The sequence below is a fragment of the Streptomyces sp. SP18BB07 genome (genome assembly GCF_036322545.1).
Classification (GTDB): domain Bacteria; phylum Actinomycetota; class Actinomycetes; order Streptomycetales; family Streptomycetaceae; genus Streptomyces; species Streptomyces deccanensis.
Map to the genome: position 1 here is coordinate 230,687 of NZ_JAQYWT010000367.1, position 56,345 is coordinate 287,031.

The 56,345-nt window shown below is 70.6% G+C and carries 51 protein-coding genes (2 of these 51 running past the window's edge); 20 read left to right on the plus strand and 31 right to left on the minus strand.

Translation table 11 applies throughout. From position 1 onward, the window contains the following. The 5 genes from PUR53_RS44565 to PUR53_RS44585 form a co-directional block, all read right to left on the minus strand. Positions 1-70: the beginning of a carbohydrate ABC transporter permease gene (locus tag PUR53_RS44565; protein WP_329912294.1), read on the minus strand. Its footprint begins 872 nt before the window's first position; only the first 70 of its 942 coding nucleotides appear in the window; its start codon is at positions 68-70; its stop codon lies off the left edge, out of view. A 6-nt stretch (positions 71-76) separates the two neighbouring features. After that, entirely contained in the window at positions 77-1,414 is a 1,338-nt protein-coding gene (locus PUR53_RS44570) for an ABC transporter substrate-binding protein (protein ID WP_329899479.1), read from the minus strand. Between the two features lie 162 nt (positions 1,415-1,576). After that, positions 1,577-2,812 carry an ROK family transcriptional regulator gene (locus PUR53_RS44575; RefSeq protein ID WP_329912295.1) on the minus strand — a complete coding sequence of 412 codons (1,236 nt, stop codon included), beginning with the start codon at positions 2,810-2,812 and terminating at the stop codon, positions 1,577-1,579. A gap of 180 nt (positions 2,813-2,992) precedes the next feature. Further along, on the minus strand, positions 2,993-3,829 hold the full coding sequence (locus PUR53_RS44580) for a hypothetical protein (protein WP_329912296.1): 837 nt from the start codon (positions 3,827-3,829) through the stop codon (positions 2,993-2,995). 223 nt (positions 3,830-4,052) lie between these two features. After that, positions 4,053-4,589: an HNH endonuclease gene (locus PUR53_RS44585; RefSeq protein ID WP_033526416.1), complete on the minus strand. Its 537-nt coding sequence runs from the start codon at positions 4,587-4,589 to the stop codon at positions 4,053-4,055. Between the two features lie 314 nt (positions 4,590-4,903). Between PUR53_RS44585 and PUR53_RS44590 the strand changes: the two genes are divergently transcribed. After that, a complete protein-coding gene (locus tag PUR53_RS44590; protein WP_329899482.1) occupies positions 4,904-6,007 on the plus strand; it encodes a mechanosensitive ion channel family protein in 1,104 nt (367 codons plus the stop codon). 115 nt (positions 6,008-6,122) lie between these two features. Here the strand turns inward: PUR53_RS44590 and PUR53_RS44595 are convergent, their stop codons facing one another. The 4 genes from PUR53_RS44595 to PUR53_RS44610 all read right to left on the minus strand — a co-directional run bounded on the left by PUR53_RS44595 (position 6,123) and on the right by PUR53_RS44610 (position 9,175). Further along, a complete protein-coding gene (locus PUR53_RS44595) occupies positions 6,123-6,863 on the minus strand; it encodes an ATP-binding cassette domain-containing protein (RefSeq protein ID WP_329899483.1) in 741 nt (246 codons plus the stop codon). Then, positions 6,860-7,444 carry a hypothetical protein gene (locus PUR53_RS44600; protein WP_329899484.1) on the minus strand — a complete coding sequence of 195 codons (585 nt, stop codon included), beginning with the start codon at positions 7,442-7,444 and terminating at the stop codon, positions 6,860-6,862. Before PUR53_RS44600 ends, PUR53_RS44595 begins: the two co-directional genes overlap by 4 nt. 2 nt (positions 7,445-7,446) lie before the next feature. Beyond that, complete coding sequence (locus PUR53_RS44605) at positions 7,447-8,733, minus strand: DUF7224 domain-containing protein (protein WP_329899485.1); 1,287 nt, start codon at positions 8,731-8,733, stop codon at positions 7,447-7,449. Positions 8,734-8,809: 76 nt separating this feature from the next. Then, positions 8,810-9,175 (minus strand): hypothetical protein, encoded by a 366-nt coding sequence (locus PUR53_RS44610; RefSeq protein WP_329912297.1) that lies wholly within the window; start codon positions 9,173-9,175, stop codon positions 8,810-8,812. Between PUR53_RS44610 and PUR53_RS44615 the strand changes: the two genes are divergently transcribed. From PUR53_RS44615 to PUR53_RS44630, 4 genes are all read left to right on the plus strand, one after another. Further along, the gene (locus tag PUR53_RS44615; RefSeq protein ID WP_329912298.1) at positions 9,174-9,299 is read left to right on the plus strand and encodes a hypothetical protein; all 126 of its coding nucleotides are present in this window, start codon (positions 9,174-9,176) and stop codon (positions 9,297-9,299) included. The genes PUR53_RS44610 and PUR53_RS44615 overlap by 2 nt on opposite strands. A 219-nt stretch (positions 9,300-9,518) precedes the next feature. Then, complete coding sequence (locus PUR53_RS44620) at positions 9,519-9,755, plus strand: hypothetical protein (RefSeq protein ID WP_239754332.1); 237 nt, start codon at positions 9,519-9,521, stop codon at positions 9,753-9,755. Beyond that, complete coding sequence (gene malQ / locus PUR53_RS44625) at positions 9,756-11,876, plus strand: 4-alpha-glucanotransferase (protein WP_329912299.1); 2,121 nt, start codon at positions 9,756-9,758, stop codon at positions 11,874-11,876. A gap of 301 nt (positions 11,877-12,177) precedes the next feature. Beyond that, entirely contained in the window at positions 12,178-12,429 is a 252-nt protein-coding gene (locus PUR53_RS44630; protein ID WP_329899489.1) for a hypothetical protein, read from the plus strand. Between the two features lie 109 nt (positions 12,430-12,538). On the opposite strand, the gene PUR53_RS44635 is transcribed toward PUR53_RS44630, so the two are convergent. Continuing rightward, positions 12,539-13,138, minus strand: a complete 600-nt coding sequence (locus PUR53_RS44635; protein ID WP_329899490.1) for a TetR/AcrR family transcriptional regulator — start codon at positions 13,136-13,138, stop codon at positions 12,539-12,541. Between the two features lie 110 nt (positions 13,139-13,248). Between PUR53_RS44635 and PUR53_RS44640 the strand changes: the two genes are divergently transcribed. Next, positions 13,249-14,775, plus strand: coding sequence for an FAD-dependent monooxygenase (locus PUR53_RS44640; protein WP_329912300.1), 1,527 nt, complete (start codon positions 13,249-13,251; stop codon positions 14,773-14,775). A 31-nt stretch (positions 14,776-14,806) separates the two neighbouring features. Here the strand turns inward: PUR53_RS44640 and PUR53_RS44645 are convergent, their stop codons facing one another. Continuing rightward, positions 14,807-15,325, minus strand: coding sequence for a MarR family winged helix-turn-helix transcriptional regulator (locus tag PUR53_RS44645; RefSeq protein ID WP_329912301.1), 519 nt, complete (start codon positions 15,323-15,325; stop codon positions 14,807-14,809). A gap of 122 nt (positions 15,326-15,447) precedes the next feature. On the opposite strand from PUR53_RS44645, the gene PUR53_RS44650 reads away from it, so the two are divergent. Then, positions 15,448-16,509, plus strand: a complete 1,062-nt coding sequence (locus tag PUR53_RS44650; RefSeq protein WP_329912302.1) for an EamA family transporter — start codon at positions 15,448-15,450, stop codon at positions 16,507-16,509. 10 nt (positions 16,510-16,519) lie between these two features. Here PUR53_RS44650 and PUR53_RS44655 read toward each other — a convergent pair whose 3' ends face one another. From PUR53_RS44655 to pepN (PUR53_RS44665), 3 genes are all read right to left on the minus strand, one after another. Then, on the minus strand, positions 16,520-17,662 hold the full coding sequence (locus PUR53_RS44655) for a hypothetical protein (protein WP_329912303.1): 1,143 nt from the start codon (positions 17,660-17,662) through the stop codon (positions 16,520-16,522). Then, positions 17,659-18,213 carry an RNA polymerase sigma factor gene (locus PUR53_RS44660; protein ID WP_329899493.1) on the minus strand — a complete coding sequence of 185 codons (555 nt, stop codon included), beginning with the start codon at positions 18,211-18,213 and terminating at the stop codon, positions 17,659-17,661. The genes PUR53_RS44655 and PUR53_RS44660 overlap by 4 nt, the downstream gene beginning before the upstream one ends. Positions 18,214-18,463: 250 nt before the next feature. Beyond that, a complete protein-coding gene (pepN, locus tag PUR53_RS44665; protein ID WP_329899494.1) occupies positions 18,464-21,043 on the minus strand; it encodes an aminopeptidase N in 2,580 nt (859 codons plus the stop codon). Positions 21,044-21,143: 100 nt separating this feature from the next. Here pepN (PUR53_RS44665) and PUR53_RS44670 point away from each other — a divergent pair, with 100 nt between their 5' ends. Together PUR53_RS44670 and PUR53_RS44675 are read left to right on the plus strand one after the other, a co-directional pair. Continuing rightward, the gene (locus PUR53_RS44670) at positions 21,144-21,374 is read left to right on the plus strand and encodes a ribbon-helix-helix domain-containing protein (RefSeq protein WP_329899495.1); all 231 of its coding nucleotides are present in this window, start codon (positions 21,144-21,146) and stop codon (positions 21,372-21,374) included. Then, a complete protein-coding gene (locus PUR53_RS44675; protein ID WP_329912304.1) occupies positions 21,371-21,703 on the plus strand; it encodes a type II toxin-antitoxin system PemK/MazF family toxin in 333 nt (110 codons plus the stop codon). Before PUR53_RS44670 ends, PUR53_RS44675 begins: the two co-directional genes overlap by 4 nt. A 58-nt stretch (positions 21,704-21,761) precedes the next feature. On the opposite strand, the gene PUR53_RS44680 is transcribed toward PUR53_RS44675, so the two are convergent. Beyond that, positions 21,762-22,781: an aspartate-semialdehyde dehydrogenase gene (locus PUR53_RS44680; RefSeq protein WP_329899497.1), complete on the minus strand. Its 1,020-nt coding sequence runs from the start codon at positions 22,779-22,781 to the stop codon at positions 21,762-21,764. Between the two features lie 357 nt (positions 22,782-23,138). Between PUR53_RS44680 and PUR53_RS44685 the strand changes: the two genes are divergently transcribed. Further along, positions 23,139-23,669: an RNA polymerase sigma factor gene (locus PUR53_RS44685; protein ID WP_443078219.1), complete on the plus strand. Its 531-nt coding sequence runs from the start codon at positions 23,139-23,141 to the stop codon at positions 23,667-23,669. Position 23,670: 1 nt separating this feature from the next. Next, on the plus strand, positions 23,671-24,624 hold the full coding sequence (locus tag PUR53_RS44690) for a hypothetical protein (protein WP_329912305.1): 954 nt from the start codon (positions 23,671-23,673) through the stop codon (positions 24,622-24,624). Positions 24,625-24,792: 168 nt separating this feature from the next. Here PUR53_RS44690 and PUR53_RS44695 read toward each other — a convergent pair whose 3' ends face one another. Continuing rightward, positions 24,793-28,107, minus strand: a complete 3,315-nt coding sequence (locus tag PUR53_RS44695) for a S8 family serine peptidase (RefSeq protein WP_329912306.1) — start codon at positions 28,105-28,107, stop codon at positions 24,793-24,795. 224 nt (positions 28,108-28,331) lie between these two features. Between PUR53_RS44695 and PUR53_RS44700 the strand changes: the two genes are divergently transcribed. The 3 genes from PUR53_RS44700 (at position 28,332) to PUR53_RS44710 (ending at position 32,160) form a co-directional block, all read left to right on the plus strand. Beyond that, positions 28,332-28,793, plus strand: coding sequence for an NUDIX hydrolase (locus PUR53_RS44700; protein ID WP_329912307.1), 462 nt, complete (start codon positions 28,332-28,334; stop codon positions 28,791-28,793). A gap of 327 nt (positions 28,794-29,120) precedes the next feature. Next, positions 29,121-30,902 (plus strand): TIGR03767 family metallophosphoesterase, encoded by a 1,782-nt coding sequence (locus PUR53_RS44705; RefSeq protein ID WP_329912308.1) that lies wholly within the window; start codon positions 29,121-29,123, stop codon positions 30,900-30,902. Positions 30,903-31,014: 112 nt separating this feature from the next. Beyond that, positions 31,015-32,160 carry a serine hydrolase domain-containing protein gene (locus PUR53_RS44710; RefSeq protein WP_329912309.1) on the plus strand — a complete coding sequence of 382 codons (1,146 nt, stop codon included), beginning with the start codon at positions 31,015-31,017 and terminating at the stop codon, positions 32,158-32,160. 105 nt (positions 32,161-32,265) lie between these two features. Here PUR53_RS44710 and PUR53_RS44715 read toward each other — a convergent pair whose 3' ends face one another. From PUR53_RS44715 to pepN (PUR53_RS44725), 3 genes are all read right to left on the minus strand, one after another. Next, complete coding sequence (locus PUR53_RS44715; RefSeq protein ID WP_329899504.1) at positions 32,266-32,721, minus strand: hypothetical protein; 456 nt, start codon at positions 32,719-32,721, stop codon at positions 32,266-32,268. A 209-nt stretch (positions 32,722-32,930) separates the two neighbouring features. Next, a complete protein-coding gene (locus tag PUR53_RS44720) occupies positions 32,931-33,998 on the minus strand; it encodes a hypothetical protein (protein ID WP_329899505.1) in 1,068 nt (355 codons plus the stop codon). Positions 33,999-34,270: 272 nt separating this feature from the next. Next, on the minus strand, positions 34,271-36,865 hold the full coding sequence (gene pepN, locus PUR53_RS44725) for an aminopeptidase N (protein ID WP_329912310.1): 2,595 nt from the start codon (positions 36,863-36,865) through the stop codon (positions 34,271-34,273). A 159-nt stretch (positions 36,866-37,024) separates the two neighbouring features. On the opposite strand from pepN (PUR53_RS44725), the gene PUR53_RS44730 reads away from it, so the two are divergent. Beyond that, complete coding sequence (locus PUR53_RS44730) at positions 37,025-37,678, plus strand: mycothiol-dependent nitroreductase Rv2466c family protein (protein ID WP_329899507.1); 654 nt, start codon at positions 37,025-37,027, stop codon at positions 37,676-37,678. Between the two features lie 82 nt (positions 37,679-37,760). Here the strand turns inward: PUR53_RS44730 and PUR53_RS44735 are convergent, their stop codons facing one another. The 9 genes from PUR53_RS44735 to PUR53_RS44775 form a co-directional block, all read right to left on the minus strand. After that, complete coding sequence (locus tag PUR53_RS44735) at positions 37,761-37,979, minus strand: hypothetical protein (protein ID WP_329899508.1); 219 nt, start codon at positions 37,977-37,979, stop codon at positions 37,761-37,763. Between the two features lie 226 nt (positions 37,980-38,205). Continuing rightward, a complete protein-coding gene (locus PUR53_RS44740) occupies positions 38,206-38,847 on the minus strand; it encodes a superoxide dismutase (protein WP_329912311.1) in 642 nt (213 codons plus the stop codon). A gap of 173 nt (positions 38,848-39,020) precedes the next feature. Next, positions 39,021-40,406, minus strand: coding sequence for an amino acid permease (locus tag PUR53_RS44745; protein WP_329912312.1), 1,386 nt, complete (start codon positions 40,404-40,406; stop codon positions 39,021-39,023). 112 nt (positions 40,407-40,518) lie between these two features. Then, the gene (locus PUR53_RS44750) at positions 40,519-41,436 is read right to left on the minus strand and encodes a TauD/TfdA dioxygenase family protein (protein ID WP_329899511.1); all 918 of its coding nucleotides are present in this window, start codon (positions 41,434-41,436) and stop codon (positions 40,519-40,521) included. Between the two features lie 35 nt (positions 41,437-41,471). Next, entirely contained in the window at positions 41,472-42,848 is a 1,377-nt protein-coding gene (locus PUR53_RS44755) for an LLM class flavin-dependent oxidoreductase (protein WP_329912313.1), read from the minus strand. Between the two features lie 41 nt (positions 42,849-42,889). Further along, a complete protein-coding gene (locus tag PUR53_RS44760) occupies positions 42,890-43,660 on the minus strand; it encodes an ABC transporter ATP-binding protein (RefSeq protein ID WP_329899513.1) in 771 nt (256 codons plus the stop codon). Further along, positions 43,636-44,463 (minus strand): ABC transporter permease, encoded by an 828-nt coding sequence (locus PUR53_RS44765; RefSeq protein ID WP_329899585.1) that lies wholly within the window; start codon positions 44,461-44,463, stop codon positions 43,636-43,638. The genes PUR53_RS44760 and PUR53_RS44765 overlap by 25 nt, the downstream gene beginning before the upstream one ends. Before the next feature lie 68 nt (positions 44,464-44,531). Continuing rightward, positions 44,532-45,596 carry an ABC transporter substrate-binding protein gene (locus tag PUR53_RS44770; RefSeq protein WP_329912314.1) on the minus strand — a complete coding sequence of 355 codons (1,065 nt, stop codon included), beginning with the start codon at positions 45,594-45,596 and terminating at the stop codon, positions 44,532-44,534. 250 nt (positions 45,597-45,846) lie between these two features. After that, positions 45,847-47,151 (minus strand): ROK family protein, encoded by a 1,305-nt coding sequence (locus PUR53_RS44775; RefSeq protein ID WP_329912374.1) that lies wholly within the window; start codon positions 47,149-47,151, stop codon positions 45,847-45,849. Between the two features lie 451 nt (positions 47,152-47,602). Between PUR53_RS44775 and PUR53_RS44780 the strand changes: the two genes are divergently transcribed. Next, positions 47,603-48,187 carry a biotin transporter BioY gene (locus tag PUR53_RS44780; protein WP_329899516.1) on the plus strand — a complete coding sequence of 195 codons (585 nt, stop codon included), beginning with the start codon at positions 47,603-47,605 and terminating at the stop codon, positions 48,185-48,187. Positions 48,188-48,239: 52 nt separating this feature from the next. Here PUR53_RS44780 and PUR53_RS44785 read toward each other — a convergent pair whose 3' ends face one another. After that, on the minus strand, positions 48,240-49,031 hold the full coding sequence (locus tag PUR53_RS44785; protein WP_329912315.1) for a cell wall protein: 792 nt from the start codon (positions 49,029-49,031) through the stop codon (positions 48,240-48,242). Positions 49,032-49,202: 171 nt separating this feature from the next. On the opposite strand from PUR53_RS44785, the gene PUR53_RS44790 reads away from it, so the two are divergent. Further along, positions 49,203-51,395 (plus strand): serine/threonine-protein kinase, encoded by a 2,193-nt coding sequence (locus PUR53_RS44790; protein WP_443080439.1) that lies wholly within the window; start codon positions 49,203-49,205, stop codon positions 51,393-51,395. Positions 51,396-51,490: 95 nt separating this feature from the next. On the opposite strand, the gene PUR53_RS44795 is transcribed toward PUR53_RS44790, so the two are convergent. Next, positions 51,491-52,960: an amino acid permease gene (locus tag PUR53_RS44795; RefSeq protein WP_329912317.1), complete on the minus strand. Its 1,470-nt coding sequence runs from the start codon at positions 52,958-52,960 to the stop codon at positions 51,491-51,493. A gap of 276 nt (positions 52,961-53,236) precedes the next feature. Between PUR53_RS44795 and PUR53_RS44800 the strand changes: the two genes are divergently transcribed. Further along, positions 53,237-53,722, plus strand: coding sequence for a ribose-5-phosphate isomerase (locus PUR53_RS44800; RefSeq protein WP_329899520.1), 486 nt, complete (start codon positions 53,237-53,239; stop codon positions 53,720-53,722). 162 nt (positions 53,723-53,884) lie between these two features. Then, positions 53,885-54,727 carry an Fpg/Nei family DNA glycosylase gene (locus tag PUR53_RS44805; protein ID WP_329912318.1) on the plus strand — a complete coding sequence of 281 codons (843 nt, stop codon included), beginning with the start codon at positions 53,885-53,887 and terminating at the stop codon, positions 54,725-54,727. Here the strand turns inward: PUR53_RS44805 and PUR53_RS44810 are convergent. Further along, a complete protein-coding gene (locus PUR53_RS44810; RefSeq protein WP_329912319.1) occupies positions 54,724-55,971 on the minus strand; it encodes a GNAT family N-acetyltransferase in 1,248 nt (415 codons plus the stop codon). The genes PUR53_RS44805 and PUR53_RS44810 overlap by 4 nt on opposite strands. A 225-nt stretch (positions 55,972-56,196) precedes the next feature. Between PUR53_RS44810 and PUR53_RS44815 the strand changes: the two genes are divergently transcribed. Continuing rightward, positions 56,197-56,345, plus strand: the 5' portion of a protein-coding gene (locus PUR53_RS44815) for a PP2C family protein-serine/threonine phosphatase (RefSeq protein ID WP_329899523.1). 1,024 nt of this gene lie beyond the right edge of the window; the window shows 149 of its 1,173 coding nt (coding positions 1-149); the start codon lies at positions 56,197-56,199; its stop codon lies beyond the right edge, outside the window.

Consider the following 56,345-nt stretch of genomic DNA (forward strand, 5'->3'; position numbering starts at 1 on the left):
ACGGTGACAGGAAGGCCACCGTCCGAAGCGCCGACCTGCGGCGCTTCGTGCGGAGAGTGAGCGTGGACACCGGGCGCTACTTCGCCTGCGCGATGTCGGTGTCGATCTGCTTCGCGGTCTTCTCCAGGCCCTTGCGAAGGTCCGTCACCTTGCCGGATTCGTACTGGTAGCCGAAGTCCTGCAGCGTCGTCTGGTACGTGGAGCCGTTGACGGAGGCGGGCGGGGTGTTCGAGTGCTTGTTCTGGGCGATGTCGAGGAAGGTCCGGAAGCCCTCGTCCACCTTCAGGTCGGGCGACTTCAGGGCCGCGAACGTGGACGGCACGTTGTGGATGGCGTTGGCGAAGGAGACGACGGCCTCGGTGTCGGTCGTCAGGTACTTCACCAGCTCCCAGGCCGCGTTCTGCTTCTCGCTCTGCGGGGCGATGCCGATGATCGTGCCGGAGAGGAAGCCCTTGCCGTACTCGTCCACCTCGTCGTCGGCCACCGGCATCGGGGCGGTGCCGATCTCGAAGTCCGTCCCGGCGGCCTCGGCCATCCCGAGCCGCCACTCACCGTCCAGCTGCATGGCCACCTGACCGGTCTGGAACGGGTGCTTGGCGCCCCACTCGTCGCCGAAGGTGTTCCGGTACTTCTCCAGCTTCGCGAAGCCGCCGAGCGAGTCCACGAGCTTCTTCTGGTACGTGAACATCTCCGCGAACGCCGGGTCCTTGGCGATGTTCGACTTGCCGTCCGCGTCGAAGTAGGCGTGGTCCCACTGCGACATGTAGTGGTCCACGACCGTCTCGTAGCCGTGATAGTTCGGCATGAAGCCCAGCTGGGAGTAGCTGTCGCCCTTGGCCTTGGTCAGCTTCTTCGCGACCTCCGCGAACTCCGACCACGTCTTCGGCGGCGCCTTGATGCCGGCCTTTTCGAACGCGTCCTTGTTGTAGTACAGCCCGTACGCGTCCCCCAGCAGCGGCAGCGCGCACCGGGTGCCCTCGAACTGGGTGTAGTCCAGCATCGGCTTCGGGATGATCTTGTCGAGGTCGAGCTTCGACTTCTCGATGAAGGGCTTCAGATCGGCGAAGGCCCCGGAGGAGCAGAACTTGCCGATGTTGGACGTGGTGAACGAGGACACGACGTCCGGCCCGTTCGAACCGCCCGCTCGCAGCGCCTGGTTGAGCTTGTCGTCGTTGATGTTCCCGACGACCTTCACCGTGATGTTCGGGTGCTGCTTCTCGAACCGGTCCACGTTCGCCTGGATCGCCTTCACCTCACCGGGCGCGCTCCACCCGTGCCAGAAGGTGATCGTCGTCCTGGCGTTCGGGTCGTCCGAGGCGGTGGACTCGGACTGCCCCGTGCAGGCGGTGGCGAGGAGAGCGAGGGAGGCGGTGGCGGCGAGAGCGATCGCCGCGTTCTTGGATATTCCGGACATGGCGGAGTCTCCTGAGGGAGGGGAGGGGTGACCTGGAAGGAAGGGGGCGCGCCCGGGAAACCCCAAGGGGCGCGAGGCTGTATCGATGTGTGGCTTCGCCGCGTGGGCGCGACCAGCCACGACGGGCCGGCAGTTGTCGAACGACCTGAAACGCGGCCGAACTCAGCGGAGCGTCAGCGTGTCGAAGACCTCGTCACGCGTGGCCGCGAGCGCGCTCTCCAACGCGCCCCGCAGTACAGGGTTTTCACGTACGTCACCGAGCACGAGCCGCGGCCGGGAAGCCGCCAGCTCCGCCAACTCGGCCTCGACGAGCGCCCGCAGCGGCTCACCGCCGGCGGTCAGCGCCGTACCGCTGAGCACGACGAGTTGGGGATCGAGTACGGCCACGAGCGACGCGATACCCGTCGCGAGCCCCGTGGCGTACGTGGCCAGAAGTTGACGGTGGGACCCGGAGTCGATGTCGGCGGCGCGGGCCACCAGCGCCGTCGCGACCTCGGCGTAGGGCCCGTCCGGGATAGGGGAGATCCCCAGTTCGCGGGCGAGCCGGGGAATGATCTGCGAACCGGCGAGTTCCTGGAAGCCGCCGCTGTTCGCCTTGGTGACATGGCGGACCAGCGGCACGCCGGGGACCGGCAGGAAGCCGACCTCGCCGGCGCCCCCGGTGAACCCCCGGTGCAGCCGTCCGCCGAGGACGACCGCGGCGCCGAGGCCGCCCTCGTTCCACAGCAGCACGAAGTCGTCGTGGCCCTTGGCCGAGCCCAGCCGTTGTTCGGCGAGCGCGGCGAGGTTCACGTCGTTCTCGTACTCCACCGGCATCGGCAGCGCGGCGGCGAGTTCGTCGAGGAGGGCGGGGGAGTGCCAGCCGGGCAGGTGCGAGGCGTACCGCAGCCGCCCGGTGGTGGGATCGAAGGCGCCCGGCGTGCCGATGACCATCCGGCGCACATCGGGCCGGGTGAGCCCGGCGGCCTTGATCGCCCCGTCGAGGGCGGTGGTGACCTGCCGTACGACGGGTTCGGCGGCGCGGCGTCCGGGGGTGGGGACGGCGTGCTCGCCGACCGTGCGGCCGGTGATGTCGGCGACGGCGGCCAGGACGCGTTCGGGGGTGACGTCGAGGCCGGCGGCGTATGCGGCGGTCGGGTCGACCGCGTAGAGCTGGGCGTTGGGGCCGGGTCGGCCCGTACCCGAGCCGCTGCCGGCGGTACCGGACCCGTCCGTGCCGGTGCCCGTGGCGATCACGAGTCCGGCGGCTTCGAGGCGGGCCAGGAGCTGAGAGGCGGTCGGCTTGGACAGTCCCGTCAGCTTGCCGAGGCGCGTCCGGGAGAGCGGCCCGTGCTCCAGCAACAGATCGAGTGCGGCGCGGTCGTTCATGGCGCGCAGTACGCGGGGGGTTCCTGCCATGGTCCGCCACCTGCCCAACTGTTAGGAAAGTTTCCTGTCGGATGCCAGGACGATAGGACTAGACCAGGTGAGCGTCAATATCCGGCCAACAAAAACCGCCCCCGGGCAACGGAGTCGTTACCTGGGGGCGGTGTCCGCAATGCGGGAGAGACGTTGCCTCGGGAGAGGCGTTACCTCATGTCACTTCACGTCGACGAAGTCCGCCGCGGACGTCACGGCCGCGGTGGTGGTCGTACCCGCGAACCTGTACCGGTAGGAGCCGTCCTTCGACGCCTTCACGGCGGTGGACAGGGCGCCCGCCGTGCCGGAGGTCACCGTCTTCACGTCCGTGTAGGCGGTGGCGCCCTTGGCCTTGAACTGGAGGGTCGCCTTCTGGCCCTTGTAGCCCGCGTACTTGCCGGTGCTCCAGTTCGCGCGGGTCAGCGTGCCCTTGACGGTCAGGCTCTTGCCCTTGACGGCCGGCTCGGGGGTGGCGTTGACGGTGGCCTTGGCGAGCCGCTGGAGCTTGGCGGTGCCGAGGTTGCCCCAGATGTCGCTCCCGAGGTGCATGCCGATGTGGTCGTCGGAGTCGTCGCTGTCCTCGGCCGCCTCGAAGTAGACGGCGGCGGCCTTCCAGGTGGTGGCGTCCGCGCCCTCGAAGAGGTACATCCGGGGATCGACGGTGAGCTTCGTCGAGCAGGACTCGGTCACCGTGGTGTCGGTCGTCGCCGTCGTGGTGCAGGAAGGCTTCTTGGAGGAGCCCTCGATGGCGTTGTCGGGCTCCGCGAGCCTGCCCCGGTAGAGGGCGATGCCCAGGGCGTTGTTCGTGTAGTCGATCTTGAATTCGGTCGGCCGGGTGAAGCTGTACGTGACCGGCACGGTGACGGCGGCCTTGGTGCCGACCACGATCGGCTTGCCGTTGTTGACCGTGATGGCGCCGAAGGTCAGGTCCGGCGAGTCGGCCAGCGCGGCGGGCGCGGCCAGGCCGGTGAGAGCCAGGGCGCCGGACACGGCGGCGCCTATGGCGAGCTTGCGCATGAGTCCCCACATTCGAAGCGGGCCCCTGGGCGTTGCGCTCCAGAACAAGGGCCCACTGTTGGGGGTGACACTAGGCGATCATGTGTGCGAGGGGAATGCGGGGTACCTGTGAAGACGGTTCCGAAGATGCAGGTCAAGCGGATGTGAGCGTTCCGGAGGCCCCCACGATGCGTGCCGGGTGCCCCTGCGGCGAGGGCACCCGGCCATGCAAAAACCCGGACCGTCAGGCGGAGATGCCGTCGATCCGGGCCAGCGCGTCGTCCGCGCCGTACGGCTGCAGGTAGGGCAGCCAGCGCGGGTCCCTATGGCCCGTGCCGATGATGCGCCAGGCCAGCCCGGTGGGCGGAGCGGGTTTGTGGCGGAGCCGCCAGCCGATCTCGACGAGATGGCGGTCTGCCTTGACATGGTTGCAACGGCGGCACGACGCGACGACGTTGTCCCAGACGTGCTTGCCCCCGCGACTGCGCGGGATGACGTGGTCGACGCTGGTTGCGACGCCACCGCAGTACATGCACCGGCCCCCGTCGCGGGCGAACAGCGCCCTACGGGTCAGAGGAACGGGCCCCCGATAGGGAACCCGGACGAATCGCTTGAGCCGGACCACGCTGGGTGCGGGGACTGTGACGGTCGCGCTGTGCAGATAGGCGCCGGATTCTTCCAGGGAGACGGCCTTGTTCTCCAGGACGAGGACGAGCGCGCGGCGGAGCGGTACGACGCCGAGCGGCTCGTACGACGCGTTGAGGACCAGGACGTGCGGCACGGATGCCTCCTTGTACGCCGGCGGCGCGTGGCTCGCGCCGTGGACGATCCGTAGTCAGTCTCCCCTCAGGCCTGGTGGAAGCGCCACCATGTCCCGGTAACGGGCTGGGAGTGTTTTCGACCACACCTCATTCATCCCCCGCCGTGTGCGCCCTTCACTCCCTGGTGAGCGCCCTGTCTCCCTCGGACATCGCGGGGACCTCCACACAATGCCCCGTTAGTGTGGTGGGCCTGCCCGTCCGGTGACCTTTCCGTGACCCGACGGATCTTGACCGCCGTGCCGGAGGGCAGATAACGCACCTGGAGGTACCCGCCGTGTCGCCCGTTTCTTCCCTGCCCCTCCTACTGGCCGCCGCCACGCCGTCGCCGTCCCCCTCGGAGACGACGACACCGGCCGTGCCGTCGCTGGAGGACGCCCAGGAGAGCGCGACCAACGCCGCCAGCTGGGTCGAGGAGAACTGGTCCACATGGCTGGCCATCGGTCTCCGCGTCCTGCTGATCGTGGTGATAGCGGCGGTGCTGAGAGTGGTGGTCCGGCGGGCGATCACCAAGCTGATAGACCGGATGAACCGCTCCGTCCCGGGCGTCGAGGGCACCACTCCGACCCTCGGCGGTCTGCTCGTCAACGTCGAGCGCCGCCGCCAGCGCTCCCAGGCCATCGGCTCGGTGCTGCGCTCGGTGGCGTCGTTCCTGATCCTGGGCACGGCCGCCCTGATGGTCCTCGCCACCTTCGAGATCAACCTCGCCCCGCTGCTGGCCTCCGCCGGCGTCGCGGGCGTCGCCATCGGTTTCGGCGCCCGGAACCTGGTCACGGACTTCCTCTCCGGCGTCTTCATGATCCTGGAGGACCAGTACGGCGTCGGCGACACCGTCGACGCGGGCGTCGCCTCCGGCGAGGTCATCGAGGTCGGCCTTCGCGTCACCAAGCTGCGCGGCGACAACGGCGAGATCTGGTACGTCCGCAACGGCGAGGTCAAGCGCATCGGCAACCTCTCCCAGGGCTGGGCCACGGCCGGCGTCGACGTCACCGTCCGCTACGACGAGGACCTCGACAAGGTCCGCCGCACCCTGACGGAGGTCGGCGAGGCGATGAGCAAGGAGGAGCCCTGGAACGAGCTCCTGTGGGGCCCCATCGAGGTCCTCGGCCTCGACGACGTGCTCCTGGACTCGATGGTCGTCCGCGTCTCCGCCAAGACCATGCCCGGCAAGGCCCTCACGGTCGAGCGGGAGCTGCGCTGGCGCATCAAGAAGGCCTTCGACGCGGCCGACATCCGCATCGTCGGCGGCGTCCCGGCCGCCGCGCCCGACGACACGGACGACCCGAGCGCCGCGGTCGCCGCCCCGTCGGTCTACGCCAACACGGCCTCACCCCAGTCGGAACGGGCGACGCCGATCGCACCCTCAGGGGTGCCGAAGTAGCACCCGGGAAGGTGCTGATCCTTCCGTGGGCGGCGTCGGAGCCGATCCGGGCGCCGCCTACGCGGTCACTGCCTGGCTTGCTGGGCTCGGTCCACCGTGCCCTGAACCGATGCCGTCACTCTGCCCCGTGCCGCATGAGCAACGCCGTGTACGCCCCTTCGGCCGCGCGACCGGGTGCGGTGTCCGGCGGAGTGTGCGCGAGGAATGACCGTGTCGGTCCCGTCTGCAGGATCTCTCCGCCGTACAGGACGGTCACTTGGTCCGCTTCCTCGGCCAGGTCCGCCACGTCATGGGTGGACATCAGAACCCGCACGTCGTCGGTCAGATTTCCGAGGACATCCCTGAAGACGCGCCTCTGGCGAGGGTCCATTCCCGCGGTCGGTTCATCGAGGAGCAGTACACGTGCGTCGTGGACCAGCGCCCCGGCCACCCCGACGCGTCGCAGCTGACCGCCGGAGAGCTGGCTGGTCCTGATGTCGGCCTGCTTGGTCAGTTCCACCCGAGCCAGCGCATGGAGGGCCCGGTCCCAGGCGTGACCGCGGGCCATTCCTTTCAGCCAGCCGATGTACGCCACGTACTCGCGTGCCGTGAGCGAGGGCATGGGGGTGATGTCCTGGGGCATCCAGGCGACATCCCGCCGGTAGGACTTGGCGTGTGAGGGAACGCCGTCCAGGGTCACGGTGCCTGAGCTGGGGCGATGTACGGACGCGGCGAGTTTCAGCAGCGTGGACTTACCCGCTCCGTTCGGCCCCAGAAGAATCGTCAGCCCGTCGGCGAGTCCGTAGCTGAAGTCGCGCAGGATGGGGGCCTTGCGCCGACTGTAGGCGTAGGTGCAGTCCACCAGTTCCAGTGTCATGTCCGTGGAGTCCTTGAAGTGCGGAGCTGGATGATGAGGCCGACCAGGAACACCAGTGCGGCCCCCGCCGCAGCGTGGGGCGCGGTGATGGGTTCGGCGATGATGGTCCATGGGCGAGGATCGTTCGTGGCCCGGAATCCGCACAGGATGGTGGTGACCAGCCAGGCGACGGGAACCATGACCGCCGGGAGCCCCATCACAGGGCGAGCACACAACGCGAGACCGGTGAGGAACAGGGCATTCCGGCCGGTCGTGACCGTCGGAGGGGAGTCCAGAGCGAGACCGGTCAGCCCGCCCATCACGACCGTCACTGCCATCACGCCGACGATCAGAGCGGCGTCGAGCTTCTCGACACCCCTCACGGCCGTGGCTTCAGGGCCGGCGAGCCGGGACTCCAGGCACAGGAGCAGACCGGACACCAAGGGGACGGGAGCAAGGAGGGCGAGAGGCACGAGACCTGAACTGATGGTCAGGGAAGGCAGCGTCACCGTGCCGTTCCGGAACGTCAGAATGAGGACGAAGAACCCTGCCAGTGACCCGGCCAGTACGGTGTGGGCGCGGCGCGCCTTCACCCACCACATGGTCACGTTCCTTCACCGCAGGCTTCGGCGATCGTGCTCCTGTACCACTTGGCCTGCTGCTCGGCGGATTGGCGCTGCACCTCGGAAACGACTTTCTCCACCCGCGCCAGCGCCTCTGGACTGTTGTCGACCGTCCCGTCGCGTTCTTGGAGCATCCGCTCCCGGAAGGCGTCACCCTGTCCGGCGACCTCGGCCGCCCAGAGCAGCGCCGGGCGAGCTGTCGCGAGGTGCGGTCGGGAACAGGGGAAGCGGACCGCGGCACCGACGACCTGATAGCGCACCGTGCCGTTACTGGCGCCACGGGTCAACGACAGATGCCAGGTCGACGTCGTGGAGCGCACGGAGAAGCGTCCGTCCATGAACCGGTCGGTGATCAGTTCGGGAGCGGTCGTGACGCCGGCGGATTTGAGGGCTCGCAACGTCGACTCGATGTCCTCGCGCACTTGAGGAAGACGGTGTGCGGTCACCTCGGGCATGCAGATCCTGGGCGCCTCTCCGAGGCAACGTGCCGCAGCCTGTCCTGTGAGCAGAGGGGGGTTGTAGCTCCAGTCGCGTGCTATCGAGTAGGCCGCCACGGGACCCGCCACCGCGATCGAACAAGCGAGCAGGCCCCTGACGATCCGTGACCGCAGGGGCGACCAGAGCAGAGCCGCTCCCGCCGCGATGCCGCCCGTGAGCAGGATCGGGGGGAGCAGGGACACCAGTCGGGGGACCTCGCCGAACATCATGTCGGTGGCGTACTGGCCGGACACGTGCCGAATCCATGGCGGGTCGATCGTCCAGGTGAAGGCGACCGCGACCCATGTGGCGACAGCCAGAACCGGGGCCGCGATGACAGGGGACACGCGCAGTCCCACGGCGAAACCACAGACCGCGTGACCAATGCAGAGAAGCAGGGCCATGCTCAGCAGGCGCAGACTGTCCAAGGTGGGCAGCGTGGTCGTCTCGGCCAAGGCCAGAACGGTCGGCAGGACCAATATCGTCCAGGACGTGATCAGGACGGGAAGCAGGGTGTTCGCCGCAACGCGGTACCGGGAACGGGCGGGGGCCAGAGACCAGATGCCGGCATTGCGGAGCCGTCCGCTTTCCCAGGCGGCCAGCGACATGGAAAAGGCATACGCGAACGCGTACAGGGTGAGGATGGGCGCGCTGGTGATGGTCGGGGCATAACCGAGAGCGGTGGCGGGCGGTTTTGCGTTTCCGATGAAGTAATAGAAAAGCGAGAGTGCTGCCGCGAAAGGGAATGCCCATCGTGCGCACCCGCTGCGCCAACTGGTTCTGAATTTCATCAAGACGTCTTTCGAGTACTGTACGCGCGCCCGTGGGGGCGAAAACAGAGTTTCGCCCCCACGGTTCGAACTTTCGCTAGTCGGCGGTGTTGTCCTGTGTCACCTCGTAGACGTCCAGGGTTCCCGAGGATCCGCCACCGATCTTGTTGATCTGGAAGTAGTAGTTTCCGGAGGGGAGCTCGTGCCACTCTCCGAGGCTGATCCAGTTGTCGCCCTTGAAGCAGTTGGTGAATGTCTTGTTGTCGTAACCGGGGTCCGGGGCGAGATCGACGGCGCGGAAGTACTGCACGTCCGTGCTCGAGCTCCCATTGGAAGCTTCGCAGTCCTTGAAGTACAGGGCGGAATACTGCGACTCGGCCCAGCGGCGGGACTCGAAGCCGGTGGAAGCGTCGGTGATGGAACTGCGCCAGCTCGCGTGTGCGGACGGAGCCACTGCGAGCATGACGGCCGAGAGGATGCCTGCTGCTGTTGCTACCTTCTGTTTCTTCGACATGTTCGCGGACATGAAGAAAACCCCCATGATGAAGGATGCAATGTTCTTTGGCTTTGGTTCGAACAATGTGTGAATTTATGGGATGGTCGTGCTCGCGTCAACCGATCTTTCGTATGTGTGTCCCAAGTGGGCGAGCCTGTCCGTGTTGGGCGAAAAGAGCTTTTCCCGTGGGTGGGCGTGTGTGAGCAACGCAACGATCTCCGCCCACCCACGTCTGCGGCGGCGCCCACTGGGTAGGGCTGGAGTACCTCGGACCCGCACCTCATCGCCGTACGACGACTAGGAGGCCCCCGTGGCCACGTCCACCCCCCTCCCTACCCCGGTCCGCTCCAAACGCGAGGCGGAGCCCTACGAGCTCCACGAGCCCCATGTGTGCGTCTTCAGCGCCGAGGGGCCCTGCGCCGACGTCCCGCTCACCAGCGAACCGCCGCTCCCGGACGCGGCCCCGCTCACCAGCGAGCCGCCCCTCGCCGACGCGGCTCCCCTCACCAGTGAACCCACGTCCCACGGCGCCGCATCGGGGGTCTAGATGACAGAAGATCCAGGGGGTTCGGGCCCGGCGCCCGGAACCCCGCTGGCCCGGCTCGCCGCCCTGTACGGCGTCGCCACCTCCTACAGCCCCTCCCCGGACCGTGCGGTCGCGGCCTCGGACGGCGCGGTCGTGGCCGTCCTCGCCGCACTGGACGTCGACGCGAGCACCCCCGAGGCCGTGCGCACCGCCCTCGCCGCACGCGAACGGCAGTTGGACGCACGGCTGTTGCCGCCCACCGTGGTCCAGTGGGCCGACGGCGAGCCCCCCGCCGCGCTCGCCGCCCTCCCCGACGGCACCCTGCTGAGCGTCGAGACCGAGCAGGGCGAGACGCACTCCACCACGCGGGAGCTGCCCCCGGGCGTGCACACCCTGCGCGCCACCGCCCCCGACGGCCGCACCGCCGAGGCCCACCTGGTCGTGGCCCCGGCCCGGCTGCCCGCCCCGCCCGAGCGCACCTACGGCCTCCTCGTCCAGCTCTACTCCCTGCTCTCGCGGCGCAGTTGGGGCATGGGCGACCTGGGTGACCTCGCCGAGCTCTCCGCCTGGGCCGGCCGTGCCCTCGGCGCCGGATTCGTCCAGGTCAACCCGCTGCACGCGGCCGTACCCGGCGCCCCCACCGACCCCTCCCCGTACCGCCCCTCCTCCCGCCGCTATCCGGACCCCGTGCACCTGCGCGTGGAGGACGTACCCGAGTACCCGTACGCCCTCTCGGAGGCCGCCACCGCCTCGTCCGCCGACGACCGTGAACGCCTCGCCGCGCTGCCGGAGCGGGCCGCCCGCCTGCGGGAGTCCGTGCTGGCCAAGGGCGAGCTGATCGACCGGGACGCGGTGTGGGACCTCAAGCGGGAGGCGCTGGAACTGGTGCGCGCCGTACCGCTCGGCCCCGGGCGGCGGGCCGCGTACTGGGACTTCCTCGCCGAGGAGGGCCAGGCGCTGGAGGACCACGCCACCTGGTGCGCGCTCGCCGAGGTCCACGGCTCCGACTGGTCGCGCTGGCCCACGGCCCTGCGCGACCCGCGCTCAGCCGAAACCGCCCGCGCCCGCGGCGAGTTGATGGACCGCGTCGACTTCCACACCCGTCTGGCCTGGCTCACCGACGCCCAGCTAGGCACCGCGCAGCGCTCCGCCCGCGACGCCGGCATGCCCATCGGCCTAGTGCACGACCTGGCGGTCGGGGTCCACCCCGGCGGCGCGGACGCCTGGGCCCAGCAGGAGTACTTCGCGGCCGGCATGTCCGTCGGCGCGCCCCCCGACGCCTTCAACTCCCGGGGCCAGGACTGGGGCCTGCCCCCCTGGCGCCCCGACCGCCTCGCCGAGTCCGGATACGCCCCCTACCGCCGCCTGCTGCGCGCCCTGCTGCGTCACGCGGGCGCCCTGCGCATCGACCACGTCATGGGCCTGTTCCGCCTCTGGTGGGTCCCGCAGGGCCAGGCCCCCACCGAGGGCACGTACGTCCGCTACGACGCCGACGCCATGCTCGCGATCCTGGTCCTGGAGGCCGCGCGGGCCGGTGCCCTGGTGATCGGCGAGGACCTGGGCACGGTCGAGCCGGGCGTGCGCGAGGCGCTCGACGCGCGTGGGGTGCTGGGCACGTCCGTCCTCTGGTTCGAACGCGACTGGGAGGGCACGGGCCGGCCGCTCCCGCCCGAACGCTGGCGGGCGAACTGTCTGGCCACCGCCACGACGCACGACCTGCCGCCCACGGCCTCCCGGCTGACCTGCGACCACGTCGACCTCCGCCACGGGCTCGGCCTGCTCACGCGGTCCCTCGACGAGGAGCGGGCGGAGGCGTGCGCCGACGCGGGGGAGTGGCTGGCCCTGCTCGCCCGGCTCGGGCTGCTGGAAGGCGCCGGTGGCGGTATCTCCACGACCTCCGAGGAAGCGCAGATCCAGGCCCTCCATCGGTTCCTGCTCCGCACGCCCGCCCGCATGATCGGCCTCTGGCTCCCCGACACGCTCGGCGACCGGCGTCCGCAGAATCTGCCGGGGACGTGGGATCAGTATCCGAACTGGCGCCTGCCGATCGCCGACGCGGCGGGGCGGCCGGTGACGCTGGAGGAACTTGCGGCGTCGCCTCGGTTGTACGCGTTGGTGGATGTGTTGCGGGGCGCCCAGTAGCTCGGGGGTGCGGGTGCGGGTGCGGGTGCGTGGGCGACTGCGGCTCCGGTGGGGCTTCTCGCGCAGTTCCCCGCGCCCCTGAAAAGCAGGGGCTGAGCCCCGCGCTTTTCAGGCCCGCAGGGCCGTGGTCTTTCAGGCCCGCAGGGGCCTGGTCTTTTAGGGGCGCGGGGAACTGCGCGAGAAGCCCCACCGGGCCCGCGGCCGCCGACGCACCCGTACCCCCGAGCTATGAGGCGCCCCCGCCCAACCGTTAGGCGCCCCCGCCCGCGCGCCGCTCACCCACGTTCGTTACCTTTAGCGCGTGGACAAGAAGAACGCCCTGCGCGCCGGCGCCCTGGCTGCCGGTACGACGCTGATGATGCTGCTCATGTCGTCCCCCGCCCTCGCGCTGACGCCCGACGACGGCGACGACCCGGGCCCGGGCCTCAGCGTGATCGAGACGCTCGGCCTCTTCGTTGTCGCGCCGCTCGCCCTGTTCGGGGTGATCGCCGGCCTCGTCATGGTCCTGGACAGGTCCACGGACCGTCAGCCGAAGGCCAAGGCGAAGGCCTGACCGCCTCCGTCCCACCCCCTTCTCGACCCGTCTTCCGCGAGGGCACCCTCCGCACACCAGTGCGCCGAGGGTGCCCTCGCCGCGTGTCGGCCCGCTCCCGGAGAGCGGGTCACGCCCGGTGCGCCGTGAGATACCGCTGCACCGTCGGCCCCAGCCACTCCACGATCTCCTCGCGGCTCAGCGCAACGGTCGGCCGGAACCGCAGGACGTAACGCGTCAGGGCCAGCCCCAGCACCTGTGACGCGCAGAGCGCCGCCCGGGTCGCCGCCTGCTCGGGGTGGGGGCACACACGCCTGGCGAGCGGCAGCAACTGGTCCCGGAAGACGCTCTGCATCCGTTCGGCACCCGCCTCGTTCGTGGTGCCGACCCGGAGCATCGCCGTGAGCATCTCGTTCTCCTCCCAGAGGTCGAGGAAATGGCTCACCAGCACCCGGCCCACGTCCCGCGCGTCGAACGCGCTCGGGTCCGGCAGCCGCAGGTCGACGTCGAGGGCCGCGGCGTACAGCCCCTCCTTCGAGCCGTAGTACCGCATGACCATCGACGGATCGATCCGCGCGTCCTTGGCGATCGCCCGGATGGTGGCCCGGTCGTACCCGTCGGCGGCGAACCGCTCGCGCGCCGCCTGCAGGATCGCGTGCCGGGTGGCGTCGGAGCGGCGGGGAGATCGTGCGGGAGCGGAGGCGGCAGGCGCGGTTTCCGTATCGGTCATGCCAACAAACGTAGGCCAACACCTGTTGACAGTCCAGAACTGCGTCCCTACGTTTGACAACAGGCGTTGGCCAACAACTGTTGGCCAACACGTGTTGGCAGGAGGCCGCCATGAACGGCAAGCGCGACGACAACACCCCGCACGGCGTCATCGTGGTGGGCGCCGGGCCCACCGGGCTGCTGCTGGCCGGCGACCTCGCCGCCGCCGGCGTCCCCGTCACCCTCGTCGAGAAGCGCGAGCACCGGATCAGCAACCTCTCCAGGGCCTTCGTCGCGCACGCCCGCACCCTGGAGCAGTTCGACGCCCGCGGCATCGCCGACGCACTGGAGGCCAAGGGCCGACCCCTCCACCGCATCGCCCTCTTCGGCCGCCTCTCCGTCCGCCTGGACACCCTCCCCTCCCGCTTCAACCACCTCCTGGTGATCCCGCAGTACGAGGTCGAGAAGGTCCTGGAGCGGCGGGCGGTGGAGGCCGGGGTGCGGTTCCGGTACGAGACGGAGGTGATGGCGGTCCAGCAGGGCGGAGGCGTGGGCGGGGGCCCGTACGGTGTCGCGGTCGACGTGCGGACGGCGGACGGCGCGACGGACCGGCTGACCGCCGCGTACGTCGTCGGCACGGACGGGCACCGCAGCGCGGTCCGCGAGGCGGTCGGGCTGCCGTTCCCGGGGAAGTCCGTCATCCGTTCCGTGGTCCTCGCGGACGTACGGCTCGACGAGCAGCCGGAGGAGGTGCTGACCGCGAACGCCGTCGGCGACGCCTTCGCCTTCATCGCGCCCTTCGGTGACGGCTACCACCGGGTCATCGGCTGGCACCGGGGCCGCGACGTTCCCGACAGCGAGCCGCTGGACCTCGACGAGGTCAGGGAGATCACCCGGCTCGCGCTCGGCCGCGACTACGGCATGCGGGACGCCCGCTGGATGTCCCGTTTCCACTGCGACGAGCGTCAGGCCCCCGCCTACCGGGTGGGCCGGGTCCTCCTCGCCGGTGACGCCGCCCATGTCCACACCCCGGCGGGCGGGCAGGGCATGAACACCGGCCTCCAGGACGCCGCCAACCTCGGCTGGAAGCTCGCGGCCGTCCTGGGCGGCCACGCGGATCCGGCGCTGCTCGACAGCTACGAGGCCGAACGCCACCCCGTCGGCAGGGCCGTGCTCCGCAGCAGCGGCGGCATCGTCCGTCTCGCCATGGCCAAGTCCCCCTGGGCCCTGGCGCTGCGTGCCGCCCTGACGACCTTCGTCAACCACGTGCCCCCGGTCCGCACCCGCGCGATCGGTCAGATCACCGGCATCGGCTACCGGTACCCCGCCCCGCGCGGCGCCCACCGTCTGGTCGGCACCCGTGTGCCGGACGTCGCGCTGACCACCGGCCGTCTCTACGAGTCCCTGCGCGGAGGCCGCTTCGTCCTCATCGGTCCGCGCGGCGTGGACCGGACCCACGCCCTCGCCGGCGCGCGGGGCTCGGATCAGCCCCCGGTGCTCGGCGCGCGCAAGGACCGCCTCACCGTGGCGGCCTGGACGAGCGACCGCCGTACGACTGTCCTCGTCCGTCCCGACGGCTACGTGGCCTGGGCGGCGGAGGACGCGGACGACGCGGCGGTGGGGGAGGCGCTGACGGAATGGCTGGGCGCGGCTGGGTGAGCCGCCGCACCGGTGGTGGTCCGGGCGGCGCTCACGACCCCGTGCCCACCACCAACAGCCTCAACAGGTCGGCCAGTTGGCCGGCCTGTTCGTCGTCCAGGTGGGAGAGCGCCTCGGTCTGGACGGCGAGGCCCGCTGTGACGGCCTCGTCGATCAGGCGCAGCCCCTCGTCGGTGAGGGTGACCTGGAGGGCGCGGCGGTCGTGCGGGTCGGGGGAGCGGCGGAGGAGGCCCGCGCGTTCCAGCTTGTCGAGGCGGCCCGTCATGCCGCCGGTGGTGAGCATGAGGGCGGAGGAGAGCTGGCGCGGCGAGAGCGTGAACGGCTCGCCGGACCGCCGCAGGGTCGCGAGCACGTCGAACTCGCCGCGTGAGATCCCGAAGCGCGCGTACGCCTTCTCCATCCGGTCGCCGAGGGTCCGCGAGAGCCGGTAGACGCGGCCGAAGACCTCCATCGCCGTGGTGTCGAGGTCGGGCCGCGCCGCCGCCCACTGGTCGATGATCGCGTCGACGGGATCGCGGAGGGGCCGGCCGGGCTCGGAACGCGGGTTCATGGGGTGAGTATCGGACGCCGGTGGGTCGGCCGCAAGAAAGTGGCTTGACGGAAAGTTGCTTAGCGCTAAGCTAATTGCAAGCAAGCCTTCCGAGGAACCCGACGCCGCGAAGGACGCGTCCCATGACCGCGCATACCGCGCATACCGCGCACGACCTCCCCGCCCCGCACACCGCGAGCCGTCTCCCTCTCATCGCCCTCACCGCGCTCGCCCCCATCTCCTGGGGCACCACCTACGCGGTGACGACGGAGTTCCTGCCGCCCGACCGTCCCTTGTTCACCGGTCTGGTGCGGGCGCTTCCGGCCGGTCTGCTGCTCCTGGCGATCTCGCGCACGCTGCCGCGCGGGATCTGGTGGGGGAAGGCTGCGGTGCTCGGCGCGTTGAACATCGGCGCCTTCTTCCCGCTGCTCTTCCTCTCCGCGTACCGGCTGCCGGGCGGGATGGCGGCGGTCGTCGGCTCGGTCGGCCCGCTGTTCGTCGCGGGCCTGGCGACCGTGCTGCTGGGGGAGCGGCCGACCGTACGCACCCTGCTGACCGGGATCGCGGCGGCCCTCGGCGTCAGCCTGGTCGTCCTGAAGGCGGCGGGGGCCCTGGACCCGGTCGGCGTTGTCGCGGCGCTGGCCTCCACCGCCTCCATGTCCACCGGCACCGTCCTCACCAAGCGCTGGGGCCGCCCCGCCGGTGTCGGGCCCCTCGCCCTCACCGGCTGGCAGCTGACCGCGGGCGGCCTGCTGATCGCGCCGCTCGCCCTGCTCGTCGAGGGCGCGCCCCCGGCCCTGGACGGCCGCGCGATCGGGGGCTACCTCTACCTGGCCCTCGCCAACACGGCCGTCTCCTACTGGCTCTGGTTCCGGGGCATCGGCCGGCTCTCCGCCACCCAGGTCACCTTCCTCGGCCCCCTCTCCCCCCTGACGGCCGCCGTGGTCGGCTGGGCGGCCCTCGGCCAGGCCCTCACACCCCTCCAGCTCCTGGGCATGGCCATCGCCTTCGGCGCGACGGTCCTGGGCCAGCTCCAGCCGCGTACGGCGTCGTCGCCCACCCCACGACGAGAACCGGCACGCGGAGGAGCGCCGCGCGGGGGTGTGTCGCACGATGGCGTGCCGCGCGGGGGTGGGCCGGACGATGGCGTCCCGCACGGAGGCGTGGCGCACGGTGGAGCGCCGCACCGGGCGCCGACCGTCTAGGGCCGGGGGCTCAGCCGATGCGGTCGTCCGGGCCCGCCGTGAGCACGGTGACGCGGTTCTCTCCCAGAGCCGTGCCGCTCGACTCCAGGATCCAGCCGGTCCTCGGGTCGATGACGCTGCGGGCCGTATGCCAGACGACGGTCGGCTCGCCCCCGTCGACCGAGTGCCAGATCACCTTCGTGGCGATCGTGACCGCGGTGCCCGAACGCCCCCTGCTGTCCTTGACGCCGGGCTCCAGTTTCACCCCCGGAAGCTCCGCGACGACCTGGAAGAGAGCGGACCGCAGCGCCGGACTCGCGGGCGACTCGTCCAACAGGTTCACGATCTGGAAGAACCGCGCCTCCGCGTCCTCGGGGAAGTGGGCGGTCAGCGCGTCCGGATCGGTGGGCAGATCGTCGAGGTCGGGCCAGGTCAGCCGCCGGTCGCCCACACGCCAACTGGCATGGTTGTCCCACTGGTACGCCTTGCCGTTCTTGTCCACCCGCCAGGTCCGGCCCTCGCGGTCGGCCCACCACGTCTCCTCCCTCGGCTTGCCTCCCGTCACGGTCACGGCGCTGACCCTCCAGTACGGCGCCCGCGTTCCCCGGGCGTCCTCCGAGACCTCCGCCATCTCCTTCAGGAACCGCGACGCCGGAGAGGCCGTGGACGCCGTCGGCTTCCCGCCCAGGTCCAGCACCGGGTAGGCGACCGCCCCGGCGGCGAACGCCGCCACGGCGGCCCCCGCGATCAGCACCCTGCGCCGGCGCGAGACCCGTCGGCGCCGCGCGCCCGTCCACGAGGGCTCACCGGCAGCGTCACCGCCGGGTGCACCGCCGAGGTCGTCGCCGAGGTCGTCGCCCGGCCGTCGAGCGCCCCCGATGACGACCAGGGTGTCCTCGGGCGGCGCGAGGGCTGCCTCCGGGCGGCCCCGGCGCGCCAACGGCCCCGACACCATGACGTCGTGCGCCGGGGCGTGTGTCTGCTCGGCCTCACGCTCCGCCAGCAGAGCCAGTACCTCGCGTACGGCGGTGACCCTTTCCGCGGCGGGAGGCGCCACGGCTCCGGCCGCCACCAGCTCGTCGGCACCCGGGAAGTCGAGGAGGTCGTCACGTTCGGAGCTGTGGGCGGTGTCGGCACGGTCGACACCGTCGATGTCGTCGGCGCTGCTGGTCATGCCGGTCCTCCGGTCAGATCGAGGGGGGCGCCCGCGCGCATCCGGTTGCGGGCGCGGTGCAGACGGGTGCGGGCCGTCGCGGCCGGGATCCCCACCACGGCGGCGGCCTCGCTCGGGGTCAGCTGCTCCCAGGCGACCAGGAGCAGCAACTCCCGCTCGTCCGGCGGTAACCGGGTGAGGAGCTCGCGCAGCCTGGGTGCCACGGCGGCCGCGACGAGCCGGTCGTCCACCGCCTCCCAGGGGTCGTCGTCACCGGCTCCACGCGCGAGGTCGGGGCGGGACGCGGCGAGCCGCCGCCAGTGTGCGGACAGCACGTTCCTGGCCACACCGAACAGCCAGGCCCGTACGGACCCCCGGTCGCGGTCGAAACCGCGGCGCGTGGCGTACGCCTGCAGCCACAGCTCGGCGAGCAGGTCGTCGGCGGCCGTGGGGGCGCGGCGCGCGAAGTAGCCGTGCAGGGCCCGCGAGTGGCGTTCGACCAGTGGCTCGAAGGCCGCCGGGTGGCGTGCCGCGCGGTCCAGCAGCTCTTCGTCGTCCAGGCCCGTGGTCATGGGACCTCCGTCTCCGGACCGCCGGTCGGCGGCCTCACCCCGTACTTGGCACGAGCCGCCGACAGCGTTCGCGAGCCGCGATCGGAGCGAGCGAGCGGCAGCGTGATCGGGGCGGCCTACGCGGCGTACGCGGCAGCGATCGGGGCGACGTACGCGGCGCGATCGGGACGGCGTACGTCGCGGCACACGGGGCGGGGCGCCCGGTGAAGTCACCGGGCGCCCCGTCGGTACCGCATCTGTTCCCTGCGCCCTACTGCTCCGTGGCCGCCGCGTCGGCCGCCTGGGCCTTCAGGGCGCGCTCCACTCCCGAGCGGGACTCCGAGACCAGGCGGCGCAGGGCCGCGTTGGGCTCGGCGGAGGCCAGCCAGGTGTCGGTCTTGTGCAGGGTCTCCGCCGAGACCTGGACGGTCGGGTAGAGACCGACCGCGATCTGCTGGGCGATCTCGTGGGAGCGGGCGTCCCAGATGGACTTGACGACCTCGAAGTACTTGTCGGTGTACGGGGCGAGGAGGTCGCGCTGGTCGGTCTGGACGAAGCCGCCGATGACCGCTTCCTGGACCGCGTTGGGCAGCTTGTCCGACTCCACGACCTGGGACCAGGCCTCGGCCTTGGCCTCCGGCGTCGGGCGGGAGGCACGGGCGGCGGCCGCGTGACGCTCACCGGCGGCCGTCCTGTCGCGCTCGTACTCGCCGGCGATCTCCGCCTCGTCGTAGCGGCCCACCGCCGCGAGCCGCTGCACGAAGGACCAGCGCAGCTCGGTGTCGACGGCCAGCCCCTCGATCGTCTGCGTCCCCTCCAGCAGGGCCTCCAGGAGGTCCAGCTGCTCGGGCGTGCGGGCGGTCGCGGCGAACGCGCGGGCCCACGCCAGCTGGTGGTCGGAGGCGGCCTCGGCGGCGCGCAGATGCGCGAGCGTGGCGTCCGTCCAGCGGGTCAGCAGCGCCTCGCGGGCCGTCGGGTCGGCGTACAGCTCGATCGCCAGCTTCACCTGACGGTGCAGGGACTGCACGACACCGATGTCGGACTCCTTGCCGATACCGGAGAGCACCAGGGACAGGTAGTCGCGGGTCGCGAGCTCGGCGTCGCGGGTCATGTCCCAGGCGGAGGCCCAGCACAGGGCGCGCGGCAGGGAGGACTCGAAGTCCCCGAGGTGCTCGGTGACGAGGGCCAGCGACTGCTCGTCCAGGCGGACCTTGGCGTACGACAGGTCGTCGTCGTTGAGGAGGACCACGGCCGGGCGGCGCTTGCCCACCAGCTGCGGAACGGCGGTCAGTTCACCGTCGACGTCCAGCTCGATCCGGTCGTCCCGGACCAGCTTGCCGCTCGTGTCGTCCAGCTCGTACAGGCCGACCGCGATGCGGTGCGGGCGCAGCGTCGGCTCGCCCTTGGCGCCCGTGGGCAGCGCCGGGGCCTCCTGGCGGATCGCGAAGGAGGTGATGACGCCGTGCTCGTCCGTCTCGATCTCGGGGCGCAGGACGTTGATGCCGGCCGTCTCCAGCCACGCCTTCGACCAGGCCTTCAGATCGCGGCCGGAGGTCTCCTCCAGGGCGCCCAGCAGATCGGACAGGCGCGTGTTGCCGTACGCGTGCGCCTTGAAGTACGCCTGCACGCCCCGGAAGAACTCGTCCTCGCCGACGTAGGCGACGAGCTGCTTCAGCACGGAAGCGCCCTTCGCGTACGTGATGCCGTCGAAGTTGACGAGCACGTCGTCCAGGTCATTGATCTCGGCCATGATCGGGTGCGTCGACGGCAGCTGGTCCTGCCGGTACGCCCAGGTCTTCATGGAGTTGGCGAACGTGGTCCAGGAGTGCGGCCAGCGCGAGCCGGGGGCGTCCGCCTGGCAGGCGATCGACGTGTAGGTGGCGAACGACTCGTTCAGCCACAGGTCGTTCCACCACTCCATCGTCACCAGGTCGCCGAACCACATGTGGGCCAGCTCGTGGAGGATGGTCTCGGCGCGGACCTCGTACGCGGCGTCCGTCACCTTCGAGCGGAAGACGTACTGGTCGCGGATGGTCACCGCGCCCGCGTTCTCCATCGCGCCCGCGTTGAACTCCGGTACGAACAGCTGGTCGTACTTCTCGAACGGGTAGGCGTAGTCGAACTTCTCCTGGAACCAGGCGAAGCCCTGCCGGGTGACCTCGAAGATCGCGTCGGAGTCCAGGTGCTCGGCGAGCGACGGCCGGCAGTAGATGCCGAGCGGCACGCTCTGGCCGTCCTTCTCGTACACGCTGTGCACGGAGTGGTACGGGCCGACGATGAGCGCCGTGATGTACGTCGAGATCCGGGGCGTCGGCTCGAAGACCCAGACGTCGTCCTTGGGCTCCGGCGTCGGCGAGTTGGAGATGACGGTCCAGCCGGTCGGGGCCTTCACGGTGAACTGGAAGGTGGCCTTCAGGTCCGGCTGCTCGAACGACGCGAAGACCCGGCGCGCGTCCGGGACCTCGAACTGGGTGTAGAGGTAGGCCTGTTCGTCGACCGGGTCGACGAACCGGTGCAGACCCTCGCCCGTGTTGGTGTACGCGCAGTCGGCCACGACCCGCAGGATGTTGCGGCCCTGGAGCAGGCCGGGGAGCGCGATCCGGGAGTCCGCGAAGACCTCCGCCGGGTCCAGCGCGTCGCCGTTGAGGGTCACCTCGTGGACGGTCGGGGCCACCAGGTCGATGAAGGACGTCGCGCCGTTCTCCGCGACGTCGAAGCGCACCGTGGTCACGGACCGGTAGGTGCCGCCCTCCCGCGCGCCGGAGAGGTCGAGATCGATCTCGTACGAGTCGACGCTGAGCAGCGCCGCCCGCTGCTGAGCCTCGTCGCGGGTCAGGTTTGTGCCAGGCACGCGGTCATCTCCTCGGTATGTGTGGGTTGCGCCATCCTTCCATGACCGGCGGCCTGGTAGGAGTGGCTACCCTTTGCCTACCTTGGGTAGCATCAGAATTATGAAGATTAGTGTGAGCCTGCCGCAGGAGGACGTCACCTTCGTCGACGAGTACGCCGCGCGCACGGATGCCCATTCGCGGTCGGCCGTGATACACACCGCCATCGAACTCCTGCGTGAGGCGCAGCTGGAGCAGGAGTACACGGAGGCGTTCGCCGAGTGGGACGGGAGCGAGGACGCCGCGTTCTGGGACCAGTTCTCGGGGGACGGGCTGTCCGATGAAGCGCGGTGACATCTACCTGGTCGACGTCGACACGCGGCAGCGAGGCCAACAAGACCCGCCCGGCGGTGATCGTCTCCAACGACGGCGCCAACGCGGCGGTGGCGCGGACCGGACGAGGCGTGATCACGCTGGTCCCGCTGACGACGAACACCGCGCGCGTCTATCCGTTCCAGGTGCTGCTCCCCGCCCAGGAGTGCGGTCTCCCGAAGGACTCCAAGGTGCAGTGCGAGCAGGTTCGCGCTCTGGCTCCGGAGAGACTGCTGCGACCGATCGGTTCCGTCCCACGCCAGCGCATGGCCGAGGTCGACGTGGCCCTACGGCGCCACCTGGCCCTCTGAACACACCAAGGGGCGCCCACCGGGATCCGGTGGGCGCCCCTTCGTGTGTACCGCCCGCCTACTTCTCGTTCAGCTCCGCCGCCACCAGCTCCGCGATCTGGACCGCGTTCAGCGCGGCGCCCTTGCGGAGGTTGTCGTTGGAGACGAACAGGGCGAGACCGTTCTCCACGGTCTCGTCGGCGCGGATGCGGCCGACGAAGGAGGGGTCCTGGCCCGCGGCCTGGAGAGGGGTCGGGATGTCGGAGAGAACGACGCCGGGCGCGCCGGCCAGCAGCTCCGTCGCGCGCTCCACGCTGATCGGACGGGCGAAGCGGGCGTTGACCTGGAGGGAGTGCCCGGAGAAGACCGGGACCCGGACGCAGGTGCCGGAGACCTTCAGGCCGGGGATCTCCAGGATCTTGCGGGACTCGTGGCGGAGCTTCTGCTCCTCGTCCGTCTCGTGCAGACCGTCGTCGACGATCGAACCCGCGAGCGGGAGCACGTTGAAGGCGATGGGCCGCTTGTAGACGCCGGGCTCGGGGAAATCGACCGCCGAGCCGTCGTGCGTCAGCTTGTCCGCATCGGCCGCGACCTTCTGGACCTGGCCGTGCAGCTCCGCGACGCCCGCGAGACCTGAGCCGGAGACCGCCTGGTAGGTGGCGACGACCAGCGCTTCGAGGCCCGCCTCCTCGTGCAGCGGACGCAGCACCGGCATCGCGGCCATCGTCGTGCAGTTCGGGTTGGCGATGATGCCCTTGGGGCGGTCGGCGATCGCGTGCGGGTTCACCTCGGAGACCACGAGGGGCACCTCGGGGTCGCGGCGCCACGCGGAGGAGTTGTCGATCACGACCGCGCCCTGCGACGCCACCTTCTCGGCCAGCGCCTTCGAGGTCGCGCCGCCCGCGGAGAACAGGACGATGTCGAGGCCGGAGTAGTCGGCGGTCGCCGCGTCCTCGACCGTCACACCGTCGATGACCGAACCGGCCGAGCGGGCGGACGCGAACAGGCGCAGCTCGCGCGTCGGGAAGTCGCGGTCCTTGAGGATCTTGCGCATGACCGTGCCGACCTGACCGGTGGCTCCGACGATTCCGACCCTCACGGCGACTCCTTTGACGTGGCTTGTGTGTGTCTGCGGCATGGCCGAGGCCTTTCCATCATGCGGTCAGCCCGGGTCCGCCTGTCCAATCCTTTGACCGGAACGCTCGAAGGACGGGACGGGGCCACCCCCGCCGCGGGAGCCGCTTCTTCGCTCGGCACCCCCGCTGAGCTGGAGAAATTCGCCCTACGGCGGCTCCGTGCCGCAAGCTGTGCTGCCTCGACCCTGCCCACGCCGGCCGGGCGCACGCGAAGGTGTGACGTACGCCTCCGCGCCACGCCGGGAAAGTCGTGCCGAACCCGCCGAACGTTTCGGCCCGCGGTGGCGTCGTAGGGGAAACGCGGGAGGGGAGGGGTGGCTGTGCTGCGCAGAAAGGCGCGCCACGTCGAGGGGGTCCAGGAGCCGGACGACCCACTGGACGCGGCCCAGGAGCGGCGGGTGCGGGCCGTGCTCGCGCTCGGCGGTGTGCCGCAGTCGGACCTGCTGGACGGGGTACAGCAGGTCCGGCTGCGGCTGCTGGAGCGGGCCGCGAGCGGCCGGGAGGCGCCGCGGGACGTGTCCGCGTGGGCGGCGGTGGTGGCCTCCAACCTGGCGATGGACTGGCACCGCGCCAAGCGCCGCCAGGAGCGTCTGGGGGAGCGGCTGGCCTCGCTGCGCCAGCACGAGCACCCCTCGGGCGAGGACTCCAGCGTGCTCTCGCTCGCCGTCGCCCGAGGCCTGGACGACCTGCCCGACGCCCTGCGCCAGGTCCTCGTCCTGCGCTTCTACGCCGACCTGCCGGTACGCGGGATCGCCGACGAGCTCGGCATCCCCGAGGGCACGGTCAAGAGCAGGCTCCACTCGGCGGTCCGCGCCCTGCGCACCCGCCTGCACGAGGACGAGGTGGTGTGACATGACCGCCCGAGACGACAGCCGACGCGACACCGAGCCCGAGGCGCTCCCCGCACACGACGGGCCCCAGCCAAGTGACGACGGCACCACCTACGACGGCACCACCTACGCCGGTATGGACGCGCTCATGGCGGCCCTCCTCGACGAACCGCTGCCCGAGGACGCCCGGCGGGACGCCGAGTTCGTGGCGTCCCACGAGGCGGCCGTCGCCGACCTCGCGCTGCTGAGGGAGCAGCTGGGGCTGATCGGCGAGGCGCTGGCGGTGCCGGGCGAGGACGCCGTGCCCGGGGCCGCGCCGGGGCGAGACGGGGCCGCGCGGCCGGGGGACACGGCCGGTGCCGAGACGGACCCCGGGCAGGTGTCCGGGGCCGCGACGGCCCCCACCGCGTCGGTGACCCCCCTGCCGTCGCGGCCGTCCCGCGCCCGGCGCGTCCTGCGGATCACCGTCGGCACCCTCGCCGCCGCAGCCGCCGCCTCCGTGGTCCTCGGCATCGGCTGGGGGCTCCTGCAGGCCGGCGGCGGGGCGAGCAGCTCGAAGTCGTCATCCGACGCGGGTGTCTCCAACGAGTCGGCGAGCAAGGACAGCGGGAGACTGGAGGACAGCGACGGGGGGGACGGGTCCGCCTCGCTCAGCCGGGAGGGGTACGTCGCCTGCGCCCGCACGATCGTGGAGGGCACCGTCACCGGGGTCGAGGCCGTGCCGGGGATCGAGCAGGACCGGATCACGGTGGAGGTGGACCGCTGGATCAAGCCCGCCAAGGGGGAGGAGCAGATCGTCTTCCCCATGAGCCAGAACGTCGACCCCCGCCTGAAGAAGGGCGACCACGTCCTCCTCGGCATCCCCCGGGACAGCGCTCAGCCGGACATCTGGACCACCGAGGAGGCAGACATCGCCCGCGATCGCGCCTGGATCGAGGCGGCGCTGCCGGAGTCGGAGAAGCTCGCGTGCGACTGAACGGCTGAACGGCTGAACGGCTGAACCGCTGAAGGCTGAACCGCTGAAGGCTGAACCGCTGAACCGCTGAAACCGAGGCGGCAAGGCGAAGGGGCGGGTGTCCATCCGGACACCCGCCCCTCCGTTCGCCTCAGTACGGCTCACGCACTACGGCGCACTACCGGCGCACTACGGCGTGACCTTCTCGATCCGCACGCTGCCGGTGCCCGCGGCGGTACCGCGCGAGTTCACCAGCTGCACCTGGCCGAAGAACTCCCGGCCGGCCGGGGCCTCGGCGGCCGCGACGACGTCACCGGAGACGGTTGTCGACTGGCCCGTACCGAGCTTGACGGCGGTGTCCGCGACCTTCACCTCGCCGAGGGCGGAGGAGAAGAACACGTCGCGGTAGTCGTACGCGGTGGACCCGGCCGGGACCGCGTAGCCGACGACCTCGATGGTGTACGTACCGGCGGCCGGCTTCGGGATGGAGACGGCCTCCTCGGAGTCGCCGTCCGCGGAGTCCGCGATCTGCGTGCCCGCGGCGTCGTAGACGTACAGGTCGAGGTCCGCGCCCGTGTCCGCGGTGCTGCCGATGGCGACGTCCAGGGACTCGGCGCCCGCGGGCACCTCGACCGTGGTGGTCTGGGTCTCACCGGTCGCGATGGTCGGCCGGCCGGTCTTCGCCGAGCCCAGCGGGCCGCCCGTCAGCTTGCCGTCGACGGGGGCGAGGCCGTTCGTCACCTTCCAGGAGGCGGCGGTCGGGGTGCCGACCTTGGCCTCGGGGACGGTGACGACCTCCGGGTCGAAGCTCGCGCCGTAGACCGCGAAGTTCAGCTTGTAGGGGTTGTCGAGCACCGGAGACGTCCGGCGCGACTCGACCTCGATCTCCCAGACACCGGGCTGCGGGTTGGCGTACGAACGCACGTCCGGCTTGCAGCCCCCACCGTCCTGGAAGTTGCTGTAGCAGGTCAGGGAGCTGGTGCTCTCGACCGCGACACCGTACGGGTGGTTGGCGATGAACCGGGTCTGGCTCTTGTCCTTCAGCCCGCTGATCGCGACCTCGAGGCTCTTGGCACCCTCGGGGACGGTGATGAAGTACGACTTGAAGGCGTTGCGCTGGACGATGCCCGACGCCGAGTGGGTGTACTTCAGCGGCGTGGAGACCACCACCGTGTTGAGTACCTGACGGTCGATGCCGACCGTCTTCGGGTCGTCGACCTCCAGGATCGCGCTGCTGATGCCCGAGTTCTCCGGCTTGGCGGCGATCTTCACGGTGACCGGCTTGTTCAGCGGCAGGGAGACCACGTCGTCACCGACGATCCGGAACGTGTCGTCCCGGTTGTTCTCCAGGTGCAGCTCGTGGCGGATCGCCTTGTCTGCGCCGGACGTCCGGGTGATCGTCACCTCGTACGTCTTCTTCTGCCCGACCTTGAGGCCGCCCTCACGGTCGTAGATGCCGGTGCCGAAGCCCGGCGTCTTCAGCGCGAAGTCGATCGCCGTGTCGACGGGGGCCTTGACCGAGTACTCGTGCGCGGTCGCGCCCGCCTTGACGGACTTCCACGCGTCGACGATGTTCATCAGGCCCGCGCCCTCGGCGTACGCCTGGACACCGCTGATGTGGTCGGCGGTCGAGGTCAGCGCGGTGCGCAGCTTCACGGGCGTCAGGTCGATGCCCTTCTGCTTCGCGGCGCTGAGCAGCAGCGCGGAGGCGCCGGCCGCCTGCGGGGAGGCCATCGAGGTGCCGTTGAGCATCTGGTAGCCGGCCGGGAGCGTGTAGCCCGCCTCGGGGGCGATGACGCCCGGCAGCCAGGTCTGCGCGGTGTTCACCGCGGCGCCCGGCGCGACCAGGGTCGGCGTGAAGCCGCCGTCCTCACGCGGGCCGCGCGAGGAGAAGTTGAACAGCTGGTAGTCCTTGGCGACCTGCGAGCCGTAGTTGGAGGCCCAGGTCTCCTTGGAGATGGACGCGCCGACCGAGATCACCTTGTCGGCGAGGCCGGGGTCGCCGATCGTGTTGGCACCCGGACCGGAGTTGCCGGCCGAGATGACCAGCTGGACGCCGTAGGTGTCGATGAGGCGCGTGTAGAGCTCGGCGCGCGCGTTGTTGCCGTCGTTCAGCGCCGGGAGGCCGCCGATGGACATGTTGACGATGTCGACGCCACGGTTGACGACGAGGTCGATCATGCCTTCGGTGAGCGCCACGTTGGTGCAGCCGGGGCCGAACTCGCAGGCGCGGGAGGAGACGATCTGCGCGCCGGGGGCGGCGCCGTTCATCTTCCCGCCGAACAGGCCCTTCGCGGCGGTGATGCCGGCCACGTGGGTGCCGTGCTCGCTGGAGATCAGACCGATGTTGACGAAGTCGGCCTTCTTGCCGACCCAGTCGCCCCCGAAGGGGTCCATCGGGACGTCCTTGCGGTACTCGACGACGAACGGCTGGCGCTCGGCGACCTCGGTCGACGGGTCGTCCGTGCCGAAGTAGCCGATCTGGTAGCCGTCCTTGTACGGCTTCATCGGCTTGTCGTCGGTGAAGTCGAAGTTCTGGTTCACGTCCACGGTGACCGTGCCGGCCGCCGCGTCGTAGAGCACGCCCCACGCGTCGGTGGTGTCGCCGTCCCGGTTCACGTCACCGGCGGCGTCACCGGCCGCCGTGATCGACTCGCGGAAGAGGTTCACGGAGTACGCGCCCGCGGGCGCCGTCCAGGTCCGGCCCCCGTAGGTGAAGGTGGGCCCGGCGACCGAGTTGGTCATCGGGCGCCAGCTGCCGTCGCCGTCGACGATCGGGTCGGTCGACGTCACCCAGTCGACGATCTTGCGCTCGCCGGTGGAGGTCTTCTGCAGCGCGGGGTGCGCGAGGTCGACGCCGGAGTCCAGGACGCCGATGGTGATGCCCCGGCCGTCCGCCTTCGGGTTCTGCTTCACGAAGTCGACGGCGCCCGTCTCGAAGGACGGGTTGTACGGGTTCTCGGCGGGGGTGTTCTTGCCCGGCGCCGGGTAGGTCTTCGCCGCCGTGGCCTGCGACTTCGCGTCCTTGGCCGAGACCGGCGAGGGGTCGTCGAGGACGATCTCCTGGCGCAGGTCGATGCCCTGGACGGAGGAGAGCTTCGCGGCGGCCGAGATGGCCGAGTCGGCGCTCTTGGTCGGGACCGTGGCGCGGACGTAGCCGAGCTTGTCGTAGGTGCGGCCCACGGAGCCGCCCTTGACCGCGTCCAGCTGCTCGGCGACCTGTTCGGTCTTGCCGGGCGTGGTGGCGATCATCATCGTGACGTTCTTGTCGCCGTCGGCCTTCGCCTCGGCGAGCAGATCGGCGTCGGTCGAACCGAGCTTGTCGTGCGCGGACTTGACGCCACCGTCCGACGGAGCGGTGGCGGACGGGTCGTCCGCCGAGAAGGCCAGGGGTATCGGCCCGGCCGCGGAGAGCGCGGCGACCAGTCCCGCGGCCACGGCTATGCGGGCCACGCGTCTCGCACCCGGGCCAGAGCCGGGGTGGGGGGTGAGGGTCATCAGCATCCCTGTAGGTAAGGAATTCAGGTGAGAACGAACATGTGTGATCCGAGCGGCGGGTTCGGATCGGTCCGGTCCGTTATGCGGTGCCGGATGGTCGCTCAGCCTTACCGAAGTGACACATGTTTGGGGAGAGTTGACCGAGGCGGAATTGTGTCATGGCGTAAACCCGCCACCCGTCATGGGGGCGATGACCGCGCATGAGCGGACATTTTGGTTAACGTCTGTGCATGCGCGAGGAGTTGAGGGTGGCGGCCTACGCCGTCTGTGTACGCGACGGCCACCTGCTGCTGGCCCGCTGGGTCTCCCGGGACGGCGAGAGGAAGTGGACCCTGCCCGGCGGCGGCATGGACCACGGCGAGGACCCGTACGCCACGGTCGTCCGCGAGGCCGCCGAGGAGACCGGCTACACCGTCGAGCCCACCGCCCTCCTCGGCATCGACACCAACCGACGCACCTACCCCCTCCGCCTCGGCGCCGTCGCCGACCACCAGGCGCTGCGCATCGTCTACGAGGCCCGCGTCACCGGCGGCGACCTCCGCCACGAGACGAACGGCTCCACGGACATGGCCGCCTGGCACCCCCTGGACGAGATCCCGGCCCTGACGAGGGTGGGGCTGGTGGACGTGGGCCTGCGCCTGTGGCGGGAACGCCCGGAGAACGGTCACTTGACGCCACCGGCGCCCCATTAGGGGCGCGAGGAACTGCGCGAGCAACCACGACGCACCCGCAGACACCGGCATCACCGAAGCCCTACGGCGAATAGGTGCTGTACCCCTTCAGATGAACAAGGAGTGACCCCCTCCCTACCCTCCCCCTCACATTCGGGAACCCCCAGTGGACGCGCACCGTCTCCAAAGATCGACGTACGGTGATCGGCGCCACCCGTTGCGACGTCGTTAACGTCCAGGCCACTCCGGCTGCCAAGCATCAAGGAAGAGCGGGAACCCCACTCCGGCCCCACGCGGAGCGGACCCGTGGACCACTTCCGACGCGTTCGCACTCGGGGAGACCGCGCCATGTCGCGCATACGCTCAGTCGCAGCAGCCGCCACCAACCCTGACCGCCGGGCCTTCCTCGCCGCCACCGGCGCGGTCGGCCTCGCCGCAGGCGTCGGCTTCGCCCTGCGGCCGGAGGCCGACGGCCACGCCGCCGCCTCCGCCGCCGACCGGGCCGCGGCCACCGAGGTCCCCTTGGCCAACCTCTCCAACAGAGAGGCCCCGGCCGCTCCCCTCGCCCCGTACACCCGCGGCACCACCCTCGCCTCGGTCGCGGCCCCCCGCAACGCCTCCGGATACCGCCGTCTCGGCAGCGGCCCGGCCTGGGCGCGGGTCGTCCGCAGCGACCTCGCCACCCCCAAGTCCGGCCGCGAGAAGCGCCGTACGGCCCTGGCGTCCTTCGTGCAGTTCACCGACCTGCACGTGGTGGACGTCCAGCACCCGCTGCGCTACGAGTACCTGCGCGCCCAGACCGCCAGCGCGTGGCGTCCGCAGGAGGCGCTGTCCGTGGCCGGCGCGGTCTCGCTCGTCGAGCGGGTGAACGCGCTGCGCGGCGCCCCGGTCACCGGCTCGCCGCTGCACTTCGTGATGACGACCGGCGACAACACCGACAACAACTCCAGGACCGAGCTGGACTGGTTCCTGAAGGTGATGAGCGGTGGCCGGGTCACCCCCAACTCCGGTGACCCGCGCCGCTACGAGGGCGTCCAGAGCAGCGGCCTCAAGCTCTACTGGCAGCCGGACGCGGCCCTCCGCGACGCCGACAAACAACTCGGCTTCCCCCGCCTGAACGGCTTCCTGGCCGCCGCGATCCGCGAGGTCAACAGCCCCGGCCTGAACGTCCCCTGGTACTCCACCGTCGGCAACCACGATTCCCTGCCGGGCGGTTGCTACGCCCCCGGCGACTCCTTCTTCGCGGACTTCGCGGTCGGCGGCAAGAAGCTGATGACCCTCGACGAGAAGGCCGGCAAGGCGCTCTGGGACAACGTCAAGAGCGGCGGCGACCCCCGGGGCGCCGACTGGAAGGCCGTGCTCAAGGCCCAGGCGAAGAAGATGCGTTCGGTCACCCCGGACGAGAACCGGGCGCCCTTCACCCCGCAGGAGTACCTCAGGGCCCACCTGGACCCGGCCCACACCGGCCCCGGCCCCGTCGGTCACGGCTACTCCCAGGCCAACCTCGACGCCCGCACCCAGTACTACGCCTTCCGCATCGCCGACGACGTCATCGGTGTCAGCCTCGACTCCACCGACCCCGGCGGCCACTACGAGGGCTCGCTCGGCACGGCCCAGCTCAAGTGGCTCGAGCGCACGTTGAAGGAGGCGGCCAAGGACGGCTCGTACGCCGTCGTTTTCAGCCACCACACCAGCAAGTCGATGCGGAACCTGCGCAAGGACCCCGCCCGCCCCACCGAGGCCCGCCACGACGGCGACGCGGTGCTGGCGCTGCTCGGTCGCCACCGCAACGTTCTGGCCTGGGTGAACGGCCACAGTCACCGCAACCGCATCACCCCGCACTCGGCCGCGGGCGGCGGCTCCTTCTGGGAGATCTCCACGGCCTCCCACATCGACTTTCCGCAACTCGCCCGGGTGATCGAGCTGGTGGACAACAAGGACGGCACGCTCTCCCTGTTCACCACCCTGATCGAATCGGCCGCCCCGCACGCCACCGACTTCACCGACCTCTCGCAGACCGGCCTCGCCGCCCTGTACCGCGAGCTCTCCTACAACGCCCCCGGCCGCCGCGACACACTCACCGGCACGCCCGGCGACCGCAACACGGAGCTGGTACTCCGAAAGGGCTAAATACCGCTCAACTGGCGCGCACCTGCTCAACCTGCCCGCCCGTCCCGGTGTCCCCCCCTCGCGACCGAACGTTCTCGGAGCCGCCGAGAATGTCGGTGCGAAGGGGGGCCACATGTCAGCACGCACAGCACGCAGGGGTCTGGTGGCGGGCATCGCCGTGGCCGTGGCGGTGGCGGTGGCCGCACCGGCGGCCATGGCGGCGCCCGCGAGAGACGACCACGGCGCGACCCAGGAAGCCATGGACGCCAATGTGAAGGATGGCGTCGTGGGCGTGGCTCTCCAGGCCATGACCAAGGAGGGCGTCTGGAAGGCCACCTCGGGCGTCGGCGACCTGAGGACGGGCGAGGCACGCAGCGCCCACGACCGCTTCCGCGCGGCCAGCATCACCAAGACTTTCGTGTCGACGGTGGTGCTTCAACTGGCGGCGGAGGGACGCCTGTCGCTCGACGACAAGGTGGACAAGTGGCTGCCGGGCCTGGTGCGCGGCAAGGGGAACGACGGCCGGAGGATCACACTCCGCCAGCTCCTCAACCACACCAGCGGCATCTACAACTACACCGACGACGACGACTTCCAGCGCGCGTTCTTCCTCGCGGAGGGCTTCTTCAAGAACCGCCACCGCACGATGACACCGGAGCAACTGGTCGGGATCGCCACGAAGCACAAGCCGGACTTCGCGCCCGGTATTTCCTGGAATTACTCAAACACCAACTACGTCCTGGCCGGGATGGTGATCGAGAAGGTCACGGGCAACTGGTACGGCGACGAGATCCGCCACCGCGTCATCGAGCCGCTCGGCCTGCACGGCACGAAGATCCCCGGCACCGACCCCACGGTTCCCGGCCCCCACAGCCGGGCCTACTCGAAACTTGCCGAGACAACGACCGGCAAGACGTACGACGTCACGGAGTACAACCCGTCGGCGGCCAACTCATCGGGCGAACTGATCGCCAGCCCCGGCGATCTGAACCGCTTCTACTCGGCGCTCATGCGCGGCAAGCTCCTGCCGAAGCGGCAACTCGCCGAGATGAAGACCACCGTCCGGGTCGACGGCAAACGGACCGGCTACGGCCTCGGCCTTGTCGAGCGAAAGCTCTCCTGCGGCGTCCAGCTCTGGGGCCACAGCGGCGGCATTCACGGCTCCCTCTCCGAGGCCGTCACCACCACCGACGGCAGCCACTCCCTCGCCTTCAATTTCAACAGCGACTGGACGGGCGACAGCGAGGCGATCATGGAAGCGGAGTTCTGTAAGAAGTAAGGAAATCACCACATTTGGGCACCTAGGCCTCGTGCGGTGATCGGCGCAGGGCCTCGGCACCACGTCCCTTAGGGCATGCACCACGAAAACCGGCGAATCGCCGGCTCAGGCCCAGGTCCACCTGTCGTCCGAGCACGTCCGGTGCGTGCCCTCGACGATGCAGACGCGGACGCCCAGGAAGGTCTCCTCCGGCATGTTGTCGGTCTCCCAGAGGGAGCAGTAGGGCGCGTTCATGCCCCGCGTGGTGGCCATGGTCTGCCAGGAGCCGCCCTCGAACTTCCGCTGGATCTCGATCCCCTTGCCGTCGGCGTACTTGTCGCACGCCTGGAACGCGTCTCCGGGGATCGGGTTGACGAGGCCGGACGGGTCGGCGTTGAAGACGCCGTAGCCGCGGAAGGTGCCGTCGCGGTGGAGGTCGATCTCGATGTCGTCGTTGCCCTCGGTCCAGTACACCCACCGGTCGGCCGCCATCGCCGTCCCGTTGGACAGCAGCACCATCCCGAAGGCCGCCCCCACCGCGAGCCCGCCTCTGACCACGGATCCGAGTACCTGATTCGTCATGCTTCCCCCTGGGATCGGATTGACCACTGTCCGCGGTTCGCACGAATGATCGACTTCCGCGGCGATTGAGGGTACCGGGCCCCGTTCGGTGTACGGAAGGCGATTATCCTGCGTACGCCGGGAGGACATGAGGGGGCGTGGACATGGGGAAGGGCCGCCGAACGGGCGGCGGCCCTTCCTCTCCCCTCCTGTTGGTACGAGTTACCCGATCACCGGGGAAGCACCACGACGTACGCCGCCGGGTCGCGGTCGCACGACGCCATCAGCGCGGTGCGGACCACGGCCGCCTGCTGTTCCAGGGAGTCGCGCAGCTTGCGGGGCGTGACGTGGACGACGGTGATGCCGAGCCGTTCCAACATCTCGCGCTTGCGGGCGTACTCGGACCACAGCGCGTCGTCCTCCTGGCGCGGGGCCCGGGTGTCCAGTTCGAGCGCGACGGCCTGCTCCGGCCAGTACGCGTCGAGGCCGCCGAGGTGCGGGCCGCCGGGAAGGCGGAGGTCCACGTTCCAGACCGGGTCGGGGAGGGCGTGTTCGCGGACCATCCGGTACAGGAGGTCCTCCGCGACGGCCCGCCCCTCCGCGAGCAGCGACTCCACCGCGTCGGCCACGTGCGGACGGTTCAGCAGCCGCGCCTCCGTCAACTCGCGGATGACGGCGGCGGGTTCGGTGTGCCCGCCGCGCACCGCCTCCGTCAGCAGCCTGCGCACGGTCGCCGCGTCGGAGATCTCGCCGACCGCGTCCGCCAGGGCGCGCGGTACGGGGGCGACGGGCAGGCCGGTCACGTACGTCGGGGTCGGTACGGCCGGGGTGCGGACGATCCGCGCGCACCCCACGGTCCGCAGCCGGCGCAGCCGGGGGACCAGGACGTCGATCGTGTCGAGGGACGGCAGCGGGGGAGCGGACGCGAAGCCGTGCAGCGTCAGGGCGGCGAGCCCGGTGATCACCGCGTCCGTGTAGCGGGGAGTCGCCGCCGGGCGGGGCTCGTCCGCGTTCGGCTGGGCCGGTACGCCGGCGGCCCCGGCGACGGTCTCCCGGAACGGGGAGCGGGCCGCGTACGAGAGCACCGCGTGCAGGCGCTCCTCCGAGGTGGGCGGGCCCGGGTGCAGCAGGAACACACCCGGCAGGATCTGCTGCCAGGAGCCACCGGGCCGGCACTGCTCGTTCGTCTCGGCCGCGGTGACACCCTGCGCGCGCAGCTGCGCGGCCGTCAGCACCCGGCGCGTGACGTCCGAGAGGCGACGGAGGGGGCGGGGGGAGAGCGGGGTGTTGTGCGTCATGACCGGGAGGTTCCCGCGTCGGGCCCGCCCAGGAACCTCTGTTACACGCCCGTCGACAAATCCGGACAAGACCGCACTAAAGTACGTGCGTTCGAGTGCCGATATCCGCTGGTCCGGACGGGGGTCGAAAAAGGTTACGGCTCTGATTACCCGAATTTCGTAACCCTGAACCCGGGTGGTCGCAGGCGGCACCCCCGCAAGCGCCGTGAGCGCACCCGACCCCCGCCCAGCAGCAGGCGCCGGGTACGCAACACCCAGGTTCCCAGCGGCAGTTACCCCGCCGCCGCGTCACACTCCTGCCCCCGCAACGCCCGGCCCAGATCGTCCCGCGCCTCGATCACCAGCCGCCGCAGCGCCGGCGGCGCCGACTCGTGCGAGGCGAGCCAGGCGTCCGTCGCGTCCAGCGTCGCGGGCGAGTCCTGGAGCGACGGGAACAGCCCCCGCACCACATCCATCCCGATCTGGATGGACCGCTCGGCCCACACCCGCTCGATCGCCTCGAAGTACTTCACCGCGTACGGCGCCACCAACTCCCGCTGGGACGGCCGCGAGAACCCCGTGATCGTCGCCTCGACCAACGCGTTGGACAGCGTGTCCGACTCCACCACCGACGCCCACGCCTGCGCCTTGACCGCGGCGGACGGCCGTGCCGCCAGGCACCGCACCTGGTGCCGCTTCCCGGAGGCCGTGTCGTCCCGCGCCAGCTCGGCCGCGAGGACCCCCTCGTCGGCGACCCCGTACGTCGCCAGCGGCTCCAGGAACGCCCACCGCAGCTCCTGGTCGATCTCCAGCCCGTCGACCTCCTCGGTCCCGGCCAACAGCCCCCGCAGCACCGCCAGTTCGGCCTCGCCCGAGGCCACCGAGGCGAGGAACCGGGCCCACGTCAGCTGATGCTGGCTGCCCGCCTCGGCCGCCCGCAGCTCCCGCAGCGCGCCCTCCGCCAGCAGCCGCCCCCCGGTCTCCCGCCACCCCGGCGCCGCGTAGTGCGTGACCGCCGAGCCGGCCCAGGCGTGCAGCATCTGGAGCACACCGATGTCGGACTCCCGCCCCGCGAACCGCAGCACGAGGTCGACGAAGTCCCGCGCCGGCAGCAGCGCGTCCCGCGTCAGGTTCCACAGCGCCGACCAGCACAGCGCCCGCGCCAGCGGGTCGGTGATGTCCCCGAGACCGGCCCGCAGCGTGTCCAGCGACCCCGTGTCGAACCGGATCTTGCAATAGGTCAGGTCGTCGTCGTTGACCAGCACCAGCGCCGGCGCCTCGGCCCCCGCCAGCTCGGCGACGACCGTACGCGGCCCGTCCACGTCCACCTCGGCCCGCGCGTACCGCTCCAGCGGGCCCGAGCCGTCCTCCCCGTTCGCCCGCCGGTACAGGCCGATCGCCACCCGGTGCGGCCGCAGCTCGGGGTGCGACTCCGCGGCCTCCTGCACCACCGCCAGCTCGTCGATCCGGCCCTCGGGGTCGAGCAGCACCTGCGGGGTGAGGGAGTTGACCCCCGCCGTCTGCAGCCACGCCCGCGACCAGGACGCCATGTCCCGCCCGCTGGTCTCCTCCAGGACCGACAGCAGGTCGCTCAGCTTCGTGTTGCCGTACGCGTTCCGTTTGAAGTAGCGCCGGGCGCCCTCCAGGAACGCCTCGCGCCCCACGTACGCCACCAGCTGCTTCAGCACGGAGGCGCCCTTGGCGTAGGTGATGCCGTCGAAGTTGAGCTTGGCGTCCTCCAGGTCACGGATGTCGGCCGTGATCGGGTGGGTGGAGGGCAGCTGGTCGGCGCGGTACGCCCAGGCCTTGCGGTTGTTGGCGAAGGTGACCCAGCCGCCTGTGAAGCGGGTGGCCTCGACCATCGAGAAGGAACCCATGAAGTCCGCGAAGGACTCCTTCAGCCACAGGTCGTCCCACCACACCATGGTCACCAGGTCGCCGAACCACATGTGCGCCATCTCGTGCAGAATCACATTGGCCCGCCGCTCGTACGACGCCCGGGTGACCTTGCCCCGGAAGATGAACTCCTCGCGGAAGGTGACCAGTCCCGGGTTCTCCATCGCGCCGAGGTTGTACTCGGGCACGAACGCCTGGTCGTACTTCCCGAACGGGTACGGGTAGTCGAAGTGGTCGTGGAAGAAGTCCAGGCCCTGCTTGGTGATCAGGAAGACGTCGTCGGAGTCGAAGTAGGGGGCGAGACCCTTGCGGCACATCGCGCCGAGGGGGATCTCCAGCTGCGTACCGTCTTCGAAGGTCCGCTCGTAGGTGTCCGTCACATAGTGGTACGGGCCCGCGACGATCGCCGTGATGTACGTCGAGATCGGCTTGGTCTCCGCGAAGCGCCACACGCCGTCCGCCTGTTCACCGACCCCGTTGCTCCACACGACCCACCCCTCGGGTGCGCGCACCTCGAAGCGGTACGGTGCCTTGAGATCCGGCTGCTCGAAGTTCGCGAAGACCCGGCGGGAGTCGGCCGGCTCGTACTGGGTGTAGAGGTAGACCTCGCCGTCCTCGGGGTCGACGAAGCGGTGCATGCCCTCGCCGGTGCGGGAGTAGGCGCACTGGGCGTCGACCACCAGCTCGTTCTCGGCGGCCAGGTCGTCGAGGGTGATCCGGGAGCCGTCGAAGACCTCGCTCGGGTCGAGGTCCTTGCCGTTGAGGGAGACGGCCGTCACCCGCGGCGCGACCAGATCGGCGAAGCTCGTGGCGCCCGGGTCGGCGCACCGGAAGCGGATCGTCGTCACCGACCGGAAGGTGCGCGGTTCGCCGGCGAGGTCGCCGGGGTCCCCGACGGCGGACCGCAGGTCGAGGGAGACCTCGTAACCGTCGACGGACAACAGCGCGGCCCGCTCCTGGGCCTCGTCACGGGTCAGATTCTCACCGGGCACGGGCGGCACTCCCTCGGGGTGTGTTCAGTATGCGGACATCCCGATCCTGCCATGCGGTGCGGGAATGGCCTGGGCGGTCTCCGGTGTTGCCGGGTTGTCGCCCGGTAGACCGAGCCAGCACCACTCCGGCACCGCCTTCGTATCCCTTTGAGGAGAACCATGACCGAGCAGACCTCCGGCAAGACCCCCGTCGACTTCTGGTTCGACCCGCTGTGCCCCTGGGCCTGGATGACCTCGCGCTGGGTCCTGGAGGTGGAGAAGGTCCGGGACATCGAGGTCCGCTGGCACCTGATGAGCCTCGCGGTACTGAACGAGCCCAAGATCGACGAGCTTCCCGAGGAGTACCGCGAGCTGTTGGAGAAGAAGGCGTGGGGTCCGGTACGGATCGTCATAGCCGCTCAGGAGGAGCACGGCGCCGAGGTCCTCGGCGACCTCTACACCGCGCTCGGCACCCGTATCCACAACCAGGGCGAGGGCCCGGAGAAGGAGACGGTCGCGGCCGCCCTGAAGGACGTCGGCCTGCCCGACTCCCTCATGGACCACTGGGACTCCACCCCGTACGAGCAGCAGCTGCGCGCCTCCCACAAGGAGGGCATCGACAAGGTCGGCCAGGACGTCGGCACGCCTGTCATCGCCGTCCCCGGCGCCGACGGCGAGCAGATCGCCTTCTTCGGCCCGGTCGTCACCCCCGCCCCGAAGGGCGAGGAGGCCGCCCGGCTCTGGGACGGCACCCTCCTCGTCGCCTCGGTCCCCGGCTTCTACGAGATCAAGCGCTCCCGCACCCAGGGTCCCGACTTCAGCAACCTTCTTTAGGGCTCGGTTCGCCTCCGGGGCGCAGAAGCCTGTATCGGCGCGCTCCTTCGGCTCACTCGCCGTAGGGCGCCCGGTGGTTTGGTCACCGGAAGGACTCCGGGAGGGACAGCCCCTCGCTCTGTTTGCCGTACGGCTGGACGAACAGGCAGCGGCCCTTCTCGCCGTGGTTGGCGCAGCGCCACCAGCCGGCCGGGTTCTTGCCCAGGGACTCCAGGTACTGCCGTACTTCTTTGTCCGCCTTGTGGAAGGGCAGGGGCTTGCCGCCGCCGCACGGAGGGCAGTGCTTGTAACTCACGTCCATACGACCTCCCGGTCCGGTCCGCCGGATCGGGAATCCGGCTGGAAACGGGAGCATAGGGCGAAAGCCGAGGAAGCGGTCAGACCGGAACGCGTCCCGCCGTGGCGTTTTTCCGGCCTTGACGGCGAGAACCCCCGCGAGTCACGTCCTCGCGGGGGTTCTGCCTCTTTCCGCCTGCCCGGTGAAGGTTGAGAAGACGATCACGAGCAGGGCGTCTCGGTCACCGGCCTCAGGGGGTCAGCAGCAGCACATCCGCGCGTGACTTGGCGGCGGCGTAACGGCGGGCCACGTCCTGCCAGTTGACGACGGCCCACATGGCGTCGATGAAGTCGACCTTCTGGTTCTTGTACTGCAGGTAGAAGGCGTGCTCCCAGGCGTCGAAGACCAGGATCGGGGTGGAGCCCTGGCCGACGTTGCCCTGGTGGTCGTAGACCTGCTCGACGACCAGCCGCCCGCTGAGCGGCTCGTAGGCGAGGACACCCCAGCCCGAGCCCTGCGTGGTCGCCGACGCCTTGGTCAACTGGGCCTTGAAGCCCTCGAAGGAGCCGAAGGACTCGGCGATCGCGTCCGCCAGCTCGCCGACGCCGTCCTTCTCCAGTGGCTCGCCGCCGCCGTCACCGGTCATGTTCTGCCAGTAGATCGAGTGCAGGATGTGGCCGGAGAGGTGGAAGGCCAGGTTCTTCTCCAGGCCGTTGATCGCCCCCCAGGTCTCCTTGTCCCGCGCCTCGGCCAGCTGCTCCAGCGTGTCGTTGGCTCCCTTGACGTACGCCGCGTGGTGCTTGTCGTGGTGCAGCTCGATGATCTCGGGGCTGATCACGGGCGCCAGGGCCGCGTAGTCGTACGGCAGTTCGGGAAGCGTGTAGACGGGCATGGGGGTCCCCTCCGACCTCTTATTGCAAAGTACTTGCAAGTGCACGCTAGCAGCAAGAGACTGTGGGGGCGTGCCCGGGCACGCGAAAGGGCCCTCGCGCGAACCGACCGTCCGTCCTCCGCGCGAGGGCCCTGAAGTGTGTGCGTGCGATGCCGGCGTTCGCCGCCCCGAGGTCAGCGCGTGGCGCGCACCCGCTGCCGGGCGTACCCGACCACCGCCAGGACCAGCGTCATCCCGCCCGTCCAGTACAACTGCGTCCGCGTCCCCGGCTCCCGGGCCATCAGGACGAAGATCGCGGCCATCCCCGCGAGCGCCACCCACGTCAGCCAGGGGAACGCCCACATCCGCACGACCAGCCGCTCCGGGGCCTCACGCTCGATACGCCGGCGCAGGAGCAACTGCGAGACGGCGATGAGGATCCAGACGACGAGGACGACCGCGCCGATCATGTTGAGGAGCCAGGGGAAGACGTCGTCGGGGCGCCAGTAGCTCAGCAGGACGCAGAGGAAGCCGAAGACGCTGGAGGCCAGCACCGCGATCCGGGGGACCCCGCCCGAGACCCGGCCGATCACCTTCGGGCCCTGCCCCCGCGCCACCAGCGAGTAGGCGATCCGGGACGAGCCGTAGATGTTGGCATTCATCGCGCTCAGCAGGGCCACCAGCACGACCACGTTCATCACCTGACCGGCGCCGGGGATGCCCAGATGGTCCAGGGCGGCGACGTACGGGCCCTTCTCCACGACCTCCTTGGAGTCCCACGGGACGAGGGTGACGATGACCGCCATGGAGCCGATGTAGAAGAGGGCGATGCGCCACATCGCCGTACGGACCGCCGTGGCCACGCCCTTCACCGGGTCCTCGGACTCGGCCGCCGCGATCGTCACGGTCTCCAGACCGCCGTACGCGAAGATCGACGCCAACAGGCCGATGACCAGGCCGTCGGCGCCGCCCGGCAGCAGACCGCCCTCGCCGGTGAGGTTGGTGAGGCCGGGCGCGTCGGTGCCGGGCAGGACACCGGCGACGGCCAGCACACCCAGCACCAGGAACAGGGAGATCGCACCGACCTTCAGCGCGGCGAACCAGAACTCGAACTCGCCGAAGTTCTTCACCGCGGCCAGGTTGGTGCCGAGGAACACCAGCATGAACAGCGCCACCCAGGCCCACTCGGGCGTCCCGGGCAGCCACCCCGTCACGATCTTCGCGGCGCCGATGCCCTCCAGGCCCACGGCCGTGCAGAGCAGCACCCAGAACGACCAGCCGGCCGTGAAGCCAGCCCACGGACCGATGGCGCGCTCGGCGTGCGCGGAGAAGGAGCCCGAGGAGGGGTACGCGGCGGACATCTCACCGAGCATCCGCATCACCAGCATGACGAGAAGCCCGGAGAGCGCGTACGCGAGGACGATCGACGGACCGGCGGCGGCGATGCCCGCCCCGGACCCGACGAAGAGGCCCGCGCCGATCACACCGCCGAGGGCGATCATCGAGAGGTGGCGCTGCTTGAGGCCGTGGGACAGGGACGCGTCGGGCTCTTGTGGGGCCTTGACGGAGGTGCTGGGCATGGGCGCGGTTCGTCCAATGCGTGAGATCGGCAAAAACGCCGACAGTCTGGACAGCCCCTCCATCGTGCGGAGGGGCTGTCCGCTATCCGGACGCGACCGGCACGGAAGGTGACTACGCGGCTACGGCAGTGACCTCCTCCCGGGCGGCCACGGACGTGTAGTGCGAGGCGTCCCCCTCGATCGAGTAGCTCTCCTTGCCCTCGATGCCCACCGGGACGTCACCGGCGACGGTCACCCGGTGCAGTCGGCGCGGCAGACCGTCGTAGTTGTCGATGGCGTAGTGCTGGGTGATGCGGTTGTCGAAGACGACGAGCTGGTTCTCCGACCAGCGGTGCCGCAGCACGTTCTCCGGCCGGGTCACGTACGACTGGAGCAGGTCGAGGACCTTGCGGGACTCGCCGAGCGACAGGCCCACGATCCGCTGCGCGAACCCGCCGATGAACAGCCCGCGTTCACCGGTCAGCGGGTGGACGCGCACGACCGGGTGGGCCGTGCGGTACGTGATCGAGGTGAACCGGGCGCGCTGCTCGGCCTGTTCCGCGTCGATCTCCTCGTCGGGCACCGCGTAGTCGTAGTCGTTGGTGTGCTCGGCCCACAGGCCGTCGGCCAGTCGCCGCAGCGGCTCGGGCAGGTCCCGGTAGGCCGCCGCCGCGTTGGCGATCAGTGTCTCGCCGCCGTACGGCGGGATCGTGATGCTGCGCAGGGTGGTGGCCTGCGGCGGGTTGAGGACGAACGTGACGTCGGTGTGCCAGTGGTTGGCGCGGCCCCGCTCGCTGTCCACGGGCAGGACGTTCGCGGCGCCCTCGACGGCGGCCACCGTCGGATGGGCGGTGGTGATGTCGCCGAAGTGCCGGACGAAGGCCTGGTGACCGTCGTCGTCGAGGTTCACGTCGTCGAAGACGAGCGCCTTGTGGACGTTGAGCGCCTCGCGCAGCGCCGCGACCGTCGCCTGGTCGAGGGGCCGGGCGATGTCGACGCCGGAGACTCGGGCACCGATGTTCCCGGTGACCTTGCGGATGTCGATGGCCATGGTGTGGTTCCTTTCGGGGCCGGGCTCGGGAGGGTTCAGACGAGGGCGGGAGTGGAGGCGGAGGCCGGGGCTGACGAGGACGCGGCCGCGCCCACGTGCTGGTTGGCGGGACGCGGCAGGCCGTAGCGGTCCCGCAGGGTCCGGCGCGGCCCGTACTCGGTGCGGAGCAGACCGCGGGCGCGCAGGATCGGGACGACGTGCTCGACGAAGGCGTCGAGGCCGGACGGCAGCACCGCGGGCATGATGTTGAAGCCGTCGGCGGCGCCTTGCGTGAACCAGGTCTCGATCGTGTCGGCCACCTGCTCGGGCGTCCCGGCGAACGTGAGGTGCCCGCGCCCGCCGCCCAGCCGCCCGATCAGCTCCCGCACGGTGAGCCGGTCGCGCCGGGCCAGCTCGACGACGAGGGTGTAGCGGCTCTTGGCGCCCTCGATCGCGCTCTCCGGCGGCAGATCGGCGGGCAGCCGGGCGTCCAACTCCAGCGAACCGGAGGGCAGTTGCAGCAGCCGCTCCAGATTGCCCACGCCGTGCGCGTACACGATGTGGTCCTCCAGGACCTGCTCGGCGGCCCGTGCCTCGGCCTCCGTCGATCCGAGCACGGGGACGATCCCGGGCAGCACCTTGATGTGCTCGGGGTCCCGGCCGGCCGCGACCGTACGGGCCTTGAGGTCGGCGTAGAACGCCCGCGCGTCCTCGACGGTCTGCTGCGCGGTGAACACGGCCTCCGCGTACCGCGCGGCGAACGCCTTGCCGTCCTCGCTGGACCCCGCCTGCACCAGCAGCGGGTAACCCTGCGGCGAGCGCGGCACGTTGAGCGGGCCCTCGACGCTGAAGTACGTCCCCCGGTGCCGGGGCGGATGGATCTTCCTGTCGTCGCCCCAGACGCCGGTCTCCTTGTCGGCGACGATCGCGTCGTCCTCCCAGCTGTCCCAGAGCTTCAGCGCCACGTCGAGGAACTCGGCGGCCCGCGCGTACCGCTGGGCGTGCGCGGGCTCGGCGTCCAGACCGAAGTTGCGGGCCGCCTCGGCGCCGGCGGTGGTGACGATGTTCCAGCCGGCCCGGCCGCCGCTGAGGATGTCGAGCGAGGCGAACTTGCGGGCCAGGTTGTAGGGGGAGTTGTAGGAGGTGGAGGCGGTGGCGATCAGACCGATGTGCTCGGTGGCCGTCGCCAGCGCGGTCAGCAGGGTGAGCGGTTCCAGGGCGCCCGCCGGACGCTGGCCCACGCTGCCCCACAACTGCGGCCCGTCGGCCAGGAACAGCGAGTCGAACGTACCGCGTTCCGCGATCCGGGCGAGGCGCACGTAGTGGTCCAGCTCGACGTGCGCGTACGGGTCGGACTCGGGCAGCCGCCACGAGGCCTCGTGGTGCCCGGTGTTCATCAGGAAGGCGTTGAGATGGAGCTGTCGGGGCGGCACGTGTCTGTTCTCCCGGTTCACTGGTGGTTCTGCGTAGCCGGTCACTGGTGGTCCTCCGTCACACCGAGCGCGGCCAGCAGCCGCTCCCGGTACTCGCCCAGCAGGGGATCCCGGTAGGAGCGCGGGTGCGGGCGGTCGATGGTCAGGTCGAGGCCGATGCGGCCCTGTTCGAGCACGAGGACCCGGTCGGCGAGCACGATCGCCTCGTCGACGTCGTGGGTGACGAGCAGCACGGAAGGCCGGTGCCGCTCCCACAACTGCCGCAGCAGGGTGTGCATCCTGATCCGGGTGAGCGCGTCGAGCGCGCCGAACGGCTCGTCGGCGAGCAGCAGTTCGGGCTCACGGACGAGGGAGCGGGCCAGCGCCGCGCGCTGGGCCTCACCGCCGGACAGCTCGTTCGGCCAGGCGCGCTCGCGGCCCTTGAGGCCCACCTCGGCGAGGGCCGCGCGGCCCTTGTCGGCGGCGTCCTTGCCCTCCGCGCCGAGCAGCACGTTGTCGAGGACGCGGCGCCAGGGCAGCAGCCGGGAGTCCTGGAAGACGACGGACACCCTGGTCGGCGCGGTCAGCCGGCCGCTGCCCGCCACCTCGTGGTCGAGCCCGGCGACCGCCCGCAGCAGGGTGCTCTTGCCGGAGCCGCTGTGCCCAAGCAGGGCGACGAACTGCCCGGCGGGGATGTCGAGATCGACACCGTCGAGCACCTTGCGTCCGTCGAACGACCGCGTCAGTTCGCGCAGTTGTACGGCGGGGCGGTCGACCGTGGCCGTGGCCGCCGCTGCGGGTGTGGCTGTCAGCTGCTCAGTGTGCGTCGCCATGACAGCACCCTCCGTTCGATGAGACGGACCGCGCTGTCGGAGACCAGACCGAAGATCCCGTAGACGGCCAGGCCGACGAGGATGACGTCGCTCTGGCCGTAGTTGGTGGCCTGGAACATCATGTAGCCGAGTCCGTTGGTGGCGTTGATCTGCTCCAGCACGACCAGGCCCAGCCAGGAGCCGGTCACCCCGAGCCGCAGGCCCACGAAGAAGCCGGGCAGCGCGCCGGGAACGACGATCTGCCGGACGAACTGGAACCGCGACAGCCCCTGCACCTCGGCGAGTTCGACGAAACGGCTGTCGATCCCGGCCAGCGCCGCATGGGTGTTGAGGTAGATCGGGATGTAGACGACGATGGCGATGATCGCGATCTTGAAGGTCTCGCCGATGCCCAGCCAGAGGATGAACAGAGGGATCAGACCCAGCGTCGGGATCGCCCGGTTGAGCTGCACGGTTCCGTCGATCAGTGCCTCGCCGGTCCGGCTCAGCCCGGAGGCCAGGGCGAGCACGATCCCGGCGGTCAGCCCGATCGCGAACCCGGACCCGGCCCGCTGCAACGAGGTCACGATGTCCGTCGTCAGCGTCCCGTCGGTCCACAGCCGGACCCCGGTCTCCAACACCGTCCAGGGCGCCGGGATCGCCGCCGGGTCGAGCTGACCGGCAGCGGAGGCGGCGGCCCACAGGACGAGGAACAACACCGGCCCGACCAGCCGGGAGGCGGGCAGCCGCTTACCGGGGGAGAGACGGCGACGCCTGCGCACCTGGACGGTCTCGTCTACGACCGCCACGGTCGCGGCGCCCACCGCAGTCCTGTCGGTCGCCGTCGTCTCGGCGGCCTCCGCGCCCGCGGCGGCGCCCGTGGTCACGGCGCTCACTTCCGGTACTCCGCGGTCACGGCCTTCGCGGCGATCCCCTCGAACCGCCGGTCGAAGAGCGTGCCCACGTCGAACTTCTTCACGAAGCCGCCCTCCGCCAGCAGATCGGCGGTCTCCTGCTCCCACTTGATGGCCTCGTCCCAACTCGGCGGGAACAGCGGCTTGTTGGCGAGCTCGCTGATCGACTCGGCCTGGGCGGACGTCAGGTTCTGGGTCTTCACGTAGAACTCCTCGTTCCAGATGTCCGGGTTCTCGTACTGCCAGACCGCGCCCTTCGCCCAGTACGGGATGTACGCGGCGACGGCGGCGGCCTTCGCGGAGTCGCCCAGCACGGAGGCCGGCGCCCACAGCAGGCTGAGCAGGTCCACCACGTCGGTGGGGATCGTGCGGGCGCCCTTGGACTCGTACTGCTGGAGATAGGCGGGCGCCTGCTGGTTGGCGAGCGGCGCGACGTCCACCTGGCCCGACTGGAGGGCGGTCAGGAACTGGTTGCTGGTCAGCGGGACCAACTCGGCGTCGTCGTAGGCGAGCCCCGCCTCCTTCAGCGCCCGCAGGAGGACGACGCCCTGGGCCTGCCCCTGGGAGAAGGCGAGCTTCTTGCCCCGGAAATCCTTCACCGTGGTGATGTCGCTGCCGGGTTTGGTGGCGAAGAGATAGTTCGGCTTCCGGGTGATGTTGATCGCGACGATCTTCGCGTCGTATCCCTGGTAGTACGCCTGGATCGGCGGGATTCCCGCATTGTTGGCGACGTCCAGCGAACCCGAACGAAAAGCGTTGATGACATCGGGACCGGCGCCGATGTTCGCCCAACTGCTCACCCTGAACGGAAGATCGTCGAGTTTCGCGAGCTTGAGCTGCAACTCCTGCTGATTCTGGAACGAGGAGATCTTCAGGCTCGTACCCGAGGGGACCTTGGTGAGCAGCGGTGCGTCGGCTGCCGTGGCGGCGGTCGCCGCGCTGCTGTCGGCGCAGCCGCTGAGCCCGGCCGCCGCGGCCGTGACGCCGAGCAGAGAGGTGAGGAAGAGTCGCCGGTCGAAACCGGGCGCGGCGGAAGAAGGCATGGGAGAACCCCCAGAGGTGAACGGTGGGACTGCGCACGGAATCGCGCACGGAGAAACCGCGGAAAAGGGCGGGACAGCAGGGAGCCGCGGAAGTGAATTTCACGCAGGAAGAAGTGCCGCGTAGGCCGGAGTGCGAGGGGCACTCCGGGACGTCAACGTGTCAGCAACAGAGGGTGCGACAACTCGTGAGCAGCATGAATACGATGTTCCCGGTCTTCGACAAGGCCTGTCAACATTCGGAGTTTCTGAATTAACCGACCCCGGCCGAGGCATGCTCCAGACGCTCCACGGACCCCAGCGGATCCCGGAACAACACGTCCAGGGCCACCGCCCCGCCCGCCGTCGCCAGCACCGAGTCGGGGAAGCTCGTCGGCCCCACGGCCGCCGCCCGGCCCGCCCCGACCACCTCGTGCAACGCGGCGAGACAGTCCTCTCGGCCCATCACCCCGATCTCGGTGACGACCACGGTCTCCGGGTTCAGCACGTCGAGCAGCAACTCCGCCGCCCGGCCCACCATCCGGGCCCGTTCCACCAGCAGCCGTACGGCCGTGGCGTCGCCGTCCGCGGCGGCGGCCAGCACCCGCGTCGGGTTCGCCCCGTCGATGACCCCGGCCTCCCGGGCACGCCGGCACAGCGTCCGCTCGCTCAACTCGACCTGGAGGCAGCCGACCCGCCCGCAGTCGCAGGGCTCGGTGCCGCCGGGCAACGGTAGATGGGCGACCGACCCGGCCTGCGAGCGCGGCCCGTGGTGCACCTCGTCGTTGGTCGCGAACGCTGCGTCGACCATGTTGCCGACGAACAGATGCAGCACACTCCGGCTGCCCCGCGCCCGCCCGAACAACTGCTCGGCACCCACCAACGCCCGTGCGTGCCCGTCCACATGGACCGGCAGCCCGGTCAGGGCGCCGAGCACCTCGCGCACCGGCACCTCACGCCAGCCCAGCAGCGGATGCTCGACGACGGTCCCGCTCTCCCGGTCCACCCAGCCGCCGGCCGCGAAGCCGACGGCCAGGGCCCGGCAGCCCGGCGTCGCGTCCAGCAGGGCCCGGAGTTCGTCGGCGGCCCGCGCCAGGACCGGGCCCGGCTCGGTGGACGCGTGCTTCAACCGCCGCTCCACGAGCACCCGTCCGCGCAGATCGAGCAGGGCGACCGTCGTGAACGGGACGGCCACATGCACCCCGCCCACCACGAACCGGGAGTCGTCCAGGTCGAGGGGAACGTGCGGACGCCCCGCCCCCTTGGAGCGCCGGGGCGGCTCGGCCTCACGGATGAGCCCGAGGCCGGTGAACCGGGCGCAGTAGTCGGTCACCGAGGCCGGCGACAGCCCCGTCACGCGGGCGATGATGCTGCGTGCCACGGGACCGTGCTCCAGCACGGACCGCAGGACCACGCTGGCACTGGTCCTTCGCCGGTCACTGTCGGCGGCACGCGGAACCGGAGACCCGGCGGCGGAGGGGGACGCCGACGGGGGAGCGGCCCGAAGGGCGCCCGAAGGAGCGGGAGTTGAGGGAACGTGAAGGGTGGGTGCTGTCGCGGCACGCGGCATGGCGATCATCCTCGGGAACGGGTCCGACACTGCGCCTCACGGAAGGCGAGGCGTGCCGGAGCCGCCTCACCCGGGTCGGCGACAGGTGGCCGCGCCCACGCGTCGCAGGTCGACGTAGCGACGCGACGAGAAGTACCGGGCCTGGGCAACCATGCGTCCGAAGCTAGCAAAACGGCCCACCGCTGCCCAGACGGCGACCGACGGGCGAGACGGCACCCGTCCACGCCTCCGACCCGATTGGTGAAACCCTACAGATGGGAGACGACGTCCCGTCAGGGCCCCAGCCGCGCCACCTCAGTGACCGGTGTCACGTCGTACCGGGTGTAACCCGCATCCTTTGTGTGAAGCCCACCAAGCCGTCGTTCCTCCCTTTGTCGACCGCTGACGGTGCCCGGCGCGCGGGGCCTGGGATAGCGTCACCGAGTCCCCGCCACCGTCACCCGCCCGGAGTGAGCCCAACATGAGCACTGCCGCCGCCACGTCAGTCCGCCCCGGCGAGGTCCTCGCCGACCGTCTGCCCTTCTCCGGCGTCCGCGCCCGCGACATCGCGCTCGTGGTGGGCGGCGCCGCGCTCACCGGGCTCGCCGCCCAGATCGCGGTGCCCGTGCCGGGCTCGCCGGTCCCGGTCACCGGCCAGACCTTCGCGGCCCTGCTCGTCGGCACCACCCTCGGCGCGGGCCGGGGTGTCGCCTCCCTCGCGCTGTACGCGCTGGCCGGCCTGGCCGGCGTGCCGTGGTTCGCGAACGGCACGTCCGGCGTCGGCGTCTCCTTCGGCTACATCCTCGGCATGATCCTGGCGGTCGCCGCCGTGGGCGCCCTGGCCCGTCGGGGTGGCGACCGCTCCACGCTGCGGATGGCCGGCACGATGCTCGTCGGCGAGGCGATCATCTACGCCGTCGGCGTCCCGTACCTCGCCGCCACCGCCGACATCAGCCTCTCCTCCGCCGTCGCGCTCGGCCTCACCCCCTTCCTGATCGGCGACGCCATCAAGGTCGTGCTGGCCATGGGCCTGCTGCCGACGGCATGGAAGTTGCTGAAGAAGTGACCCCGTCGGCTCACCGCCGCTGAACGGGCGCCGGGCCTTCCGGCGTCCCGGGTCAGGACTCCTGCCGGGCCCGCCGCTGGTTCCACCACAGACCCGCGGCCCCGGCGGAGATGAGCGCGGCGCCCGCCATGCCCAGCGGCAGGACGCGGTCGGCCGGCCCGGTCTGCGGCAACTCGCCCGGCTTGCCGTCCTTGCCGTCCTTCCCGCCCCCGCCCCCGCCGCTGCCACCGCTGTCGCCGTCACCGTCATCCCCGCCGGGGGTGACCGGACTGTTGTCGGTGCCGAGCAGCAGCGGCGTGGCGGGCTCGTTCGGTGCCTGGTTGGTCGTGCCGAACGGGACCGGCCCCTGCTGCCAGTACGTCTTCGAGCCGTCGGCGTTCTGCACGGGCAGACAGATCTTGCCCTGCTTCCCCAGGTCGTACGTGGCGTCTATCGCATAGGTCTTCGACTTTCCGGCCGCCAGATCGTCGATCGCGCACGCGAAACCGCTGTTCGCGCCGTCGGGAAGATCCCCCTCCGGAATTGCCGAACAACCCTTCACGTTCTTGACCGTCAGACCGTCGAAACCGACCACGAGCATGCGAATTTCCCCGCTCGCCTTGCCGCCCTCGTTCTTCACGACGCCGGTGATATCTGTTTCCCCGGACTTGTTGTCGACTTTGATCTCCTTGGACAGCAGCGTCGAGAGCTTTACGTCCACCGGTGCCGCGTCCACGGCCTTTCCGCCATGATTGCTCAATCCCCCCTCGTCCTCCGCCGAGGCCGTGAAGCCGAGGATCATCACCGACGTGAACGACGCGGTGAGCAGCGATCCGGCGATGGCAGCCTTACGATGAGAACTCATGTTCCATCCCCCTCGGGTCCCCCTGGCCGTGCCTGAATTCGCGGCCTATGAAGAGGTACCACAAGATTTCCCGGCACTATGCTGGTGCGGCACGAAGTGTGACCAATGCGCGACGATGTGGTTCCGCTGTGGCGCGTGCGGTCAGTCGTGAAAGGGTTGCCGAAGGGGGGCATGGGGGTGCCGGAAATAACACGGGGTGGTGTTCCGGGTCTTATCGTGGCCGACCGATATCGACTGGTCGAATGTATCGGCCAGGGCGGAATGGGCCGGGTCTGGCGGGCCATCGACGAAATACTCGACCGGCAGGTGGCCGTCAAGGAAATGCGCATCGACGGTCAGGACCCGGAGGACAGCCGCACCCGACGCGAGCGAACCCTGCGCGAGGCCAGGGCCACAGCCCGGATCGACCACCCCAACGTCGTGCGCGTCTACGACGTGGTCGACGCGGGCGAACGGCTCTGGATCGTCATGGAACTCATCGACGGCCGCTCCCTGGAACGGCTGGTGGCGGAGAACGGCCCCCTGGACCCGTACGACACGGCCCGGATCGGTCTCGAACTCGTCGACGCGCTGGGCCAGGTGCACGCCCAGGGCGTCCTGCACCGCGACATCAAACCGGCCAACGTCCTCATCAAGCGCACGGGTGCCCACCGGGCCGTCCTCACCGACTTCGGTATCGCCGCCATCCAGAACGCCGAGGCCCTCACCATGGCCGGCATGCTCGTCGGCTCCCCCGACTACATGGCCCCCGAGCGGATCTCCGGCCGCCCCCAGGGCCCGCCCTCCGACCTCTGGTCCCTCGGCGCCACGCTCTGCGCGGCCCTCGGCGGACGCTCCCCCTTCTCCCGCACCACCACCCTCGCCACCCTCCACGCCGTCCTCTACGAGGAGCCCGAACTCCCCGCAGCCGCGGGCCCCCTCCAGCACCTCCTGGCCGCCCTCCTGGCCAAGGACCCGGAGGCCCGCCCCGACCTGCCCCAACTCACCGAGACACTGCGCACCGTGGCCACCCCCACGCCGCTCGCCCCGCCGCCGATCTCGGCGCCCACGGAGCCGGGACGGCCGACATCGGCGGAAGAAGAGGTCGCAGGTGAGCCGGCTTCCCCGGGCGAACCCGGTGAACCAGGTAAACCAAGCGAATTGAGTGAGCCGGGTGACCTGACCGCCCCGGATCCCGGAACCGAAGACGCCACAGCGCGCCGCGACGAAACGAATTCCGGCATCGCGAATCCCACGCCCGCCCCCGACAGGCCGATCGCGACCCCCCCGGCGCCGATAGAGGAGAGGCCGAGGCCACCGACCGGAAACCCACCACCGCCACCCGGCACCGCCCCGGATCCCGAGCCGACACCCCCTTCTCCCGCACGACGCCCCACCCCCACAGAACGCTCCGCCCCGGCACCCGAGCCGACACCCCCCTCGCCCATCCGGCACCCCACCCCCACAGCCCGTTCCACCCCGGAACCCGACCGAGCCACCACCCCCGTCCGCCGCCGCACCCCGCCCCCACCCCCGCAACCCTCCGCATCCCAACCCCCGGCGGCCTCCCACCACCCCAACCCCGCCCCCTCGCCGGAGGCCCCCGCACCCTCCGCCGACAGCGACCTACCGACCCGGCCCAGGCCCAGCCCGACGCCCCTCCCCACACCCGGTCCCACGCCCGCCCCCATGCCCCCCGGCGAACTCCCGGGCCCGCCCGTGCCGTCCAGCCGTACGGAACCGGACGATCCCGCGAGCCCCGTAGGCCCCCGGCGCGACCACCGCCGTATCGGCCTCGTCGCGGCCGCCGCCGTGGCCGTGACCGCCGCCGTGGCCGCGGTCGTCGTACCGACGATGAACGGCTCGCCCGACGGCACGGGCGACAAGGCGTCGTCGACGACCTCCTCGCCCCCCGGCCCGTCCCCCTCTCCCACCGTCGCCGGCACCTCCCGCCCGCCGAAACTCCCCCCGGGCGCCCGTACGGAGGCCGGTGTCTTCGCCTGGGTCCCACCCGACGGCTTCTCCCGTGAGGTGCACGCCGGCGCGGAAGTGCACTACACCTCGCCGGACGCCCGGCAGGAGATCGTCGGCAAGGCCTCCCTCGCACGCGGCGACCTGCTGGAGCAGTGGCGGAAGAAGGAGAAGAGCACCAGCCAGGGGCCGGGATACCAGCGGATCAGGCTGGAGGAGACCGAGTTCCGCGGTGAGCCCGCCGTCGTGTGGGAGTACACCGTCACGGCCCAGGAACTGCCCTGGCGCGTCCGCTCGTTGGGCTTCAACACCGGCGGCAAGTCCTACCAGCTCACCACCTGGTACCACCCCGACATCGAGGACCGCGCCCTCCCGGTCTACGAGAAGGTCGAGGAGAGCTTCACCCCTCTATAGGCCCCTCTACAGGCCCCTCTCTAGGCCCCCGACCGGCACGAAAAAGGGGCCCGGCGGCGGACGAACCGCCACCGGACCCCCGGACCTCGAAGAGATCAGCGCACCTGGTCGGACACCTCGCCGGCGGCCTTCCCGGCACCGACCTTCCCGGCACCGACCTTCTCCTTCACCAGCGCGATGCCGACGACGACCGCCGCGACCAGCAGCGACAGCAGCAGGATCTCGCGGTTGCCGTGCTCGGTGTCGGTGAGCATGTAGCCGAGGACGAAGAGGATCAGCCCGATGGTGGCCCACGTCAGATACGGGTACAGCCACATCTTCACGACGAGCTTCTCCGGCGTCTCCCGCTCGATGATCCGCCGCATGCGCAGCTGGGAGAAGCAGATGACGAGCCACACGAACAGGGCGACCGCACCGGAGGAGTTGACCAGGAAGAGGAAGACACCTTCGGGGAAGAAGTAGTTGAAGATGACCGCGACGAACCCGAAGACCACCGACGACAGGATGGCCACCATCGGCACGCCCCGCGCGTTCGTACGGCCGAACGAGCGCGGCGCGTCCCCGCGCTCACCCAGCGAGAACGCCATCCGCGACGCGGTGTACAAACCGGAGTTGAGACAGGACAGCACCGAGGTCAGCACGATGAAGTTCATGATCTGCCCGGCGTGCGCGATCCCCAGGGAGTCCAGGGCGGCCACGTAGGAGCCCTTCTCCTTGATCGACGGGTCGTTCCACGGCAGCAGGGTCACCACGACGAAGATCGACCCGAGGTAGAAGACGCCGATCCGCCAGATGATGCTGTTGGTGGACTTGGTCACCGCCTTCTGCGGGTCCTCCGTCTCCCCGGCGGCCAGCGTGGCGATCTCGCTGCCCATGAAGGAGAAGACGACCAGCAGCACACCGATGAGGATGGCGCCCGCGCCGTGGGGCAGGAACCCGCCCTGGTCGGTCAGGTTGGCCAGCCCGGCCTTCTCGGTGTCGGCGCCCGGCAGCAGCCCGAACACCGCGAGACCGCCCACCACGATGAACGCGGCGATCGCGACGACCTTGATCCCGGCGAACCAGAACTCGAACTCACCGTAGGAGCCCACCGACACCAGGTTCGTGGCGGTCAGCACGACCATCACGATCAGCGCCCAGCCCCACTGCGGTACGGCCGGGATCCAGCCCTCCAGGATCACCGCACCCGCGGTCGCCTCGACCGCGAGCACGACGACCCAGAAGAACCAGTACAGCCAGCCGATCGAGAACCCGGCCCAGCGCCCGAGCGCGCGGTCGGCATGGGCGGAGAACGAACCCGAGGTCGGGTTGGCGGCGGACATCTCACCGAGCATCCGCATCACCAGCACCACCATGGTGCCGACGAGCGCGTACGACAGCAGGATGCCGGGGCCGGCCGTGGCGATGCCGGAACTGGACCCGACGAAAAGACCGGCGCCGATCACACCACCGATGGCGATCATCGACAGATGACGGTTCTTGAGGCCGGCGTGCAGCCCGGGGGAGGGGGGTGAGGAGGAGTCTGGGGTGTCCGCCTGATTCGGCAGAGTCGGCTGGGAGGTCATGGGGGGAGGTTTCCTTTGCGCCGTTGTGGGGACTTCCGTGCGTCTGCCCAAGGACCCCCGATCGACTCTCATCAGAGCGGGAGACGAGAGTGCGCAGCTGGGGGCCGGATGGGCCGCTGTAAAGATCGGTCCAGTGAATCGGAGGTGAAAGCAATCCTGAACCTTTGAATCCAGATCGTTACTTGAGGTTTACTTGAGCTTCCGTGGTCCAGCTCATAGTTTCCCGGTCCCGCACCCCGTCGTGCCGCGCCGAAACACGCGTGTCACACTCGGACCATGCGCGTCTACCTCGGCTCGGATCACGCCGGATACGAACTCAAGAACCACCTCGTCGAGTGGCTGAAGGCCGCCGGCCACGAGCCCGTCGACTGCGGGCCCCACATCTACGACGCCCTGGACGACTACCCGCCGTTCTGCCTCCGCGCGGCGGAGCGTACGGCCGCGGACCCCGGGTCCCTCGGCATCGTCATCGGCGGCTCGGGCAACGGGGAGCAGATCGCCGCGAACAAGGTGGCCGGTGTCCGCGCGGCCCTCGCGTGGAGCGCCGAGACCGCGGCGCTCGGGCGTGAGCACAACAACGCGAACGTCGTCGCGGTCGGCGCCCGCATGCACTCCCAGGAAGACGCGACCAAGTTCGTCGAGACCTTCCTCAACACCCCGTTCTCCGGTGACGAGCGTCACATCCGCCGCATCGACATGCTGGCGTCCTACGAGACGACGGGCGACCTGCCCCCGATCCCGGCCCACCACCCCCAGGACTGACGCCGCAGCGACGCGTGGGTTCGGGCGCGCCCCTGAAAAGCACGGGGCGCAGCCCCGGCCTTTCAGGGGCGCGGGGAACTGCGCGAGAAGCCCCACGCACCCGCACCCGACAACGCACCGCCCCCCACCCCGACCCACCCTGCCGAACCCCCGGAGGACCCCGTGCCGGAGGGGCACACCATCCACCGCCTCGCCGAAGACTGCCTGACCCACTTCGGCGGCGGTGACCGGCCCACCCACGTCACCAGCCCCCAGGGCAAGTTCGCCGACGCGGCCGCCCTCCTCACCGGCACCCCTCTCCACACCGCCGAAGCCCACGGCAAACACCTCTTCCTGCACTTCGGCGACCCGGACGCCGAGGAATGGGTGCACATCCACCTCGGCCTCTTCGGCAAGGTCACCTTCGGCCCGGCCCCCGCACCCCCGCCCACGGACACCGTCCGCCTGCGGCTGCGCAACGACACGGCGTACATGGACCTCCGCGGCCCGACGACCTGCGCCCTGATCACGGACGCCGAGAAGCAGGCCGTACACGCCCGCCTCGGCCCGGACCCCCTCCGCCCCGACGCCGACCCGGCCCGCGCGTACACCAGGATCTCCCGCAGCCGTACGACGATCGCCGCCCTCCTCCTGGACCAGAAGGTGATCGCGGGCGTCGGCAACGTCTACCGCGCGGAGGTCCTCTTCCGGCACGGCATCGACCCGTACCGCGCGGGCAAGGACCTCACCCCGGCGGAGTGGGACGCGATCTGGGCCGACCTCGTCGCCCTGATGCGCGAGGGCGTACGCCACAACCGCATCGACACGGTCCGCCCCGAACACCTCCCGGAGGCGATGGGCCGTCCACCCCGCGTCGACGATCACGGCGGCGAGGTGTACGTGTACCGCAGGGCGACCCTGCCCTGTCACATCTGTGGCGGCGAGATCCGCACCGCCGATCTCGCCGCCCGCAACCTCTTCTGGTGCCCGTCCTGCCAAAGCCCGGGCGCGAGCCCCGGCGCTTAGAATCCGTGCGGCAGCCAGGGCGCGAGCCCCGACGCCAGGAACGCCGTGGACGCCTCCGCCAGCGCCCCCTCGCGCAGCTCCCGCACCCGCCCGGCCGCGGCCAATGAGGTCAGGCTCACGCCCCCCAGATAGGCCGCCCCCAACTCCCGTACGGAGAGGGAGAGATCGGCGGCGTCGGCGGTCCGGTCGCAGGTCGCGCCCTTGGTGTCGCCGGTGAGCCGCCAACGCCCCTCGTTCCAGGGGCAGAAGGCGTCCTCGACCTCGAACACGACGTCCACCGGCGCCTGATAGGTCCGCGCCCGCAGCGCCGCACCGACCTCGACGAGCCGCAGATGCAGATCGTCCTTGATCCGCAGCCCGCACCGGCGGACGTCCGACACCAGATGCAGCACCGGTTCGTCCACCGGCAGGCGGTGCGCGACCACGCACTGCGTCAGGTCGATGTCGAAGAGGAACCGCCACAACGCGGCCCGCGCGGCGGGGTCCGCGGCCTCCAGCGAGCTCAACTGGACCACCCCCTGCGGCCCGGCCTGCCCCCAGTCGGGCTTGATCCGGAAGCGGGCGTACCCCACCACCTCGGATCCGCCCCCGTCACCGGCCCGCTCCGCCACCACGCACTGCAGCGGCGAGGCCCCGTCCCGGTGGCGTTCCGTGTCGAGGAGATCCACCCGCTCCCAGCCGGGCCGCCGCTCCAGCATCCCCGGCCGCTCCGGCACCCGGCGGGCGTACACCGCCTCGCACACGTCGAGCACCTCGGCGGGATCCGCGTACCGCAGCCGTACATCGTCCGTGCCGGGTGGTACGGACAGCCGTACCCGGGCGGTGTCGATGTTGGCGGCGACGCGATGCGTGGCCAGGCCGTACCCGAAGCGGCCGTAGATCACCGGCTCGGACGCGGTCAGCACGGCCAGCGGCTCGCCCCAGGAGCGGATGTCGTCCAACTGCCGCCGCATCATGGACGTCAGCACCCCGCGCCGCCGGTGCGTGGCCGCGACGCCGACCATCGTGACGCCCGCCGCCGGGACGACGGCGCCGCCGGGCACCGTGAGCCGGAAGTCGAACGCCCCTGCCGTGCCCACGCATTGATCGCCGTCCCACACGCCGATCGAGCGGTCGTACTGAGTGAGTGCCTGCCACAACTCCCGTTCCTCAGCGGGTTCGGTGGCGCCGCCGAAGGCGCGGAGGAGGTTGTCGTACCAGACGTTCCAGTCTTCCTTGCGCAGCGTCCGCAGCTCAGTCGTCATACGCCATGCCTAGCAGGGCAATCCGGTACGAGCGAACGAATTTGCCCCGCGCGTCGCCGTTCGACGTGGGATCCTTCCCAGGTGCCGCACGGAGGGCGCACGGGGGCCGAAGGACTCGTTCCGGTGTGAGATCTGTGTGAGATTCGTCGTGAACCGGCCCTCGGAAGGGGGACAAGTAGGACCTCCTGTGCACAGGGGCTGGTCCGATGGATAAGGTCCCGAACAATGGCAGCAGGACGAGAGCGGCGCGCGGCGGCCGATACGCTCACGGCCCGGATGAAGAAGCTGGTTCACCGGGCCCGCACCGGCGTGCGCAAATCCGCCGTCGACTACTTCCGCGGGGACGGCTCCGACTGGATCGCCCTCGCCGGCCT

Excerpts from the sequence above, each read along its gene's own strand:
- PUR53_RS44570 (WP_329899479.1), bottom strand. The coding sequence starts at position 1,414 with ATGTCCGGAATATCCAAGAACGCGGCGATCGCTCTCGCCGCCACCGCC.
- PUR53_RS44575 (WP_329912295.1), bottom strand. The coding sequence starts at position 2,812 with ATGGCAGGAACCCCCCGCGTACTGCGCGCCATGAACGACCGCGCCGCA.
- PUR53_RS44580 (WP_329912296.1), bottom strand. The coding sequence starts at position 3,829 with ATGCGCAAGCTCGCCATAGGCGCCGCCGTGTCCGGCGCCCTGGCTCTC.
- PUR53_RS44595 (WP_329899483.1), bottom strand. The coding sequence starts at position 6,863 with ATGACACTGGAACTGGTGGACTGCACCTACGCCTACAGTCGGCGCAAG.
- PUR53_RS44600 (WP_329899484.1), bottom strand. The coding sequence starts at position 7,444 with ATGTGGTGGGTGAAGGCGCGCCGCGCCCACACCGTACTGGCCGGGTCA.
- PUR53_RS44605 (WP_329899485.1), bottom strand. The coding sequence starts at position 8,733 with ATGAAATTCAGAACCAGTTGGCGCAGCGGGTGCGCACGATGGGCATTC.
- PUR53_RS44615 (WP_329912298.1), top strand. The coding sequence starts at position 9,174 with ATGACGGCCGAGAGGATGCCTGCTGCTGTTGCTACCTTCTGTTTCTTC.
- PUR53_RS44610 (WP_329912297.1), bottom strand. The coding sequence starts at position 9,175 with ATGCTCGCAGTGGCTCCGTCCGCACACGCGAGCTGGCGCAGTTCCATC.
- malQ (WP_329912299.1), top strand. The coding sequence starts at position 9,756 with ATGACAGAAGATCCAGGGGGTTCGGGCCCGGCGCCCGGAACCCCGCTG.
- PUR53_RS44635 (WP_329899490.1), bottom strand. The coding sequence starts at position 13,138 with ATGACCGATACGGAAACCGCGCCTGCCGCCTCCGCTCCCGCACGATCT.
- PUR53_RS44640 (WP_329912300.1), top strand. The coding sequence starts at position 13,249 with ATGAACGGCAAGCGCGACGACAACACCCCGCACGGCGTCATCGTGGTG.
- PUR53_RS44645 (WP_329912301.1), bottom strand. The coding sequence starts at position 15,325 with ATGAACCCGCGTTCCGAGCCCGGCCGGCCCCTCCGCGATCCCGTCGAC.
- PUR53_RS44650 (WP_329912302.1), top strand. The coding sequence starts at position 15,448 with ATGACCGCGCATACCGCGCATACCGCGCACGACCTCCCCGCCCCGCAC.
- PUR53_RS44655 (WP_329912303.1), bottom strand. The coding sequence starts at position 17,662 with ATGACCAGCAGCGCCGACGACATCGACGGTGTCGACCGTGCCGACACC.
- PUR53_RS44660 (WP_329899493.1), bottom strand. The coding sequence starts at position 18,213 with ATGACCACGGGCCTGGACGACGAAGAGCTGCTGGACCGCGCGGCACGC.
- PUR53_RS44670 (WP_329899495.1), top strand. The coding sequence starts at position 21,144 with ATGAAGATTAGTGTGAGCCTGCCGCAGGAGGACGTCACCTTCGTCGAC.
- PUR53_RS44690 (WP_329912305.1), top strand. The coding sequence starts at position 23,671 with ATGACCGCCCGAGACGACAGCCGACGCGACACCGAGCCCGAGGCGCTC.
- PUR53_RS44695 (WP_329912306.1), bottom strand. The coding sequence starts at position 28,107 with ATGCTGATGACCCTCACCCCCCACCCCGGCTCTGGCCCGGGTGCGAGA.
- PUR53_RS44700 (WP_329912307.1), top strand. The coding sequence starts at position 28,332 with ATGCGCGAGGAGTTGAGGGTGGCGGCCTACGCCGTCTGTGTACGCGAC.
- PUR53_RS44705 (WP_329912308.1), top strand. The coding sequence starts at position 29,121 with ATGTCGCGCATACGCTCAGTCGCAGCAGCCGCCACCAACCCTGACCGC.
- PUR53_RS44710 (WP_329912309.1), top strand. The coding sequence starts at position 31,015 with ATGTCAGCACGCACAGCACGCAGGGGTCTGGTGGCGGGCATCGCCGTG.
- PUR53_RS44715 (WP_329899504.1), bottom strand. The coding sequence starts at position 32,721 with ATGACGAATCAGGTACTCGGATCCGTGGTCAGAGGCGGGCTCGCGGTG.
- PUR53_RS44720 (WP_329899505.1), bottom strand. The coding sequence starts at position 33,998 with ATGACGCACAACACCCCGCTCTCCCCCCGCCCCCTCCGTCGCCTCTCG.
- PUR53_RS44730 (WP_329899507.1), top strand. The coding sequence starts at position 37,025 with ATGACCGAGCAGACCTCCGGCAAGACCCCCGTCGACTTCTGGTTCGAC.
- PUR53_RS44735 (WP_329899508.1), bottom strand. The coding sequence starts at position 37,979 with ATGGACGTGAGTTACAAGCACTGCCCTCCGTGCGGCGGCGGCAAGCCC.
- PUR53_RS44740 (WP_329912311.1), bottom strand. The coding sequence starts at position 38,847 with ATGCCCGTCTACACGCTTCCCGAACTGCCGTACGACTACGCGGCCCTG.
- PUR53_RS44745 (WP_329912312.1), bottom strand. The coding sequence starts at position 40,406 with ATGCCCAGCACCTCCGTCAAGGCCCCACAAGAGCCCGACGCGTCCCTG.
- PUR53_RS44750 (WP_329899511.1), bottom strand. The coding sequence starts at position 41,436 with ATGGCCATCGACATCCGCAAGGTCACCGGGAACATCGGTGCCCGAGTC.
- PUR53_RS44760 (WP_329899513.1), bottom strand. The coding sequence starts at position 43,660 with ATGGCGACGCACACTGAGCAGCTGACAGCCACACCCGCAGCGGCGGCC.
- PUR53_RS44770 (WP_329912314.1), bottom strand. The coding sequence starts at position 45,596 with ATGCCTTCTTCCGCCGCGCCCGGTTTCGACCGGCGACTCTTCCTCACC.
- PUR53_RS44775 (WP_329912374.1), bottom strand. The coding sequence starts at position 47,151 with ATGATCGCCATGCCGCGTGCCGCGACAGCACCCACCCTTCACGTTCCC.
- PUR53_RS44780 (WP_329899516.1), top strand. The coding sequence starts at position 47,603 with ATGAGCACTGCCGCCGCCACGTCAGTCCGCCCCGGCGAGGTCCTCGCC.
- PUR53_RS44785 (WP_329912315.1), bottom strand. The coding sequence starts at position 49,031 with ATGAGTTCTCATCGTAAGGCTGCCATCGCCGGATCGCTGCTCACCGCG.
- PUR53_RS44790 (WP_443080439.1), top strand. The coding sequence starts at position 49,203 with ATGGGGGTGCCGGAAATAACACGGGGTGGTGTTCCGGGTCTTATCGTG.
- PUR53_RS44795 (WP_329912317.1), bottom strand. The coding sequence starts at position 52,960 with ATGACCTCCCAGCCGACTCTGCCGAATCAGGCGGACACCCCAGACTCC.
- PUR53_RS44800 (WP_329899520.1), top strand. The coding sequence starts at position 53,237 with ATGCGCGTCTACCTCGGCTCGGATCACGCCGGATACGAACTCAAGAAC.
- PUR53_RS44810 (WP_329912319.1), bottom strand. The coding sequence starts at position 55,971 with ATGACGACTGAGCTGCGGACGCTGCGCAAGGAAGACTGGAACGTCTGG.